Consider the following 57,671-nt stretch of genomic DNA (forward strand, 5'->3'; position numbering starts at 1 on the left):
CTTGGCACTTGGAGTCGCGCTGTATGCGTTTCATGCTGCGTTTAGTGGCGCGGCTGCGGGTTCTCAAAAGTGGCTCCTTTTTTCTGTTTTTGGTGGCGGGGAAGCGCTTTGGCGTCTCGCCGCGCTCGCGGCTGTTTCCCTTCTCGCTGCTTCGCTGTTTGGCATGGAGGCAGCGTCGATCTCGCCAATTCTGTTGTGGGTCGTGCTGGCAGCGGTGCATCCTGGAACGCGAAAGATCGTTCGTGCGCGCGCTGATGTTCCTTATGGCAGGCTCATGCGAAATGTCTTCATTGCTATGGGGTCATCCACGGCTTCGGCTGTCTTGATGACCGGGTTCCCGGTCATTCTCAACGCGAGTGAAGATGCACCTACGGGTTCGTATACGTTCCTCGTCATGGGGGCACTGATCCTGGCCGTGTCGATTTGCCGGTCTCCGATCATGATCCCGCTCCAGGCATTTCAAGGTGTCGCCATCGCAGCGTTTTTGCGCCAGCGCCACCGCCCGCTTGCGGCGTTCGCTCGTCCCGCTGGCGCGCTGCTCGGTGTTGGTGCTGTCGGGGCCCTTGCCGCGTTCTTCGTGGGCCCGTGGCTTTTCCTTCTGATCTATCCACCGAAAGCAGGAGCAGAAGCCGCCTATCTTTCGGTCGCGAACGGTCCTGTGCTTGCGGCGCTTACGTTCGGTTCTGCGATCATGGCTCTTTTGGTGCTGTCTGGGACCGCTGTGCTCGCCCTCGATCTTCACCGGACCTACCTGACAGGTTGGGTCATTGCTGCTCTCGTGACGACAGTCCTGCTTTTTGCGGTGCCGCTCGGCATTATCCCGAAGGTTCTTGTCGCCCTGTATTGCGGGCCGGCAGCAGGATTTTTGACTCACCTCGCAGCGATGAAGGCGGCTTCAGGCAAAGTTAGTTACGTGAATTCTGCGCAGAATTAGGCTGCACGCATACTCACGCCATAGCGGCGCTTGATGTAAGCCCCGTAGAGAACTCTGTAGAGGGACGGCGAGGTCTTGAGTAACAGTGCTGCAGCTCCGAATACGGGGCGCGCCCTAAGGCATGTCAGTGCCTCGCGAATTGAAATCCGCTGGCGGATCTCCTTGAGAGTAGAGCCGGACGAGTCTGGCTCGGCTACGAGTACCTGTTGGGCATTATTGAGGTAGGTAAGGACCTTCGAGACAGTCAGCGCATCGCGCAGCTGCGGAACATCGGCATATGCGCGTGTGGCTTCCGCCATGAGTGCGGTCAGACGGTCACTTTCGGTAACCGGGGTTACTCTCCCCCACGTGAGCCCTCCCGCGTCAATCGAGTAGCGATAAAGCGGGTTTTCGATGACGCTGACCTGCCGCGCATTCAAAAGCGCTTGAAGCACAAAGAGCGCGTCCTCAGCGCGATGAATCTCCTCCGAGAATCGAAGCCCCTCAATAACGCGAGAGCTAAACAGTTTGTCCCACAGATAGGGCGTGAAAGCATCATGCAGAAGGGCAACCAGTGCATCCCGCCCCGACGAACAACCAGCATTCGCACGCAAACGCACGCGCTCTGCTCCATCGGTAGCAATAACTTTATGTGCGCATACGCCAATATCTGAGTTCGTTTCTGCGACCGTACTGTGGAGGCTTTCGAGAAAATCCGGTTCGTACGCGTCGTCTGAATCAAGAAACGCAATCCACTGCCCCGTGGCAGCTTGAAGGGCCGCGTTACGAGCCGCAGAAACACCGCGGTTTTCAGAAAAAGTCGTGACCTTGACGCGAGCGTCAGGGCGCCCCGATAGGTGTTCCCTAATCGCACCGTCAGCACCGTCGGGCGATGCATCAATGACAACGATAAGTTCCCAGTCGCTATCCGTCTGGGCTTGCACGGACTCAATTGCGCGCACCACCGTAGCCTCGGTGCCGTAAACTGGCATGATGATCGACGTGCGCGGGGCTTGATTCTGTTGAGTCGTGTGCACGACGGCGAGTCTACCGGAGAGCCGCTTGCGTGACGCGATGTGCCTTGCGCGCCCTCGGCCGTGCCGGCACGCTAACCACCCCAAGGAGTTCAACCTTGACCGCCCAGAACATTGAAGCCGCAACTGTTTTTGCCACCGATCTCGGACAGTTTGTGACCCAGTCTCCGAGCTCGTTTCACGCTGTGGCGACCGTGAGCCGGACGCTCCTGGAGGCTGGCTACACGGAGCTTCATGAATGGGAGCCATGGGAAAGCGTCGCAGCTGGCAGCCGGTACTTCGTGCGCCGCGACGGTTCGGTGATCGCTTTCGATATCCCCTCGGGAGCAACCGGAACGACGCCTCTGCGGATTTTTGGCGCCCACACCGACTCCCCAGCACTCAAACTCAAGCCAAAAAGTTCGATCGCCTCGCACGGTTTTACGCAAGTTGGTGTCGAGGTATACGGAGGGGCGCTGTTCAATTCATTCCTTGATCGCGACCTCAAACTGGCCGGCCGCGTCGTTCTCACGAACGGTGAGGAGGTCCTCGTCCACACGGGACCATACCTTCGAGTTCCGCAACTTGCCGTCCATCTAGATCGGGCAGTGAATCGCGAAGGGCTCAAGCTCGACCCTCAAAAACACCTTCAACCCATCACGGGGCTTGCGGAAGGCACTGAGCACGACGTGCTGGGCGATCTCGCCGCCAGTGCAGGCATAAACCCCCAGGACATCGCTGGATACGACATCGTGACTGTCGATGCCCAAGAGCCGCAGCTCATCGGCGCTCGACACGAGTTTCTCGCGAGCGCACGGCTCGACAATCTTCTTTCGACCTTCGCTGGAATGCGCGCTATGGCCGAGCATGAAAGCCGCGACGACGCACCGATTGCACTTTTCGTTGCCAACGATCACGAGGAGGTCGGCTCAGCGAGTCGATCCGGAGCTGCCGGCCCGTTTCTTGAGGACGTTCTTGCCCGGCTTTACTCCGCACTCGGCGCAAGTGATGAAGAACGACGACGCGCATTCAACTGCTCGATCGTGGTGTCGTCAGACGTCGGCCACTCGATTCACCCGAATTACCCCGAACGCCACGACCCGGCCAACCAACCCATTGCTGGACGGGGTCCCATCCTGAAAATCAACGCCGACCAGCGCTACGCAACCGACGCTCACGGCGCCGCATTTTGGGCTCGTGCATGCGCCCATGCTGGTATCGAGTACCAGGAATTTGTGTCGAACAATTCCATGCCATGTGGTTCAACGATCGGCCCCATTACCGCGACACGTCTTGGCATGACAACGGTCGACGTGGGTGTTCCCATCCTCTCAATGCACTCCTGCCGCGAGCTTACGGCGGTCTCTGACCCGTATGATCTCTATCTGGCTGCCAAGGCAATCTTCTCGCCCGAGGTTACTGCGATCCCGTGATCTCAGGAAGCCACCCCTGGTTCCTACCGAAACGTGTTCATGTCTCATACCGCAACCTCATCTCCCACGCATCGAGCTGACCCCCCGAAGGAACAGCGAGTCTTTCGAACCGACGTCCATGGGCTTAGAGGGCTCGCGGTCTTCCTCGTCGTGATCTACCACGTTTTCGTGGGGCGCGTTTCCGGCGGAGTCGACGTCTTCCTGTTCATCTCGGCCTACTTCCTCACCGGAACATTCGTGCGTCGTATGGAGACCGGAAAGCCCATCGCTGCCGTTGGGTATTGGGGCAGGACGTTTAAGCGACTCCTTCCACCGACGGTCGTCGTGACCTTCGCAATCTTGGCGGCAACCTACATCTTCTTGCCGCCGAGTTCATACGTGCCGATGCTCAAGGACGCGTTCTTCACTCTCATTCAGGGTGAGAACTGGTGGCTGATCAACCAGGCAACCGACTATTACGCTGCCGACCGCACTGCCGCTAGCCCGTTCCAGCACTTCTGGTCGCTCTCCATCCAGGGGCAGGTATTCCTTGCATGGCCGCTGCTGTTCGCGCTTTTGGCACTTGCCCTCAAGGCATGGGAGCGGCGTTTCCCACCAAAGAGCCAGCATCAGCACAACATCCGCGTGTGGGGCACAAGTGGCATCGCGATCGGCGCCGTCACCATCGCAAGCTTCATCTGGTCGGTGATTGAAACTTCCGCCGATCAGCAAACCGCCTACTTCGACACGTTCGCCCGCTTCTGGGAGTTCGGCCTCGGCGGGCTCGTGGCAATCGCTCTCCCGCTGATCGCCGAACGCACCGACACGCTTCACCCCAACAGCCCGAAGGGGCGGCCGTGGCGTTTCGCCTTGTCAATGCTGGGCGTTCTCGCACTCGTCTCGATGGGAATGCTCGTGGACGTCGCCGGGAAGTTCCCCGGGTGGCTCGCCATCTGGCCGCTCTCGGCGGCAGCATTCATCATGGTGATGGGCTACAACCCGATTCTCAGCTCGAAACCCCTCCAGAAGCTTGGCGGCATTTCCTATGGGCTCTACCTCGCCCACTGGCCGCTACTCGTGCTGACGCTACAGATTCTCGAGATTCCCAAGGCGCCCTTCTGGCTAGGTGTGGTTCTCGTGATCGCGAGCCTCGTAATCGCGTGGCTCATCACAAAGTTCGTCGACACCCCGTTCCGACGCTGGAAATGGGCAGGTGCCAAAACGCACCGCTCCGTTGCCGTTGCACTGGTGACCGTAGCTGTTGGCCTGGCCCCCGTAGTCATCGCACAAAGTGTTCTCGATGCGAAGGCAAAGAAGCTTGAACTCGCCGCCGAGATCAACAATCCCGGCGCAGAGGTCCTCAGCGACGAAAATCTCTACGACCCTACAAACGACCCTCACGTGACTACTTTGCCGACCGAAGCAGACCTTCCTAATGACTGGTTTGATGCGGGACCGCCCTGTAAAAAAGAGGGGGCGCCCGATACCAAAGAGTGGAAGGGTGCCTCGTGCAACACTTCGCGTCAAGGTCGAATCACGGGCAACAACATGCTCGTAGTCATGGGCAATTCGCGCATGGAGCAAACTTCCGCCGCAATTCTCCCAACAGCACAAAAACATGGCTGGGACGTCATGGAACTTACCGCGCCTGGATGCGCAGTTGGAATGAATAACCACGACCGGTGTGAGCCGTTCACAACGCAAGCAACGGCCTACCTCCTCGCACTTCACCCTTCGGCGGTTGCCCTTCAAACGACTTACGTTGATGAAAACGGCGATGAAATCGTCATTCAGGGCGCTCTCGACATCGCGGCGAAATTACGTGACGCGGGGATCGCGGTTATCGCCACGCGAGACATTCCGCGACTCAAGACCAATCTCTCGTCGTGCGCAATCGAGCACGCGGAAGCCCCGAGCGAAAACTGCGTTGAGGAGATCGATCCCTCGATAATCTCGGACCGACCTGACGGAGAAGCTATCGCAAACGGTGGGTTTTTCGCACTCGACCTGAACCAGAGCATCTGCCCCGACGCACAGTGCAAACCGATCATCGGGAACACGTACGTGTTCCTTGATGAGCGCCACGTGACCGCCACCTACGCAGCGACAATGGCCGGCATCGTGGATGACCAGCTGTCGAACGAAGGGTTCGCCTGGTAGCTACGCCGCTTCCTCGATAGCCTCCCGCGCCGCATCCGCGCGCTCGGCTATTGAGTTATCACCGGAGAGGTCGCGCACGCGGCGGGCATCTTTGGTGAGCTCGTCGATCTGGTAGAGGGCGCTATCGAGCAGCCCCTCGGCGGCGCACAGGAGCGCCAGGTCGATGCGGGCGTGAATCACCTCGGGGGTGTCGTCCCCGTCAACGAGGAGCGCGGGAAGCGAGGCGAAGGCGCTCGCGCTTGACGCGGGAGCCGCATTGCTCAGCAGTGCGCGCAGGCGCTCGCTCGCACCGTCGCTCATCTCAACGCGGTCATCAAACATCGCGTTCTCCCCCGTGCTCGGTGTGCGCAGCCGGCTCTTCTTCGCGCGCCTGGGCGGCCTCCAGATCGCGGCGCATTTGTTCCATTTTCGCGACGCTCATGGGCGGCCGCTCAAGCCCCTCGCGCGTGGGAGCGGCTGATTCCGACGCTGGCCGAGCACCATCGACGCTCAACGATCCCGCAACGTCCACCCCAAAAATCGTGTGGATTGCTTCGAGGAACTGATCAGCCTGTCCAGTTTTGGCGAGTTCTTGAGCGCGCACCATCGGGGAATGAAGAAGCTTGTTGTAGACGCGCCCCAGCGAGCGTTGCACCTGTTCGGCGGCGGCTTCGCCGGAGCTTCGGCGCACCTCGTCTACTTCGAGAACGATCATGTCCTTGACGCTTCGGCGCAGAGCGCTCACGGCCGGATCAACAGCACGGATCTGCTGACGCTCCTCGAAACGCACCACCCCCGTATCAATCAGTTCACGTGCGCGCTCGACCTCACCGCGAGCACTCTCGCCAGCGCGGATCGATTCAAGAGCCAGTACACGCACACCCGGAAGCACCGCGGCTGCAGGGTCAACATCGGCGTGGAGGGCCAGGTCGAGGATCACGAGCTCCTCGCTCGTGGCACGAGCCTCGAGGGCACGCTCAAGTAAAGGTGGATCGATCACGTGCGTGCCACCGCCGGAAGCCGCGATCACCACCGCCGCACTCGAAAGAGCAGCCTCGAGCTCCCCGGGCGCCACGGGAATAGCGCCGTGCGAGTCGGCAAACTGGGCAGCGCGGCCACTTGGGGAGTACACGCGCAAGGTTCCGACGCCTCTTAGGTGGAGCTCCGCGCTTGCAACACGCGCGAGAGCTCCCGTGCCAATGAGAAGCGCCTCACGCCCCTCGAGCTCGGTCGTGAACAGGTGCGCGGAATCGAGTGCGACCGCGACGGAGCTTCGCCCCGCGGCCCCCACCTTCGTTTTCGAGGTGACCTGCTTCGCGGTGCGCAGCGCGCCCTGAAAAAGATCGTTGAGAAGAGTTGTGGTGTGCCCGGAGGCGAGCGCGCTCGAGAAGGTCGTGCGCACCTGCCCGGTGATCTCGGCCTCGCCGAGCACCTGGGAGTTCATTCCCGACGCCACTTCGTACATGTGACGTGCGGAAATGCTGCCCGCATCGACGACGAGCATCCGCGCGACCTCTTCCGCCGACAGCCCGCTCGTGTCGATCACGGCGCTCGTGACGAGGTCGATCGCGTCGTGGAAACGGTCAACATCGGCGTAGACCTCAAGACGGTTGCACGTCGCGAGGCACACCCAGCCGGTGAGCGGCTGCTCGGGATGGGCCTCATTGAGCGCGGCGAGGCGCGCATCGAGGTTCTCGGAGCCTCTAGTGATACGTTCAAGCCCCTCGAGCCCAAGGTTGTCGTGTGTGGCGCGCAGAGCAATAAGCATGCAGCAAGCCTACGGTGCGGGGACTTCTTTCTCATTGAGATCGGGCACAATAGAGGCGATGACCACGCCACATTCTGAACTGCCACCAGTCTCCTCCGCCGCACGCGAAAGCGCCCTCGTGAAGCGGCTCGCGGGCCGCGGTGCCGAGGTCGCTTCCGAGCCGCCGAGCGTGTGGTTCATGCGCCAGGCGGGGCGCTCGCTTCCCGAGTACCGGAAGGCGCGCGAAGGCACAAGCATGCTCGAAAGCTGCCTCATGCCCGAACTCGTCACCGAAATCACGCTCCAACCTGTGCGCCGACACAAAGTTGATGCGGGCATCTTCTTCTCCGACATCATGGTCCCGCTCAAACTCGCGGGAATCGACGTGAGCATCGAGCCCGGCATCGGCCCCGTGCTCGCCCACCCGATCCGGTCCAAAGCCGACATCGACGCACTCCCCCCGGTCGATGACGTGTACCGCGCCGCCCTCGAGCCCATTCGCGAGGCCGTTCGCCTCACGACCCACGAACTCGACAAGAAGCCCCTCATCGGCTTTTGCGGAGCCCCCTTCACGGTCGCGAGCTACATGGTCGAGGGCCGCCCGAGCCGCGATCACCTCCGCACGCGCGCCCTCATGACCGCCGAGCCCGAACTGTGGGCACGCCTCGCACAGTGGGTCGCCGACATCTCGGGCGAATTCCTCCGCGCGCAGGTCGAAGCTGGGGCGAGCGCCGTGCAGCTCTTCGACTCGTGGGCGGGTTCCCTCGCCGAAGCGACCTACCGCGCGCACGTCCTTCCGTTCTCGAGGGCCGCACTCGACTACGTGCGTGACCTCGATGTTCCCCGCATCCACTTTGGTGTTGGCACGGGGCACATGCTCAAGGCCATCCACGAGGCTGGCGCAACAACCGTCGGACTCGACCACCGCATCCCCATCCCCACCGCGATTGAAACCCTGCCCGCCGGCGCTGCCGTTCAGGGCAACCTCGACCCCGCCCTCCTTTTCTCCTCGGAAGAAGTCCGCTACGCCGAGGCCGCGCGTATCGTACGCGAAGGCCGCGCGGCAGCCGGGCACGTCGTCAATCTCGGCCACGGGGTACCACCCGACACGGACCCGCAGGTCCTCACCGACCTCGTGGCCTTCATTCACGAACAGTAGGAGCACTGGACATGCGTACGATTGATACCGTCGTGATCGGCGGCGGGATCTCCGGTCTTATTTTTGCGCGTGAACGCGCCCTGCGGGGCGAGCAGGTTCTCGTGCTGGAAGCGAACGCTCACGTGGGCGGGGCAGTGTGGTCACACACGCTCGAAGGAATTGAAGCCAACACCGGGGCGGAAGCTTTCGCGATCGGGCGCGGCGCCGTGCTTGACCTCGTCAAAGACCTTGGCCTTGAGGATCGCGTGGTGGCACCCGCGACCGGCTCGAGTTTCATCGTCGGCGACGAGCGCGCTTATGCCTCGCCGCGCAACGCTGTGCTCGGCATGCCCGCGAAGCCCCTCGCGAAGGACGTGCGCGACGCCCTCGGCTTTTGGGGCGCCGTGCGAGCCTGGCGCGAACGCTTCGTGCCAGCGAAGCGGGCAGCGGGCGAGAATGTGACCGTTGCCGAGTTTGTGCGCGCCCGCTACGGAAAAGCCGTACTCGTAAGGCTCGTGGCCCCGATCATCCGGGGCGTGCACTCGGCCGATCCTGACAAACTCGAGTTGCGCGCCGTCATGCCGCAGCTCGCTGAGCGCGTGCGAGAGCTCGGGAGCGCTCGCAGAGCGGTCGAAGAAATCCTCGAACGTCGAGGGGCGCGCTCGAGCTCCGGATCCGCGGTGCATTCGCTCACGCCGTCAATGGCGGAACTGCCAAAAGCCCTCGCGCGCGACATCGAGGCCCACGGCGGAAGGATCTTCACTCACACCCCCGTGCTCGGGTTGCGCGCCTCAAGCGAGGATCGAACGTGGACCATCACCGCCGCGACCCAGGCAGCGGCCTTCACGCGCGAGTTCAAGGCCCGCAACCTCGTGATCGCCACGGGACCCGAGTTCGCGCGTCACCTTCTGAGCGCACCGGCACCCGCCATTGCGAACCTCATCCCCGTTGCCCCCGCAACGCCCGTACGGCTTGCGACGCTCGTTCTCGACAACCCCGAGCTGAACGCGAAACCACGAGGCAACGGCGTTCTCGTTGACCCGGCCTCGACCACGATCCGCGCGAAAGCCATGACCCACGCGAGCGCCAAGTGGGAGCATATTCACCGCTCCGCGGAAGCCTCGAAGCCCGGGCGGAACGTCGTTCGCCTCTCCTATAGCCCCGGCCCCGAAGGAGACCTGCCCGAGCCCGAACAGTTCCCGTGGCTCGCGATTGACGATGCTGCCGCGATTTTTGGCATGAAAGCGTCGGACCTGAACGTCGCGAACTGGGTCCTCACCGACTGGACCGGCACCATGCGCCAATCCGGTCCGGGCCATACCGCGGCCCTCGAGACCCTCGCGCGCGCACTCGAATCGCAGACCCGCGGGGCCGACGCTTCCCTCCCCCACTTCGAACTCACGGGCGCCTGGCGCGCCGGCAACGGGCTCGAGGCCATTACCCGCTTCACACGCGAGCTCGCCTCGCGCTAACACCTCACGCATCACACGAAAGAAAGGACCCTCCCATGAGCGAGGATGCCAAGGAAGAAATCCGTTTTACCGCCTATTCCGTCTACCGCAAGATCGGCGGGCTCAACGATGAAGGCATCGTGAGCCCCGAGCAGGTTCTCGAGGATCTCGAACGGACCGTCGCGTCGCTCGCGAGCGCGGACGTCGAGGTGCTCGGCTTTTACGATGTCTCCGGTTTCCGCGCCGAGGCCGACCTCATGATCTGGCTCGCGAGCGAGCGCCCCGAGGCACTCCAGGAAGCCCTGCGCCTCTTCGAAAACTCGATCGCCGGCACCTACCTCGAGAAGGAATGGCAGGCCATGGGCGTGCACCGCGGTCACGAGTTCTCCCGCAGCCACAAGCCCGCGTTCATGGAGGCCGATAAAGAGCGCAAGGACTGGATCACCGTGTACCCGTTTGTGCGCAGCTACGACTGGTACCTCCTCGACGAAGCCGAGCGCCGCGAGATGATGAAAGAGCACGGTATCTACGGGCGCGAATATCCGAACGTGTGGGGCAACACGACCGCCGCTTTCGCCCTCGGCGACTACGAGTGGCTCCTGAGCTTCGAGGCCGACACCCTTCCCGAGCTCGTCGACATGATGCGCCACCTGCGCTACACGAAGGCCCGCCTTCACGTACGCGAGGAACTTCCCTTCCACACGGGCCACCGCATCGGTGAACTCGACGAGGTCGTGGAGGTGCTCCTGTGACCGAAGCGGCAGTGACCGAGAACGGCCGCGCCTACACGGCCGTGCTGTTCTCCTCGTTCGGTGGACCCGAAAAACAGGAGGACGTGATTCCGTTCTTGCGCAATGTCACGCGCGGGCGCGGCATCCCCGATGAGCGCCTCGAAGAAGTCGCGACCCACTATCGCGCGCTCGGCGGAAAAAGCCCCATCAACGAGCAAAACCGCGACCTCATCACCAAGCTCGAGGCCGAACTGAAGCGCCGCGGGCTCGACCTTCCCGTGTACTGGGGCAATCGCAACTGGGAGCCCTACGTTGCCGACACGGTGCGTCAGATGCACGAGGACGGCCACACGAAGGTCGTGGGGCTCGTGACGAGCGCATACTCGAGCTACTCGAGCTGCCACCAGTACCACGAGGATTTCCGCAAGGCCCTCGACGAGACCGGGCTGAAAGGCACGGTCGCGATCGATAAGGCGCGCGTGTACTACAACCACCCGGGATTCCTCGAACCCGTCGTGGACGGCGTGAAGAGCGCCCTGGAGGCGCACCGCGCCAGTGGCCACGAACCCGAGGCGATCGAGATTCTCTTCTCGACGCACTCGATTCCGACGACGATGGCGGATGTGTCGGGCCCGAAGAGCACGTGGGAGAAAGGTTCTGGCGGATGGTACGTCGCGCAGCACGAAGCGGCGATCGAATACGTCATGCGCCGCGTGCGTGAGGATCTCGGGGCCGAGCACACCCCCGAAAACTACCAGCTCGTTTATCAGTCGCGATCGGGCGCACCGCACGTGCCGTGGCTTGAGCCAGACATCAACGACGTCATCGATGAGCTCGAGGGACGCTCGGCCGTCGTTGTCGTGCCGATCGGCTTCGTGACCGACCACGTCGAGGTCGTATGGGACCTTGACACGGAGGCGAAGGAATCCGCCGAAAAAAAGGGGCTCGCGTTCATCCGCGTGGCCACGTCCGGAAGCGACGACCGATTCATCGGTGCACTCGCCGGCCTCGTCGAGGAGGCCGTGACACCCGGTTTCGAGCGTCGCGCCGTGATCGATGTTCCGGGCGCGCTCGAGAACGAGAAGCGCACCGGTGACTGCGGACTCGAGTGCTGCCTCGTCCGCACCCCGGAGGGCACGTTCGCATGATGCGGCTCGGCACACGCGCCTCGACGCTCGCGCGCACGCAGTCCGCATGGGTGGCCCGCCAGCTCGTCGCGGGCGGCGAGGGGGATTCCGACGGTTTCCAGCTCGTCAACGTGTCCACACACGGAGATCGCGACCGCACGAGCCCGCTCACGCGGATCGGCGGCACGGGCGTATTCGTGTCCGCGGTGCGCGAGGCGCTCCTCGCCGGTGAGGTCGACGTGGTCGTCCACTCGCTCAAGGATCTGCCCACGCTTCCCGCCGACGGCATTCGCCTCGCGGCGATCCCCGTGCGCGAGAATCCGGCCGACGCGCTCGTGACCCGCGAGGGCGTGAGCGACCTCGCGGCGATCCCACACGGTGGCCGCGTGGGGACCGGCAGCCCGAGGCGTGCGGCGCAACTCATGCTCGCGCGCCCGGACCTCGAGATCGTGCCAATCCGAGGCAATATCGAGACGCGCATGGCTTTCGCCGAACGCGGGGAGCTCGACGCGGTTGTGCTTGCCGCCGCGGGGCTCCTCCGGCTCGGATTCGAGGCGCGCATCGCCGAGAGTTTTGATCCGTGGCAGTTCCTTCCGGCTCCCGCCCAAGGCGCTCTCGCGGTTGAAGTTCGCGACGATCTCAACCCGGAAAGCGACCTCGCACGGGCACTGTCCGAGCTTGATCACGCACCGACTCGCTTCGCGGTCACGGCCGAGCGGGCGCTTTTGCGCGCCCTCGAGGCGGGATGCTCAGCGCCGGTCGCCGCGTTTAGCGAGGTCAGCGCCGATAATCGACTCATTCTCAAGGCCGGGGTATACGGTCGAAACACGACAATTGTTCGCGAAATCCGCACCGAGGAAACGGTGACGGTCACCTCTGCCGAGGCCGCGGGCAGGGCGCTCGCGAAGGACATGCTCGCTTCCGGCGCCCGAAATCTACTTGCTGAGGAGTGGCTAGCATGACAGCACCCGTTCTCGTGACGCGCCCCGCCGGGCGCGGGAGCGGCCTCGTCGCGGAGCTCAATGCACGCGGTTTTGAGGCCGTCCACTCACCCTTTACGGAGTTCACGTTCGAAACCGACGCCGATCTGCGTGATGCGCTGAGCGATCTCGCACACGGCGAATTCGATTGGCTGCTCCTCACGTCGGTCACGACCGTCAAAGCGCTTCGAGCGCTGCCGGAATGGTCGGAACTTCCCGCGGTCCAGGAGTTCAAAGCCGCCGCGGTCGGTGAGGCCACGGCAAAGGCCGCGCGCGAGGCGGGCCTCGAGGTCGAAACGATCGCTCAGGGAAGCGCAGCCTCGCTCATTGACGTGTTCCCCGTCAATCAGCAGGGTGGGGATGGCCTCGCGCAGCGCATCTTCTACCCCGTGAGCTCCGCGGCCGCACCGCAGCTCGAGCTCGCCCTCCGCATGGCCGGCTACGAAGTTCAGCGCGAGACCGCCTACCGCCCCAAGACCATTCCGCAACCGAGCGAGATCGTTGACAACCTCGCCGCCGGCGGTTTCAGCGCCGTCGTCGCCACGAGCCCCATGATCGTGCGCGCGCTCTCGAAGCTCGCGATCCACGAAGGAACGAAGCTCGTCGTCATCGGAAAGCCGAGCGAAGACGCGGCGATCAGCGTTAATCTTCCGGTCGCCGCAGTCGCAAAAGACCCGAGCGACCGCGCGCTCGCCGAGGCCGTCGCCGAGGTCCTTGGAAAGGAAAACTGACCCATGAGCACCAATGCTCCCCTCCACCGCCCGCGCCGCCTCCGCTCGAGCGACATGATGCGCCGCCTCAACCGCGAGGTGACTCTTCGCAGCGCCGATTTCATCCTGCCCGCCTTCGTGCGCGAAGGCGCGAGCGAACCCCGCGAAATCGCCTCGATGCCCGGGGTCATGCAGCACTCGCTCGACTCTCTCGTCGAGGCGGCCCGCGAGGCTGCCGAACTTGGGCTCGGCGGCATCATGCTGTTTGGCGTCCCCGAAAAGAAGGATGCCGTCGGATCCGGCGCAACCGACCCGAACGGCATCCTGAACGTTGCCATCTCGCGCTTACGGGAAGAGGTTGGCGATTCTCTCCTCGTGATGGCGGATCTGTGCCTCGATGAATTCACGGATCACGGTCACTGCGGCGTTCTCGACGAGCGCGGTGGTGTGGACAACGACAGGACTCTCGAGGTGTACCGCGAGATGGCGCTCGCCCAGGCCCGCGCGGGCGCACACGTTGTGGCCCCCTCGGGCATGATGGACGGCCAGATCGCCGCGATCCGCGACGCGCTCGACTCGGAGGGCTTCACGGACGTCGCGATCTACGCCTACACCGCGAAGTATGCCTCGGCGTTCTACGGCCCCTTCCGTGAAGCCGTCGATTCTTCCCTCAAGGGCGACCGCAAAACTTACCAGCAGGATCCGGCGAATGGTCGAGAGGCGCTTCGCGAGCTTGAATTGGACCTTGCTGAGGGCGCCGACATGATCATGGTCAAGCCCGGCCTTGCCTACCTCGACGTGATCGCCGAGGTTGCCGCCGCGAGCCCCGTGCCCGTGGGCACCTATCAGGTCTCTGGCGAATACGCGATGATCGAGGCCGCTTGCCAGAACGGCTGGCTCGACCGCGAGCGCGCCGTGCTCGAGTCGCTCCTCGCCTTCAAGCGCGCGGGCGCCTCTCACGTGCTCACGTATTACGCACCGTACGCGGCGAAGCTCCTCGCCGATCTGCCCCCGCACCTTCGCGAATTCGCCTGATCCCCACCCCTCAGGAGGTTTCCATGTCGACGAACGCTGAACTTTTCGCCCGCGCCCAGCACTCAATTCCGGGTGGTGTGAACTCGCCCGTGCGCGCCTTCGGAAGCGTGGGTGGCACTCCCCCGTACCTCGTGAGCGGCAAGGGCGCGCTCCTCACGGATTCGGAGGGCACCGAGTACGTGGACCTCGTGGGGTCATGGGGGCCGATGATCCTCGGCCACGCCGATTCGCGCGTCGTTGAAGCCGTCAACGATGCGGCCGCCCACTCGCTCAGTTTCGGCGCTCCGCACGAGGGCGAAATTCGCCTTGCCGAACTCGTGATCGACCGCATCCCCGCGGTCGACAAGATCCGCATGGTCAACTCGGGCACCGAGGCAACCATGAGCGCGCTTCGACTCGCGCGCGGTTTCACGGGGCGTGATCTCATCGTGAAATTCGCGGGCTGCTACCACGGCCACGTCGATTCGCTCCTCGCGGAGGCGGGTTCGGGGGTGGCCACGTTTTCACTTCCCGGCTCGGCGGGGGTCACGGATCCGACGGCTGCCGAGACGCTCGTGCTCCCCTACGGTGACCGCGAGGCTGTGCACGAAGCGTTTACCGAGCACGGCGAGAGAATCGCCGCGGTGATCACCGAGGGTGCACCGTGCAACATGGGTGTGATCGATCCGGGAGATTTCAACGCCTTCCTTCTCGAAAAAGCGCATGCGGCCGGCGCGCTCCTCATCGTCGACGAGGTTCTCACGGGCTTTCGTGCGAGCGCTACCGGCGCTCACGGCCTCGACGGTGTGGTCCCGGACCTCGTGACCTTCGGCAAGGTCATCGGCGGCGGCATGCCCGTGGGAGCCTTTGGCGGCCGAGCCGACATCATGGAGCGTCTCTCGCCCCTTGGCCCCGTGTACCAGGCGGGCACGCTCTCGGGAAATCCACTCGCCACCGCCGCGGGCATCGCGACGTTGAGCCAGCTCGATGACGCGCTTTACGCCCAGCTCAACGAGTCGGTCACCACCCTTATCTCTGCATTTGGCGACACGCTGAGCGCCGAAGGCGTGCCGCATACGATCAATCGCTTCGGCACCCTTTTCTCGGTGTTCTTCACGGATCGCGAGGTGCGCTCTTACGAGGAGGCGAAGAGCCAGGACACCAACGCTTTTGCGCGCTTCTTTCACTCGATGCTAAGCCAGGGTATTTACCTTCCGCCGAGCGCTTTCGAGGCGTGTTTCGTTTCGAAGGCTCACACGCCCGATATCCTTGATCGCATCATTACCGCACTGCCCGCCGCAGCAAAAGCCGCGGCCTCAACCAAGGAATGACCTCATGAGCGAAACCCAGGATTGGAACGCCCACGGCTACGGCGACGAAGCGTTCGCGGAGTTCCCGCCGAACCTTAACACCGACGCCGCCGCCGCGGCCTTCCTTGCGCGCCTAGGGCTTCTTGGCGCACTCGCGGGCGTTCTGGCAGGTCTTGCCGCCTCACAAATCACGTGGTGGCTTTCGCTTGGGCTTTTCCTCACGTGGGTGATTGGCGTGATCGCCGCAGGGTGCATCGCCGGCGTCGCCTCAAAGAAACATCGCGCGGGAGTGGGGTATCCCGCGGATGGAGAGGCATGGCTTCGCACTTTCGCGCGCACCTTTATGGTCGTTGGCATCGTGCTCGGCGTCGTCACCGTCGCAATTGCCACGGCGCTCGCCTTCGCCCTGCGACCCGGCGCGAACGCCGCGGCAGCTGAAGCCGCGACTTCCGCGAACTTCACCCCCGCGATCCTCCTCGCCATCGTGTCGATCCTCGCGATCGCAGGGATGCGGTGGATCGCCTCAACGCGCACGGCCTGGCTGCTCTACGGCGCCAAGAGGTAGCTCAGATCACACTTGAGCACTTGCTGCATTGCAACATTATTACGATTGTGACGAAAGGCTTCTTCGGGGACCATCGGTCCGCATAACTGACCTAAGCTGAGGGCGTTCCATTCTTCTCGCGTGAGGCTGCTGCCATGTATCCCCTCTCCTCTCTTACCGGCCGACGCATCTCGGCTGCCCTTCTCGCCGCCGGCGTCACCTTCACCCCGCTCGCCGTGCAGGCTTCTCCCTCCGATCCAACCGACGAACCGACCCTCTCGACGACCGAGGCCCCCACGCCGGCCCCCTCGGAACCGGCCCCCTCTGAAACCCCTGTTGAGGAAACCCCGGCCGATCAAACTCCCGGCACGGAGGCTCCCGGCGAAGACGGCCCCAACCCCACGCTCGACACCCCTGCGACCACGAGCGAAACCCCCGGTCCCGAGCCTCGCGAATCGGAATCCGCTCCGACCGATTCCGGGGTCGACCCGGCGGAGGAGCCCACCGCCGAAACTCCCGAAGAGCAGCCCGCTCCGAGCATCCAAACCTTCAGCGCGATCCCCGAAAACACACCGAACTTCGCCATTGTCGGCGCAATGCGTGGCTACTGGGACGAAATGGGCGGCCAGGACTCATGGCTCGGCAACCCGACCTCCAATGAGCAGAAATTGAGCGGTGGAGGCTACGTCCAACACTTCGAAAATGCCGACCTCTACTGGTCCCCCGGTAACGGTGGTGCTCACGCCGTTTACCGCGGCGCCGCTTTCGAGACTCTGTGGAAACGCAGCGGCTACACACGCGGATGGCTCGGCTACCCGTCAACCGACGAAATTCGAGTTCCCGGCGGCGTCATGCAGAAGTTCACGGGCGGAACCCTGTACTTCGACTTCGCCACCAAAAACGTGTGGTCCACGAAGGGTAGCATCGGTGGCCATTATGAGTCGCTCGGTGGCCCTAAGAGCTGGCTGGGTTTCCCCACGGAGAACGAAATCAAGATCCGAGGCGGCTACCTCCAGCGGTTCCAGCATGGCATCGCCTACTACTCGCCGGGCGCTGGCGCGCACTCCATCTCCCGCAACGGCGCGATCTTTGGCATCTGGGCCCGGCATGGATACGAACACGGTGAGCTCGGCTTCCCCACCTCGCAGGAATACTCGGTACGCGGCGGGCGTGCGCAAAATTTCCAGAACGGCACAATCTACTGGAACTCCCGGAACGGCATCACCGAGGTCACCAAGCATGCCATCCACGCGAACTACGTAAAACTGGGTGGGCCGAAGAGCGCCTTTGGGCTGCCTCGCACCGGTGAAATCACCCTCAACAATGGAGTAGTGATCCAGTATTTCGAGAACGGGCAGATGTACTGGCACCCGCGCACAGGCGCCTACGCCGTGCACTCAGGCATGCTCAACCAGTACGCCAAGCGCGGCTATGAACGCGGCTTCCTAGGCCTGCCCACCTCGAATGAGTACGTCTACAAGGGGCAGTACCGGCAGAACTTCGAGAACGGAGTTCTGTACTGGACGCGCTCGAACGGCACGGGGGTCGTGGGCTGGGAGCCCTCGAACCCCTACCACTTCGGCCCCACCAATAACCCCACGACCTCCCGTGGTGGGCACAACCTCACGAGAGGATGGAACGGCGTGCGTGTAGGGGTTCTTCAAAAGCGCCTCGGAATCTTCACGCGTGGGCAAAACGCGAGCATGAACTCGAGAACGATTAGTGCTGTCAAATCATGGCAACGCAAGCGCGGCCTCCCCGTGACCGGTGTCGTGGATAAGCGCACGTGGGATTCGCTCGGCACGGGCGTGAGCTGGTACGCGGATGGCTACACGGTCAAGCCGCGCGTGGGCATCACCGCAAGCCGCCAAGAGCGCATCGACACGATGATTAACTATGCGCGCGAACAGGTGGGCGCGCCCTACATGTGGGGCGCCGCAGGCACCTACAACCTCGGCTTCGACTGCTCTGGACTCGCCCTTCAGTCAATGAACGCCGCGGGCCTCGAAACAGGGCTCACCCCTGAGCAACACGCGGGCGCAAACTGGCTCTCCACGCACTACTTCTACAATTCCAAGAAGTTCCACAAAGTCCCCATCTCGCAGCTCCAGCGCGGTGACTGGGTCTTTTACCGCGACTCGGGCGGCACGATTCGCCACATGACGATGTACCTGGGCAACGGTCAGATGATCCACTCGTGGGGCTCCGGCGTGCACATCCGGTCGTACACTCGCAACCTTCCCGGCCAGAGTGCTGACCCCTACGTTTTGAGGCCTTTCTAGTGCGAACATTCACGCGTCGCTTCTCAGCACTCACGGCTGCCCTCCTCGTGGGAGTGTGCGCCGCGTGCTCGGGAGGCGGCGACACGCCTTCCTCTCAAGAGTCGGGTAGCGAGAGCTCGACGACGTCCGAAAGCACGTCGCCGGTTCCCGAGGCCGGTCGCGTGAGTGATGCCGAAGCCTCCCCAGGCGACGGATATGTCCCCTCGGAAGCTGACCCGGACGGGGCGTTCGACGCGTCACTCTTCACGCCCGAGGCCGCGAGTCTCCCGGGCTCTCGCACTCAGGACACCCCTGAAATGTGGGACCCCTACGCGGCCGCCGGTGCGCACACGTATAAGGATGACTCCGCTGCCCGCGGCTCCTTCCCCGAAGGGGTTCTCGACTTGGAGAAGGACCCCGCGGGCGATGGTTCGGCATACATGAAGACCTTCGGCGAGGTCATCTCCGATGTCGAGACGAGCGCCGATCGCGCAGCAGCACACCCCGGTGATGCAACGGGAGCGATCGTGAACCGGTACGAGGATGCGGTGATCATCCGGATTCTCGAAGATGATGCCGGGGCAAGCTACGTCGTCGCGCAGAGCACAGACACGCAGCACGTCATTACCTACGCCGCCAAGATCTAACTCGGCCTCTTCCGCTCATCGATCGCACGGCGATAGAGGCCCACGAAGTCGTCGCTCGCGACGGCCCACGAGTGCTTCTCGGCTTCGCGACGTGCAGCAGCGCCCACGCGAACTCGTGCTGATGTTCCGCCTTCCCCCGCGAGGCTGTCGAGGATCCGCTCAAGTTCGTTCTCGTCGCTAAACAGGAACCCCGTTTCGCCGTCAACGATTTGCTCCATCGTAGGGCCTGAACGCGCCGCGAGCGGCGGAAGACCCGAGGCCATCGCCTCAAGGAGAACGAGGCCGAGAGTTTCGGTCACGGAGGGAAAAACGAAGAGGTCGTGGCGGCGATAGGCGCGCACGAGGTCCTCTCCTCGAAGGACCCCCGCGAAACTCGTGTGTGTTCCGCGAAATTCACGCTCGAGATGGGTGCGGTGAGGACCGTCGCCCACGAGGGTTAACTCGAGATCGTCTCGGTGGTGCATGAGAGGGGCGAGGCGCGAGAGATCTTTTTCGGCTGCGAGACGCCCCACGAAGAGAAGCCTCAGCCTGCGGGTTTTGGCTCCGTCCGGCGGGGCAAGCGTCGGCCCCTCCCCCGGATGAAAAAGCCGCGTGTCCACGGCCCTGCGCACGACCTCGACGTGCTCAAGCCCCATCGAACGAGCTTCCTCGCGCATCGCTTCGCTCGTGACGGCGTTGACGGCGGCACCGCGGTGGAGGCGCCGGGTTGCCTGTGCGATGATCGGCGCGCTCCACGCCCACGCGCGATACCGGGAAAGATATGCAGGAAGATTCGTGTGGTAGCTCGCGACAAGCGGAATCCGGTACTGCCGCGCCGCACGAACGGCTGTCTGGCCGAGCAGGATCGGCTGCGCGGCATGGATAACGTCGGGGCGAAACTCCCGCACGACCCGCTCGGTGAGACGGTGTGCGGAAGGGGTGGGGAGCGACCAAGGCCGGCTCGGGTAGAACGGCACACGCACGGTTCGAGCACCGTGAATGGGGGCGCTCAGGCCCGGGCGCAGCTTCGTGGATTCCGACGCCACCTGGTATTCCTCGACGCCGAGCCCCGGCGCGATGATCTCCACCTCGTGTCCCTCGGTGAGGAGGTGATCAACGAGGTGGCTCAGGCGCGTGACGACCCCGTCGACGCTCGGCACGAACGTCTCGGTCACGAGGAGAACCTTGAGTGGTGCCTCGCCAGCCCGGAGGTTTACTTGCGCCACGTGACGCCCGGGAGGATCAACTCGTTCTTCACGCGGTCGGTGTGAGCGCGGGCTGACTCGAGGATCTCCACGAGCACGCTCTCGGTAAGAAGGTGCGGTTCGAGGCCCAGATCGATAAGGCACGTATTCACCGCGTTGAAGTAGTGGTGGTACTTTTCCACGCGCGGGTTCTCGAGGTGGTCGATCCGTGCATCGATGCCGAGTTGCGCGGCTGCCGAGACGACCTTGACGGCGAGTTCCTCAACGCTGAAGGACTCCGTGAACTGGTTGAACACGCGGAACTCACCGGGCGCCGCGGGGTTCGTGCACGCGAGTTCGATACACCGCACGGTGTCCTCGATATTGAGGTACGCACGAGTTTGGGAGCCCTCCCCGTACACCGTGAGGGGGTGGCCGACCGCAGCCTGAATCAGGAAGCGATTGAGCGCTGTACCGTACACGGCGTCGTAGTCGAAGCGATTCACAAGGCGAGGATCCATGCGGGTCTCATTCGTGTGGAGCCCATAAACGATGCCCTGGTTGAGGTCGGTCGCGGCGATATTCCAGATCTTGCACGCGAACATGATGTTGTCGCTATCGTGCACCTTCGAGAGGTGGTAGAAGCTGCCCGGCTGCTTCGGAAACGGCAGGCGGTCCTTGCGGCCGCGGTGTTCGATCTCGATGAAGCCTTCCTCAATGTCGATATTGGGCTGGCCGTATTCGCCCATCGTTCCGAGCTTCACGAGATGACATTCTGGAGCGGAGTCGCGGATCGCCCACAGAACGTTGAGCGTCCCCTCGACGTTGGTGCGCTGCGTGTAAATGGCGTGCTCACGGTCGATCATCGAATACGGGGCGCTGCGCTGCTCGGCGAAGTGCACGAAGGCCTCGGGTTGCACCTCGGTGACGACTGCGCTCAAGAAGTCGTAGTCGCCAAGATCGCCGATCCGTACGTCGATACTCGATCCCGAGATTTCCTTCCATGCGGCGACGCGCTGCTCGAGAGGGAGAATCGGAGTCATCGAGTTCGAGCCGAGTTCGTCATCGATATCGCGCCGCACAAGGGAGTCAATAATCGTGACCTCGTGTCCCTGCTTCGAGAGGTGCAGCGCCGTGGGCCAGCCGCAAAAACCGTCACCGCCTGCGACGATAATGCGGAGCCCACGTTTCATCCCCTGATCGCTAGCCTGCTGCACTGCCCGTTCCTCTCACTTCGTGTCGTTACTCCACAATAGTGACCTAGTGAACAGCATCGTTGTTCAGGATTGCGCTCGCGCCGCCCGAACAAGGGTGTCGTTGAGAGCGGGCCACACGCCGGCATGCTCCTCACTAAACGGCTTCGACGACAAAAATGCTGCGCTGAGCCCGCCCGGAACCGCCTCCGGGTCAACCCAGAGAAACGACCCCGACTGCCCGAAGTGCCCAAACGTGCGCTCCGAGTTAAGCGCGCCCGTCCAATGCGGGTTTTTCTTCCCCTTGATCTCCACACCCAGACCCCAGTCATTCGGGCTTTGACGTCCGTAACCGGGAAGAACACCGGAAAGATCCGGGAAATGAGGGCGGTGCGCGGATTCAGCAAGCTCCGACGATATGAGCGTGGGGCTCATGAACTCACGACCAAGCACAAGAAGATCCTCGATGCTTGCGCGGTAGTCTTTGGCTGGCGAGCCGGCTACCTCGACGCTCTCCATCCCCAGCGGTTCCGTCACGCTCTCGCACACCCACCGCTCAAAGTCCGTGCCGACCGCGCGCGCAACAACGCGCCCGAGCTGCTCGATACCCGCATTCGTGTACATACGGCGCTTTCCGGGCGCGGCGAGAAACTCCCCGCCCTCGAACGCATAACCGGCGGCGTGGGCGAGCAAGTGTTCGACCGTGCAGCCCCGTGGAGTCTCGTCACCCGCAGCATCATCGAGGGCAAGAGCTCCGCGATCAATCGCGACGAGCGCGGCGTATGTCGCGATCAGCTTCGAAACGCTCGCGAGCGGGAACACTCGGTCAAGGTCCCCGTACGCGGTGATTAAGCGACCGTCGGAACTGATGAGGCCAACGGCCGAATCAAAGCTCAAGGGCGAGAGGAGCGACTCAAGAGACTCCGGATCAACGTGGGCGGGATTCGCGTGCACATCACTCATGCACCAATCCTCCACCACATCCTTACATCTGAACGAATCGTACTTGCGGCGCACGCGATAGACTCGCGGCGTACGACGTTTACCCAAGGAGACCCACGTTGAGTTTTCTCGACCGAATCGAGCGCAGCCTCGACCGCGGAGTGTCGAACGTGTTCTCGCGCGGCGGCAGCATTAAGCCGCTTGACCTCGCCCAGGGGCTCAAGCGCGAATGCGACGACCAAATCCAGGTCCTCGATCGCGCCCGCACGCTTGCACCCAACACGTACTCCGTGTACCTCAACTCCGTGGACTACGAACGCTTCGCCTCGTGGGAAGACACGCTCGTGGAAGAGCTGCAGCGAATCCTCGTGGACCACGCCGATCAGCAAAAGTACCTGTTCGTGGGCAATGTGACGGTCGCCCTCAAGCGCGATGACGAGGTCAAGGCCGGCCGGTTCGAAACGGAATCGAGCACCGAACGCTCCTCGCTCGCACCCGCCACGACCGGCGGCGAAAACTTCCAGCCGATCCTTGAGATCGACGGCCAGCAGTACCTGCTCACGGGACGCGTGACCGTGATTGGCCGCGGGGGCGATAGCGACATCATTCTCGACGACACGGGCGTGAGCCGCCACCACCTCGAATTGCGCGTGGATGGCACCGCTATGACCGCGACTGACCTCGGCTCCACGAACGGCACGTTCGTTAACGGCGAGCGCATCACGACCCCTACCGGTCTGCCCGATGGCGCCACGATCCGCATCGGTCGCACTCGCCTCACCGTCATTCTGCCCTCGGGCGCTCCCTCCGAGTGGTGAGGTCTGCGTGAGCGAGCTAACCCTCATCGTTCTGCGCTTCGGCTTCGTCGTCGCGCTGTGGCTCTTCGTCATCGTTGCGCTCATCGTGATGCGCAACGACCTCTTCGGAACCACGGTCATTACGCGCGGCGGGAGCGGCCGAAAGGCAGGGGCTGAGCGGCGCACCGTAAGCGACCCTTCTGCGCTCCATCAAGGGCAGAAAACCACCGACCCGAATGCCGTGCAAACCCAGCTTGTTGTGACCGCCGGCCCGCTTCGCGGCACCACCATTCGCCTCGCAGCCTCGCCGATCCTTATCGGCCGTGCCCCCGAATGCACGCTTGTGCTCTCAGACGAGTACGCTTCCAACCGCCACGCACGAGTGTTCCCCCATGACGGTGAGTGGTACGTCGAAGACCTCGGATCCACCAACGGCACGACGCTCGCCGGAAAGTCGCTCGAAGGCTCCGCGCCCTTCAAACCGGGTGCCGCCATCACGATCGGCAACACGCACATTGAATTGAGGCGAGGACCCCGATGACCATCGCGTTGCGCTACGCAGCGAAAACAGACGTCGGGCTCGTACGCTCGAACAACCAAGACTCCGGGTATGCCGGCTCGCACCTCCTCGTCGTCGCGGACGGCATGGGCGGCCACGCCGGCGGGGACGTTGCGAGTTCCGTCGCGGTGGGGACACTCGCCGAACTGGAAACCGACGCCCCCGGAACCGACATCGTCGCCGCCCTTGAAGGTGCGGTGCTTGATGCCAACGATGCGATCCTGAGGCGCGCACGCGAAGAACCTCAACTCGCAGGCCTCGGAACAACCGTCACCGCGCTCCTTCGCGCGGGCAACAAGTTCGCGCTTGTCCATATTGGCGACTCACGCGCCTACGTCGTACGCGATGGCCAGTGCACGCAGGTCACCAAGGATCACACGTTCGTGCAGCGTCTCATCGACGAGGGCCGCCTTACGCCCGAAGAGGCCGAACGCCACCCGCAACGCTCCATGATCATGCGCGTGCTCGGCGACGTCGATGCCGACCCCGAACTTGACCTGAGCCTCAAGCCAGCCGTCCCGGGTGACCGCTGGCTGCTGTGCTCGGACGGCCTCTCAGGACTCGTGTCGTTCGAAACGATCAGCGATGTCCTCGCAACCGTCGAGGACCCAGAGGAGTGCGCCGAGCAGCTCGTCGAACTCGCTCTCAAGGCTGGCGGCCCGGATAACATCACGTGCGTCATCGCGGATGTGATTGACATTGACACGCTCCGCAAGGGCGATCCAGGTCCCTCGAGCGGGAACGTGGTGGTAGGCGCCGCCGCGCGCGATCGTCACCGCCCCACCGCTGCAACGGGTCCAGCGGCACGCGCCGCGGCCCTTACCCGCGACGAAGCACCGTACGAAGACGAGGACTACGAAGAGGAACCGCCCCGGCGCTCCCCGTGGCCCGTGATTGCCCTCTTTGCCCTCATCGCCGCGATCCTCACGGGCGGCGCGTGGTTCGCCTACGACTGGACGCAAGACCAGTACTACGTGGGCAGTAACGGCGAGAACGTCGTGATCTACAAGGGCATCTCACAGGACCTCGGCCCCATCTCCCTCTCCCACGAAGAAGATGTCACCGACGTCGCCTTAACCGACCTGCAGCCCGTGACGCAAACCCAGGTCACCAACACCATCAGCGCGAAGAGTCGCGAAGACGCCGACCGCATCGTCGCGCAGCTCGCAGCCGAAGGGAGCCTCTCGCGAGATACCTCCTCGGGTGCGAGCGACCAAGGCGGCGCAAGCGATGCAGGCGGAGCCTCGTCGGACGGTGGGCGATAGTGGCAACGGTGATCAGCTACCAGGCACGAACACGGCGCATTTTGCACCTTGTTCTGCTTCTCGCTGCCTTCGCGATCGGTCTCGGCGCGAATGTCCTCGTGGACCTCGGCCGCGACGAGCAGATTTCCTCGTCTACCTGGTGGCACATCGGCGCACTCGGCGTCGCTGCGCTGCTCGTATACGTCGTCGCCTCGTTGCGCATCTCCTACGCTGACCCGCTGCTCTTGCCGATCGCTTTCCTCGTGAACCTCGTGGGTCTCGCGACAATCAAAAGCGTCGATCTCGTCTACGCCAAATACACGTCGTGGACGCACGGTTTTGCCTCACGCCAAATTATGTGGACCGCTCTCGGCCTCGCATGCGTCATCGGCGTGCTCGTTCTCATGCGGGATCACCGTCAGCTCCGTCGCTACACCTGGATCACGGGAGCCGTCGGACTCCTCTTCCTGCTCCTCCCGCTCGTACCCGGTCTTGGTGCCGCAAACTACGGTGCGCGCATTTGGATCCGGATCGCGGGTTATTCGTTCCAGCCTGCCGAGGTGGCGAAGATTCTCTTTGCCATGTTCTTCGCGGGCTTCCTCGTCTCGAGGCGCGATACCCTCGCCCTTGCGGGCCCGCGGGTCCTCGGCATCACGCTCCCCCGCTGGTCCGATCTCGGCCCGCTTCTTTTCGCTTGGGCGGGCGCGACCGCCGTGCTGGTTTTCCAAAACGACCTTGGCACCTCGCTTCTGTTCTTTGGCCTGTTCGTCGTCATGCTTTACACGGCTACGGACCGTCTCAGCTGGTTCATTATCGGCGCGCTCATGTTTGCGCCTCCGGGGATCTATTACGTGCTCAAGCTCGGGCACGTTCAGCGGCGCTTCGAGTGTTGGCTCGACCCCATGAGCCGCGAGAACTTCAGCAACTGCGGTCAAATCAACAACGGCATCTTTGGCCTCGCGAACGGCGGGCTTTTCGGTACGGGACTCGGTGAGGGCCGCCAAGACACGATCCCCTTTGCGCAGTCCGACTTCATCTTTGCTTCGGTCGCCGAAGAGATTGGTCTCGTGGGGGTGTTCGCACTCCTCGCTCTCTACGCGCTTTTCGTGCAGCGCGGGCTCCGTTCAGCGGTGGGCATTTCCGACGGTTACGGGAAGCTCATCGCGGCCGGGCTGTCTTTCACACTGGGCCTTCAGGTATTTATCGTTGTGGGCGGCGTGACGCGCGTGATTCCCCTGACGGGCCTCACGCTGCCGTTCATGGCGGCGGGCGGCTCGAGCCTCGTGGCGAATTGGATCATCGTGGGCCTGCTCATGAAGCTCAGTGACGCCGCTCGCAGGCCTGCGGCTCGCAGTCTCGGTGAAACTGAAAAAACCATCGCGGTCGAACAGCGTGCGCCGCGCACCATGGATGCGGAGGTGACTGCATGAACAAGCCGCTTCGCCACGTTTCACTCGTGCTCGCCGTGCTCCTCCTCTTCCTCTTCGGCTCCACCACATACTTCCAGGTCATCAAAGCGGAAGAGCTCAATTCCAACGGCCGCAATGCACGCACGATCTACAACGAGTTTGGGCGCCCACGCGGGCCGATCGTCGTGGACGGCGTCGCGGTCGCCTCGAGCACGAAAGTCAACAACCGCTACGGGCTCAAGCGCGAATACGCGAACGGCCCGCTCTACGCGCCCGTCACGGGCTACAACAGCGTCGTATACGGGTTCGGAGGCATGGAAAAGGCCACAAACGAAGAGCTTTCGGGCAAAGCCGATTCGCTTTTCTACGACCGCCTCATGACCGTGCTCTCGGGGCACGACCCGCAAGGCGCTCAGGTCGAGCTCACGATCGACGCCACGGCACAGGAAACCGCCTACGAAGCGCTCGGCGAACGCCGTGGCGCGGCCGTCGCGATCGACCCCACCACGGGCGCCATCCTCGCGATGGTGTCAACACCGAGCTACGATCCGAATGCCCTCGCTTCGCACAACGCAAAAGACGTGCAAGAAACGTGGAAGCAGCTCAACGACGACCCGAATAAGCCCATGCACAACCGGGCGATCGCGGGAAACCTCTATCCGCCGGGCTCGACGTTCAAACTTCTCGTGGCCGCCACTGCGCTCGATTCGGGCAACTACACCCCCGAATCGGAAATCCCAGGGCCCGGAAGCTACCAGCTCCCGAACTCATCAACATCGCTCGCCAATCACCCGAATGGCGACACGTCTGCGTGCGGCCCGAACGACGCGTCAAGCCTGCAATCCGCTCTCGAGCAAAGCTGCAACACCTCGTTCGCGATGCTCGGCGTGCAGCTCGGTGAAGACGCCCTCGAGAAGAAAGCCGCCGAATACGGCTTCGGGGAAAAAATGGAAATCCCCCTCTCCGTCACGCCCTCCTCGATCGCCTCCGACATGGACGACGCGCAGCTCGCCATGAGCGCAATCGGTCAGTACGAGGACAAGGTCACCCCGCTCCAGATGGCGATGATGGCCGGCTCGTTCGCGAACGACGGGATCGTCATGGAGCCCCAACTCATCAAATCGGTGCGCACGGGCGACCTCAAAGAAGTCAAGGCGCTCACCCCACACAAGAAGAGCCAGCCACTCTCCGCCGCAAGTGCCGCGCACATGCGGCAAATGATGGAGGCCACCGTTACCGACGGTACCGCCAAGCGCGCGCAGATCGACGGTGCCGAAGTGGGCGGAAAAACGGGAACGGCGCAGTGGGCGAAAGGGAAAAAGCCCCACTCGTGGTTCGTTGGCTACGCAATCAAAGGCGACAAGAAGGTCGCGGTGGCCGTTGTCGTCGAAGAAGGCGGCTACGGAAGTACCGCTGCCACCCCCATCGCGCGAGACCTCATGAAGGCAGTGATCGAGGAATAGCATGAAAACACGTAAAGGACTCGTTCTCGAAGGACGCTACGAACTCACTCGCCTTATCGCCACGGGCGGCATGGGCCAAGTCTGGGAAGGCAAAGACAAGGAGCTCGACCGCCCCGTCGCCGTCAAGGTCTTGCGCGAAGAGTTCGCGGGCGAAGAAGGCTACCTCAAGCGCTTCCGCGCCGAGGCACGGCACACCGCCGCCCTCGCGCACGAGGCGATCGCCGGCCTCTACGACTACGGTGAGCTCGACGGTCGTGCCTACATCGTGATGGAGCTCGTCAAGGGCCGACCTCTCTCCGACATCATCGAAGAGCACGCCGATGGACTCGACGAAGAGCGCGTCATCGCCATCCTCAAGGAGCTCGCGAAAGCGCTCGATGCCGCGCACGTGAAGGGCGTTGTGCACCGCGACGTCAAGCCCGAGAACGTTCTCGTGGACGACAAGAACGACTGGGCACTCAAGATCACCGACTTCGGCATCGCCCGCTCAAACGACCAGGCGAAACTCACGAAGACGGGCCTCGTGATGGGCACTGCCCAATACCTTTCCCCCGAACAGGCGATGGGGAAGCAGGCCACGAGCCTTTCCGACATTTACGCGCTCGGCATCGTCGCTTACGAAATGCTCACCGGCTCGCGGCCCTTCACGGGCACGAGCCAGGTGGAGATCGCGATGGCCCAGGTCAAAGAAGCGCCGCCGGAGCTTCCCGAGCGCATCAACGCGGATCTGCGGCGCCTCGTCATGATGATGCTCGCAAAAGCGCCCGCGAACCGGCCGCGATCGGCCGCCGTTGTTGCACGTATCCTCGACTCGATCGAACGCGGCGAAGAGCCACGCTTTGGAACGAGCGCCGTTCGCGCACCGGGCGCACGCTCAGATACGGGCACGGCCTCGGCTAAGAACGAGGGTGCGCACTCGAGCCGCAAGATCACCTCGAAGGCCAACTCACGCACGGCCAATCCGATTTCTCCGACGGGAACGCGGACTGCGGCGATGCCGCTCGCGGGCGTCGGCTCAAAACCCGTGACGATCAGGTCCTCGTCCACGGCGGCCTCGGCACCCAGCGCGCGTTCGGCCGCGAGCGCCAATTCCGCGGGAAGTGCGAGCCGCGAGCACGGCGAGGCTGCTCGCCGCGGAACATCCACGGGGCAGAGCGTAGGCAAGGTCAGCTTGCCACTCGTGATCGTGATCGCCGTCGTGGTGATCGCGGCGATTGTGGCGATTCTCGTGGGGACGGGAGTTATATCCCTTGGTGCGAGTGCGCATTCATTAGACTGGACGGGCGCCGAAGTGAGCGCACTGTTGAGGAAGGCTACGGTGACATTGTGAGCGAAGACCGCATGTTACTCAGTAACCGCTACGAAATTGGACGCCTTCTCGGGCGCGGCGGTATGGCTGAGGTTTATCTTGCGCGCGACACGCGCCTCCACCGCACGGTCGCCCTCAAGGTTCTGCGCTCGGATCTCGCTCGTGACCCACATTTCCAAGAACGCTTCCGTCGCGAGGCCCAGTCGGCCGCAGGCCTCAACCATCCCACCATTGTCGGCGTCTACGACACGGGCGAGGATCACCGTACGGAGCCCACGGGCGAAGAGGTCACGATCCCCTACATCGTCATGGAGTACGTCGAGGGTGACACTCTGCGTTCATTTATCTCGGCAGAAAACCCGATGAGCGAGCAACGCGCTTCGGCTGTGATGGGAGGCGTGCTGAGTGCACTTGAGTACTCGCACAACGCCGGAATCGTCCACCGGGATATCAAGCCCGGCAACATCATGATCACGAAGAACAACGAGGTCAAGGTCATGGACTTCGGTATCGCTCGCGCGGTCTCCGAGTCCACGGCGGCGATGACTCAAACCCAAGCGGTCATGGGCACGGCGCAGTACCTCTCGCCGGAGCAAGCGCGTGGTCAGCAGGTTGATGCTCGTAGTGACGTGTACTCTGCCGCGGTCGTGCTCTACGAGCTCCTCACTGGTCGCCCTCCATTCACGGGTGACTCCCCCGTGTCAATCGCCTATCAGCACGTGCGCGAAACTCCGGTTGCTCCTTCAATCTTCAACCCGAACCTCAATAAATACATGGATGCCGTCGTGCTCCATGGGCTCGCGAAGGATCGCGATGTGCGCTACCAGAGCGCCGCGGATTTCGCGAAAGACATTCGCGATGCCGCAGCGGGCCGTGAGCCGCACATTCTCGGCGCTGTCGCCGCGGGCGCTGCCGGTCCCGCGAGCGCCGAAGCAGCAACTCAGGTACTAAGCCCCTCGGAATTCTCGAACCCGGACTCGTTCCAAGATCAAGAAACCCAGGTCATTCCCGCGCATACGGCTCCTCTCGCCACCGCGGGCGCCACCACCGCAGGTGCCGCCTCACCCACGCCTCAGGGGGCACGCAGTGCTCTCGATGAGATCGCACCGGAAGAGGAAAAGAAGAGCCATGGAGGCGCGTGGATCGCCGCGCTCATCGTTCTCCTGCTCGTCGTGGCCGGGGCCGCGTGGTGGTTCATTGCGCAGCAAAACCGGGAGCCGGAGCACGTGAGTGTTCCCTCGGTCGTGGGCATGGCGGAAAGCGATGCGAAACAGACCCTCACCGAGGCGGGGCTGACTCCACAGTTCTCCCAGGAAGCAAGCACGGAAGTCGACGAAGGCCTCGTCATCTCGACCGACCCAGAGGCCGACACCGACGTGGTCACAGGTTCAACCGTCAACGTTGTCGTCTCGAGCGGTCCCGACGCCGCTGCCGTCCCGAAGCTCGAGGGGCTCACGAAGGACGAGGCGAAACAGGCCCTCGAAGAGGCCGGCTTCTCAATGTCCGTTGCTGGTACGGAAGACTCCTCCGAGTTCGATAAGGATGTCGTGCTCCGGTCTGAACCGAGCGAGGGCGCGAGCGCGCCGCAGGGAAGCACCGTAAATGTGTGGGTCTCGAGTGGCCAGGTGGAGGTTCCCAGCGTGGTTGGGTTCACTCAGTCCGACGCCGAACAAGCCCTCAAGGATGCCGGATTTGAGGTGACTGTGGCCGGCCGCGAGGCGAAGGACGGTGAAACTGTTGGCAACGTTCTTGAGCAAACACCCGCCGAGGGAACAGCATCGCTAGGCTCAACCGTGCGCCTTGTCGTCGCTGCAGAGGCAGGACCGGTGACGATTCCCAACGTGGTGGGCCAAACTCTCGAGGAGGCTCGTGCCCGCTTGAGCGACCCCGCTCTCAACCTTGGCACCCACGTGCAAGAGGAGTTTTCCGACTCGGTAGAGAAGGGGCGCGTCATCCGTACCGATCCCGAGGTAAATTCCGAGGTGAAGTCGGGCTCGAGCGTCACGATCATCGTGTCGAAGGGTCCGGAGCCCACGCCAACGCCAGAACCTACGCCGGAGACGACCACCCCCTCGCCAACGGTTTCGCCGGTCAACGGGAATGGCAACGGCAACGGCAATGGCAATGGCAAAGGGAACGGTCGGGGCCGCGGTAATGGCGGCAACTGAACACTCAAGCGCCCCGTGCCGCATCCTCGTTGTCGATAATTACGACTCGTTCGTGTACACGATCGTCGGGTACCTCGAACAGTTGGGGGCCGAATGCGTCGTCGCGCGCAATGATGCCATCCCCGAATCCACGGGCGGCACCCCCGACCTTTCGGAGTTCAACGGGGTGCTCATCTCCCCCGGTCCCGGCAACCCTCTCACCGCGGGCCGCACGCTCGAGGTGATCGGCGAATGTGCCCGTACCTCAACTCCCATGTTTGGAGTCTGCCTGGGCCTGCAATCGCTCGCCCACTATTTCGGTGCGACCGTGACGCACGCGCCGCAGCTCATGCACGGCAAAACGAGCCTCATCCATCATGATGGTCGCGGCCCCTTCGCGTCGCTTCCTACACCTTTTGAAGCGACGAGGTATCACTCGCTCGCGGTTGTTCCCGAAACGGTTGACGAGGGAATTCTTGAGATCACGGCCCGCGCTGACGACGGCAGCATCCAGGGGCTGTCTCACAGAAGCCTTCCGCTTCACAGCGTGCAGTTCCACCCGGAGAGCGTGCTCACGGCAAGCGGGCATGCGATGCTCGCCTTCTTCCTTGAGCTTGCCGAGGGCCGCGATGGCTCACGTGCCGAGGAGCGAGCCCGTGGGCTTGCGCCACTACTTGCTCCACTCGCCGCTCACTGAGGACGCACCGAAGGTTCCGTGTCGAGGGGCACGCCTTCGCTGCTTGTCTCGCTGAACGCGCTAGTAAGCGGCGAGGGCCGAAACTGTGCCTTGGTTGAACGGCATATACGGTGCGATCACGGGGAACACCCACCCGAACAGCAGGACCACGAGGGCCGCAAAGAGGATGAGCAGTACGAGCACTTTGACCCACCATGGGCCCGGAATGATTCTGTAGAGCCAGCCGTACATTACTTCTTTACCTCCGCAAGCTCTTTGGGGATGCCCTTGCTGCGATCAACCCAGTGGTCGTACTTCGCGTACGTGATGTAACGTTGCGCGGCTGAATACATGGGGTGGCACGCCGTCATGGTGAGCATCCGCTCCGTGGGCTCCTCGCCGGGCTTATTCGGCACAGGGGCGATCACCTGAACGTCGTGAGGCTGCACGATCTCCGATCCTGTCACGTAATACACGTAATAGGCCTTCGGACCTTCAACAATCACCGGATCACCGGGTTCAAGCCGCGCGATATCGTGCAGCGGCCGGCCATACGTCGAACGGTGACCGGCGAACGCAAAGTTCCCCACCTCGCCGGGAAGGGCCGTGTCGGGGTAGTGACCGTTGCCGATCACGTTGAGCACCTTCTCCATGCTCACGCCCTCGGCGATAGGGGACGTGACCTTATCGAACTTCGGAACGTGCAGCTCTCCCCACACCTCGTTTTCTTTAACATTCTCGATCTTCGGCGCTTCACCTTTTTCCGGCGGCGCAATTTTCTTTGGCGACGGCCCGCCCCACTTCGACTGGAGCTCCTGAATAATCACCGCGTGCTCGCGGTCGGCAACGACGTCTGTCCACCACAGCTGCCACACAACAAAAAGGAGGAGGAAAGCTCCGACGGTAATCAACAGCTCGCCGAGCACACCGATAATGCTCGAGGCTATGCCGCGTTTACGCTCAGGAACTCGACTGTGGCGGGAAGAGGTCACAATGTCTCCGATTCGGAAGGGGGTTTAATCGGCAGGCGTCGGAATAAAACGAACCTACTCCTTCACGCACTGTACCCTAATATATGCCGCTGCCGGCGTCGCTCCCACCCCTCGGAGCGGAGTCGACACCCTCGTTCCAGTTGTGAAAGGTTACCGTTACCCATGGCCAAGAAAGTTCGGCGCTCCTCGACCATCCCCACCCAGCAGAATCAACCCGCACGGGATCGAGTGACACGCGCCGAGGCCGAAACCCGCCGCTCACGTCGCGCACAAGAAAGCGCCGCCGAGGCCTACAAACCGAGCCCCGCGTGGCTCGTGCCCACCGCCGTCACACTCCTCATCCTCGGCATTTTGTACATGGTCGTGTACTACATTTCGAGTGCGCAGTATCCGCTCCCCATTGGCGATTGGAACCTCGCCGTCGGCATCGGCATCCTTCTCGCGGGCGGAGGACTCCTGACTTTCTGGAGGTAGCATGAGCGACACACAAACCGCACCCCTTCACCCATGGCGGCGCTTTGTCGCCATCGGTGACTCGTTCACGGAAGGTATCGGCGACCCCGATCCGAACGTTCCAGGCGGGGTCCGCGGTTGGGCAGATCGTGTCGCCGAAGAGCTCGGGCGCACGTGCCCCGATTTCGCGTACGCGAACCTCGCGATCCGCGGGCGGCTCTACAAACAAATCATCGAGGAGCAGCTCGAACCGGCGATCGATCTCAAACCGGACCTCGTGAGCTTCTTCGCGGGCGGCAACGATGTGATCCGTCGCGGCGATCCCGACGCGATCGCCTCCGATATCGAGGTCGCCGTCGCTCAACTCGCCGAAACGGGCACCGACATCATCCTGTGGACCGGACCCGATGTTGGCAACACTCCCGTTCTGAACCTCATCCGAGGGCGTTCCGCGATCTACAACGAAAACATGCGCACGATCGCGAAGCGCTACAACACTTTCGTTGTGGACCTCTGGGCCACCCGCCAGCTCGTGCACGAAGGCATGTGGGCCGAGGACCGCCTGCATTTTTCACCACTTGGCCACCACACGATTGCGCGCGAAGTCCTTGCCACCCTCGACGTCCCGAACGAGCTTCGCGAATTTAAGCCCCACGACCCGCCGCAGCGCACGTGGCGCCAGGCTGCCGAGAAGGACCTCGTGTGGGCTCGCGACCACCTCGGCCCCTGGGTGATGCGGCGCATTCGCGGTGAAAGCTCGGGCGATGCCATACATCCGAAGCGCCCAGAGGCCTCCCCCGTCTTCGGCGAGGGCATGCCGCCGGGCTCCGCTTCCCGGGAAGCGGAAGACTAGCGGCGCTCCTGTGCGATAGTGTGCACTCGGACACAACCCTCCTAACCCTAGGCATCCTCATGACGATGACTCAGCCACGCGCACTCAAAAAAATTGCAGCCCTCCTGATGATCCCCTTCGTCCTCCTCGTCGCCGGTTGCGGCAAGCTGGAGGCAACGCTCACCGTCGAGAGCGACGAGAAGGTCGTGTTGGAGGGAGTCGTGACCGGGCAGACCTCCTCACTTGATCTGATCGGCGCGACCCCCTCGGACGTATGCTCCGCGAAAGACACCACCAATGACGGTGGAGAAACGACCCAAGGCAAGGTCGAGGTGAAACTGACGGAAAGCGGCGACACCTTCGAATGCGAGTTCACCAGTACGGTCGAGGACGCCAAGGACATCAAGAAAATCCTCACCTACGACGAAGATTCGAACACGTACACGCTAAAAAGCATGTTGCCCCTACCGCAGATCGCCGACCAGCTCGCCGGAGGCGGTTTTACGGCTGACGTCACGATCCTCATGCCCGGCAAGGTCACGGAGTCGAGCGTCGGCACAATCGACGGCAACAAGGTCCACATCACCGATATCAAGGAGTTTCTCTCGGAGTACGAGATCAAGTCCGAAGGCCCCGGGTTTCCTTGGCTCATCGTCATCATCGTCGTGGTCGTGCTTGTGCTTCTCTTCGTCGTTGTCGCAGCCGCAGCCGCACTCTTCTTCCTGATGCGCAAAAAGAAGAAGGGGGCCGCCGCGAACGTCCAGAATTTCCAGCAGCAGGGCCAGCCTCCTTTTCGCCAGAACCCCTCGCCCGCCTTCCCCCAGCAGCCCCAGCAGGCCCAGCAGGCCCAGCAGCCGCAATGGTCGCAGCCGCACAACCAGGCACCGCAGCAGAGCCAGCCATATCAGGGCGATGGTCACCAAGACTCCTACGGCGACCAAGGCCCTACCTCTGCGAACCACTGACCAGCCATCGTTGTCGACCAGCGCACACCCGCGTTTTCATGAAAGAAAGGTTTCACGTGACGCACACACAGCCACGCTTCCTCAAGAAGTTCGCCGCCTTGATCGCCATCCCGTTCATGCTTCTCCTCGCGGGTTGCGGCAAGCTTGACGCGACCATCAACATCGAGAGCCCCGAAAAGATCACCCTCGAGGGTGTCGTCTCGATAAAGAAATCCTCGCTCGAGGAAATCGGCATGACCCCCTCTCAGTTCTGCGGCAAGGAAGCTCTTGAGGAATTTACTGGTGAGACCAAGCCGGATCTCAAGCTAGAGGAGAAAGACGACGAGGTCGTGTGCACTTTCTCTGGCCAAAAGGATGAAAAAAACCCCATGGGCGATGCCTTGAAGTACGACGAGGAATCGGACACCTACACCTACCACGAAGACTCGAAGGGTTCATTTGGCGACCAGGCGGCGGCTGCCGGCTTCAAGGTTGATTTCACCTTCGTTTTCCCCGGCAAGGTCACCGAATCGAGCGTCGGCAAGATCGACGGCAACAAGGTCCACATCACCGACACGAAAGAATACTTCTCCGGCATCACCATCAAGGCCGAGGGCAGCAGCTTCCCCTGGCTCATCGTCATCATCGTGGTCGTTGTTGTTCTTCTCCTTGTCCTTGCGGCGGTCGTCATCGGCGCCCTCGTGTTCATGAAGCGCAAGAAGAAGTCCGGAGCCGGCGACGCACACTTCCAGCAGCAGGGATCCTTCCAGAACTCGATCCACGGAGGTGCGCAGCCGCAGGGGCAGCAGGCACAGCCGAGTGCCCAGCCGAGCTTCGGCCAGCACCCCTCGCAGGGCACCTCTAACGCGCCCCAGCCGCCGAGCTACCAGGCTCCCCAGCAGCAGGGCAGCTACGAAGCACCGCAGCAGGGCCAGCAGCCGCCTCAGCAGGGCTTCCAGGGGAACTCGTTCAGCGAACCTGGCAATCAGGGACCGCAGGACAACCCCGGCCAGACCTTCGGTAAGCAGTAACCCCACCGCGCCCTGAGAGCATCACAACCGAGGGCCCGTGACTAGACTCACGGGCCCTCGGCTCGCACTTCGGGACGTACCGGAGTAAAGTAATACAAGTCAGTTCGAGAGAACAGGCAAAAAGCGCCCGTAGCTTAACGGATAGAGCATCTGACTACGGATCAGAAGGTTGGGGGTTCGAATCCCTCCGGGCGCGCCAGTGTCATGAGTCGCGTCATGCTTGACGCATGAGTCGCGACATGCTGGACGGGCCGGCATCCCAGTTGTTTTTGTTCTGGGGTGCCGGTTTTGTTCATTTGGGGTGGAGTGCTGGGTCGCCGTGTTTCCAGTAGGCCTTTTGGTAGTCGCGGGCGGTGTCGATGTAGTGCTCGGTGAGTACTTCTCCGGTTTCAACCAGTGATGTGATGATGTGGTTGTCGGTGATGACCATGAGAATTTTCTTGTGTTTGTAGGCGCGTCCGATGCCGAGGTGGAAAAGTTTGCCGGCGTAGCGCACGCTGACTTTGCCGTTTTTGTCGATTGTGTCGTTTCGGGTTCGCCATTCTTCTTTGGGGTTGTTGTTGGGTGTGGCTTTGACTCCGGTGGTGTATGCCTGCTGTGGGGTGCGTCTGCCCAGGGCGCGGTGGGGTCGGGTGCAGTTGTAGTATTGGCGAAACTCATTGAGGAGTTGTTGCAGCTCATCAATGTTTTGTGCTGGGGGTCGGGCTTTGATCCATTTTTTGAGGGTTTGGTGGAACCGCTCAATTTTTCCTTGGGTTTGGGGGTGGCCTGGCCGGCCGTTTTTCTGTTGGATTTTGTGTGCGACGAGCACTTTTTCGAAAGCGTTTCTCCCACCTTTGCGTCCGGCTAGGCGTGCGGTGAATACCAGTCCGTTGTCCGTAAGCGTGGATGCTGGCGGGTCGTATGTGTGGATTAAGCGTGTGAGTTCGGCGGCGACGGCGGGGCCTGTGAATGCGGCGGCCGCGGTGATTGACAACAGGTATCGCGAGTGGTCATCGAGGAAGTCGAGGACTTCAATGCGTGTGTTGTCGGCAAGGAAGAGGTGGGTGATGTCGGCTTGCCAGCATTCGTTGGGCATTGCGGCCTCGAAGCGGATGTAGGAGCTTCTTGGCTTCTTTTGTGGCTGCGGGGTGATCAGGCCTTCGTTGGTGAGGATGCGACGGATCGTCGAAGTTGACGGGGCGCGTTTGCCGGCCTGTTCGAGGTGGTAGGCGATGGTTTCGGGTCCTGCGTCAAGTCCGTGCCGGGTGAGCTGTTTGCGGATATCGATGATTTCGTTGCGCAACGCGTCCGGTACCGCGTGTGGGTGGGTGTGAGGGGCACGTGATTTCGGTGCGATTGCCTCGGCGCCGCCTGCGTCGTAGGCGTTGAGTATCTGGTGGACGCGTTGGCGTGAGATGCCAAAGCGTTTGGCGACGTTGGTGGGTGTGCCGCCTTGGTCTTGAACGGCTCTGACGATGGCGAGGTTGCGGTTGGGACTGTTCATGGTGTCAACCATGTCCCGACTCACCAGTCAAGCGTCACCGACACGGGTGAGGTAACCCTAAGTGTCAACAATGACGCGACTGACCTGTCAAGGATCACAACGCCTTCCCCAGGCACACCCCGTCAAATATGTCATGACCTCGGACACCTCCGGGCGCGCCAGCAACAAGGCCCTCCACTTCGGTGGAGGGTTTTTGCGTTCTCCACCGTTCATGGAGAGTGTGCCCCATGCGGAACGCCGCACCCCGCCCGGCATGGGCGAGTGTGCGGCGTTCTCTTCGGCCTCGAGGGCCAGGGCGGATGTCAGGAAACGATCTTGCCGGGGTTGAGGTTCTTGCCCGGGTCCTGAGTCTCGTAGAGATCACGCATCATCTTGACGCCGAGCGGGCCCGCCTCTTCCTCAATCCAGGGCTGGTGCTCGGTTCCGACCGCGTGGTGGTGCGAGAGCGTGCCGGCGTGCTTCTGGAACTCACTTTGCACCGCATGCTTGATCGCCGTGTACTGCTCGAGCATGACCTCGTTGTTCGCGTACGGCACCGCGAAGGTGAAGTAGAGGCACGCACCCTGGTGGTAGCTGTGGCTCATGTGGCAGAAGAAGAAGCCGGGAATGCCGAGCTCGTCGAGCTTCGCGTAGAACGTGTCATACACCTTGGAGTGCATCTCGTTAATCCGCGCCCACGTGGTGCCGGTGTCGGAAACGTCGCCGAACACGTTGAGGCCGAGGAGGAAGTCGCGCAGGTAGGGGGTATCGAACTTCTTCTGGTCATAGATCGCCCCGGGGCCCGCACCGAGGGTAATGCCGCCGGCCTTCTTGACGATCTTCTTCACGGCGGCCTGCTCGCGGCTGATCTGGGCTTTCGATCCCTCGAAGCACACGTAGCTCATGCACATCTCGTTCTCGGTGTCCCAGCCCTTCTTGCGCAGGTACGCGAAGAGGCCGTCCTGGATCTTGCGGGTGATCTCGCCCTTCTTGTCTTTCGGCTCCTTGAGCATCGAAAGGCTGAAGGCTGTTTCGGGACCGTCGCTCAGGCGCGTGAACACGGGGTGGACTTCGCTGCGGGCAATGGCGTGCATGGCGCGGATGCCGGATTCCCAGTCGGGGAACATGTACGCGATGACGACGCGGTTTTCTGCCATGCGATGCACGCGCACGGTGCATTCCGTGATGACGCCGAGGCGACCCTCGGAGCCGAGGATCATTTCGTGGATGCTCGAGCCGGAGTCGCGGCCGGGGATCGGCTTCGTCTCGACAATGCCGTCGGGGCGCACGACCTTGAGTCCTCGCACGATGTCCTCGATGTCGCCGTAGCGATCGGACTGCATGCCGGTCGAGCGGGTCGCAGCCCAGCCACCGAGCGTTGAGTACGTGAACGAGTCGGGGAAGTGCCCCATCGTCCAGCCGAGCTCGTTGAGCTGCTCTTCGAGGTCGGGGCCGTACACGCCGGCATCGACGCGTGCAAGGCCCGAGGTGTCATCGATCGAGATGACCTCGCGCATGCGGCCGAGGTTGATCGTGATAATCGGGCGCTTTTCATTCACGTTCGGAGTGACGGATCCGGAGATCGAGGAACCGCCGCCGTAGGGAATCGCGACGAGGTCGTGCTCGACGATGTAGGCGAGGATCTTCTGCACCTCATCGTCATTCTTCGGGTAGATCACGGCGTCGACGAGGCGGGTGAAGTCACCGGTACGTGCGCGAAAGAGGTCGATCACGGAGCGGCCAAAGGAGTGCACGACGCGGTACTCATCGTCGTCGAGGAGGTTGTCCTCGCCCACGATGGCGGCGAGCGCCGCGCGGTCGTTCGCACCGAGGCGGCTCGCAGGCACCTCGTAATCGCTCAGCTGTGGCTCCGGTGCCGGCGTGAGCTTCTCGAGGTCCATACCGATCTTTGACTTGGCGAAGCCCGGGAAGGCGGGCTTGTTGTCCCAGCGGAAGGTGATGTCGTCAAGACCCCACCCCCACCATTTGTGACGCTTGACCTCGCGGGCCGAAATCGGGCTGTTCATGACGGTTACTCCTCGGGTGGTTGGGTTCCCATGATGGCTAGGTAATTCTCGGTCTTGAGGGTTCCGACGGCTGCCTGGATCCTCGCGTTGAAACTGAGGGCGCTTTCGCCCTCCTCCGCGCGCATGGGCGCGCCGAACACCACACCGACGGGAGGTTTGCCCGGTTTGGGCCAGCTTCGACCTTTCGGCATCGCTTCGTGTGCGCCGATGAGCGCGGCGGGAATGACAGGGATGTTTTCAGTGATGGCAAGGGAAGCCGCGCCGGGTTTGAACTCGGCCATCTTCCCGGTTTTTGAACGCGTGCCTTCGGGGAAAACGAGCACGGGGACACCCGCGGTGAGCAGTGTTCGCGTGATGCCCGAGTGCTTGCGGGAGCCGTCGCGGTCGATGGGGAAGGCGTTGAAGAGCGCTCGCACGAAGATCCGGCGGTACCAAATGTCAAAGAAGTATTCGCGAGCAACGCCCGTAGAGAGATATTTCCCCTGCGCAAAGGGGAGGCCTTGGGCGAGCATCGGGGCATCGAGGTGGCTCGAGTGGTTAGCCACAAGCAGGAATGCGCCGCGGACTTTTTTGACTTCGGGGTTGACGATGATCTTTTGCGTGACGGCGCTTTTCACGACGCCCTTGAAGCCGATTCGCACGAGCAGCGCGCGAAGGTAGGCGCGCCAGGGCGAACGATAGAGGGAAGGGTCGTGATACTTGCTCACTTGGTTCCCTTCTTGGGGGCTTTCGACAGTGGTTTTTCTTTATCGCGCCGCTTCGTAAACCATGCCGCAATCGAATGCATGATGTTCCGGGGAGCGGTGCGGGCGAGGAAAGCGAGCACCTTGAAGCGCTTTGAGGGCACGGAGATGAGCTTTCCGCGCGCGACATCATCGAGGCATTCCTTGACGAGGCGCTCGGGAGAAAGCCACAGGAAATCCGGGATCGACGAGCCGGAGATGCCGGCGCGCTCGTGGAATTCGGTGCGCACCCAGCCCGGCTGGAGCGAGGTCACGTGCACGCCGCTTCCCGCGAGACGAACCGCGAGAGCTTCGGTATAGGTGTTGCCCCACGATTTGATCGCCGAATAATTGTTCTGTGGGAGATACCCGGAAACGGAGTTCACGTTGATGATCCACCCCGTGCCGCGCCGAGCCATCGCGCGACCGGCCGCATTCGAGAGGTGAAGCACGGCCTTGATCATGACCTCGATCCCCGAGTCATGAAGCGAGAGGTCGTCGCCGAGAATGTCGCTGCGCACACTGAAGCCCGCGTTGTTGACGAGGATGTCAACGGCGGGGTGTTCGATGCTTTCTTGCGTAAGACGCGCTGCGACGCGGTCCCGCTCAGCTTCCACTTCGAGGTCGCACACCATTTCTTCGACATCGATGTCGTAGCGGGTGCGGAGGTCTTGTGCGAAACGCGAAAGACGATCGGCATTGCGGGCGACCAACACGAGGTCGACACGCCGCTTGGCGAATTCGCGCGCGAAAGCGGCCCCGATACCAGAGGTGCCGCCGGTGATGAGGGCCCTATGCATGGCCCCTACGATACACTAGGGCCGCGCGCTCACGAGCGCGCCCCATGACTTTCACCAGTGTTTGATCGCGAGGATTTATCCGCATGTCTGTGCCCTCTACCAGCGCAAATACCAAGTATCGCGAAGTTCTTCTTACTGGGGCAACGGGCTTTCTAGGCCAGGCTGTTCTCCAGGCATTCCTCGAACATTTCCCCGAGGTTCGCGTGACGGCGGTTGTGCGCCCCAAGGGCACACTTTCGGGCAAGAAGCGCCTTGCGACTCTTCTCAAGAAACCCGTTTTCTCGTCGTGGATGGAACGCACGAGTGAAGAGGAGGTTCGTGCGGCCTTCGAGGAACGCGCCGACGTGATCGAGGGTGACCTCACGAACCTTCCGCCGCTTGAGCGCACGTTCGATGTGGTCGTGCACTCGGCCAGCTCGGTGAGCTTCGATCCACCCATCAACGAAGCCTTCGCGACGAACGTGGGCGGCGCCAAGAACCTGTACGAAGCGCTTCTCGAATCGAACGAGACCCTCCCGGGTGGGCAGAACCCGCACGTCATTCACGTGTCGACCTCGTACGTGAGCGGCCTCGCGAAGGGCCTGTGCCGCGAAGGGCGCCTTAAGCACAATGTGAACTGGCGCGAGGAGTACGACGCCGCGTTCACCGCGGCACGCGAGGTCGACGCCCTCTCGCGCACGCCCGAACAAATCAGGAAGAACCTGCGTCTCGCGGAACTCAAGAGCGGCAAGATGGGCCCGAAGGCGATCGCGTCGGTCGCCGAGGATGCCCGCCGTGCGTGGGTGCGCTCGCGCCTCCAGGATTATGGGCTCCAGCGCGCGAATTCGCTCGGCTGGACCGATATCTATACGTTCACGAAGGCGATGGCCGAGCGCGTCGGCGAGGAGATGTGGGCCGACTCGGGCCACCGCTTGAGCTTCGTGCGCCCCGCGATCATCGAGTCCGCGGTCGCCCACCCGTTCCCCGGCTGGATCGACGGATACAAGGTCGCCGACCCGCTCATCATGGCCTACGGCAAGGGCCGGCTCTCGGAGTTCCCGGGCCTGCCCGATTCGATTCTCGACATCATCCCCGTCGACCACATCGTTGGCGTGATCCTCGCCCTCGCAACTCAGAACGTTGAGCGCACTGGGGACGACGCCTACTACCAGGTCGCCTCGGGTAACTCGAACCCGCTCCCCCTCCACGAAATGGTGAGCATCGTCCACGACTACTTCGTGGAGAATCCTCTGACGGACGACAAGGGTGAGCCGATCGCGGTTCCCCTGTGGACCTTCCCCTCCGTTGATTTGGTAGAGGCGAAGTTCTGGGCCACAAATAAAGCGGTCAAGGCAGCCGAGGTTGCCGTCGGACGCCTCCCCGGCACTCGCACTACGCGCGCCTGGGCTGGCAAGCTCCACAAGAACTCCGCGGGCCTCGACACCCTCAAGAAATTCATGGGACTCTACAAGGCGTACACGAAGACCGAAATGGTCTTTGACGATGCGAACACGCGCGCGCTTCGCGCCTCGCTCCCGAAGGAGTTCCTCGAGAAGTACGACTTCGACATCACGGATCTCGACTGGCGCTCCTATTTCCGCGATCACCACCTGCCGGCCGTCACCGAGCTCACCAACGCCTACTCACGCCAGAAGGCCGCCCGCAAGGCGCAAGCTGAGCGCAAGCCAAGCGAGCTCACGGCATCGAGCGACACTCTCGCAGTCTTCGACCTCGACGGCACGGTGATCGCGCAGAACATTGTGCAGCAGTACCTCGCAATCGTGAAGGAAACGCGTTCAAGCGCCGGTGGCGCAAAGGAAGTCGTCAAGCTCGCGGGGGCGCTCCCCCAGTACCTGCGCAATGAGCAGCACTCGCGCTCGGAGTTCATTCGAAGTGTCATGCGACGCTACAAGGGCTTCGGTGTCGCAGAGCTCAAGGAAGTCCTTGAGGGGGAGCTCGGCGAGAAGGTGCGGGGCCAAATCAGGGCTCAGGCGCTCGAGCGCCTCGAGGAGCACCGGGCTGCTGGTCACCGCACAATCCTCATTACGGGGGCCCTCGACATTCTCGTGGAGCCGCTCGCAGATCTCTTCGACGAAGTCGTCGCGACCCACATGCACGAAGAAAACGGCGTGCTCACGGGCTACCTTGCTACTCCCCCGGTCGTGGGAGAAGCCCGCGCGAATTGGCTCAAGAAGTACGCGCACAACGGGAACTTCGATCTCGCCCATTCTTACGGCTATGGCGATTCGCATGCCGACGCCGCCTGGCTCGCAGTGCTCGGACACCCCACGGCGATCTCGCCCGACCTGGGACTCTACGCCGAAGCAAAGAAGAATCGCTGGTCAATTCTCGAGTGGAAATAGACGCTGATTTCCACTAGTGACCGGGCGAGGGCGTAGGCTAGGGACACGGCGCACACTGCGCCACAGGTCCCTTAATCCCTTATCCCTAAAGGAGACGTCCCGTGGACGACCTCGCAAACAAGATTAATATCCCGCCTGCGCCGGCCATGGCGAAGGCTGTCGAAGATGGCATGTACGCGAAGGCCACGATGCCGGCCTGGAAGATTTTCTGGCTCGGCCTCACCGGCGGCGCCTACATTGCGTTTGGCTTCATCATGTTCGTGACCACCCAGCAGGGTGCTCCCGGCGAGTGGCCGCTCGGCATCACGAAGATGATCGGTGGTGCGCTCTTCGCGACCGGCCTCATCATGGTCATCAACTCCGGTTCGGATCTCTTCACGGGCACGACCCTCAACGTCATGCCGTTCCTGTCGAAGCGCATCACGGCCGGCCAGCTGTTCCGCCACTGGGGCCTTTCCTACGTCGCAAACTTCATCGGTTCGGTGACGATCGCGATCCTCGTGTTCCTTGCGAACACCCCTGCCACGAACAAGAGCGCGTGGGGTCTCATCATCCTCAACGTGACGAAGGGCAAGCTCTCGCTCGACTGGGGCAATGCTTTCGTTCTCGGTATTCTCTGTAACTTCCTCGTGTGCATGGCCGTGTGGCTGACCTTCGCGGGCCGCTCGTTCCTCGATAAGGGCCTCGCAATCGTCGTTCCGCTCGTGATCTTCGTGTCCACCGGCTTCGAGCACTCGGTCGCGAACATGTTCATGCTTCCCATGGGCTGGCTCATCAAGACCTTCGGCGCGGATGCCTTCTGGGCTGGTGAAGCCGTCACGAACGCTGGCGTCACTGCCGCGGACTTCGACATGATCAGCTGGGACAAGATCATCCTCGGCAACCTCCTCCCCGTGACCCTCGGCAACATCATCGGTGGCGCCCTGTGCGTGGGCTGCTACTTCTGGGTGGCCTACCGCAAGGACGCCATCAAGGCCGAGCGCGCAGCCGCTGTCGCCGCCAAGTAACGGCACCCTCCCTCGTCAATCGCGAAGGCCCGGCTCCCTCACATCGAGGGGCCGGGCCTTCACGTTGACCGTGCTGCGGGGAATCAGCCGGTGTTCTTCATACCAGCAGCAACCCCGTTGATCGTCGTCAGCAGAGCACGCTTTTCCGCGTCCGTAATCTCGATGCCTCTTTCGTGCGAATCGCGCACACGCTGCAGCATCGCGACCTGCATGTAGCTAATCGGGTCGAGGTAGCGGTCACGCACCTCGAGGGTCCTCTTGAGCACGGGCGAGTTGTCGAGAAGGTTGAGCACACCCGTAAGGCGCTCGATTTCGGCAACCGCGAGCTCGTACTCCTCGCGGATCGTCTCGAACAGATGCCACAGGCGCGTGGGCACGAGCGAGTGCACATAGTGCGAAGCGATGCCCATGTCGGTTTTCGCAAGCGTCATCTCCACGTTCGAAATGACCGTGCGGAAGAAATGCCAGTTCTCGTACATTTCCTTGAGGTCGTCCTCGTAGCCGGCCTCACGCGCGGCCTTGAGGCCTGAGCCCGCGCCGAACCATCCGGGGACGATCTGGCGGGACTGCGTCCAACCGAATACCCACGGAATGGCGCGCAAACCGTCGAGGCCTTTTTCGCTCGTCGTCCTCTTCGACGGGCGTGAACCAATCTTGAGATCACCGAGCTGCTCCACAGGCGTGGACGCCACAAAATATTCAGGCAGGTCAGGATCGTCAATGAGGGTGCGATAGCGCGCGAAGGAGGCGTCGGAAAGACTTTCCATCACCGTGCCGAAGCGCTCCAGATCTTCAGGGCTCGTGCGGGGCTTTCGGTGCAGGGCCGAGCCCTGCATGACCGCCGCGAGCGAAAGGTCGAGGTTTTCGCGCGCCAGCACGGGCAGCATGTATTTATCGGAGATGACCTCGCCCTGTTCGGTGAACTTGATTTCACCCTCGAGAACACCGTAGGGCTGGGCCAGGATCGCGTCATACGTGGGGCCACCGCCGCGTCCGACGCTTCCCCCGCGACCGTGGAACAGGCGCAGGGTCACGTTGTGTTTGGCGGCAACGTCGCGAAGGCGTCGCTGTGCCTGGTGGATCTCCCACTGGCTCGTAATGACACCCGATTCCTTGTTCGAATCGGAATAGCCGAGCATAATCTCGTGGCGATCGCCGCGAAGGCGCACGATCTCGCGGTAGCTCGGGTCACTGAGAAGTTCGTCGAGGATCTCGCCGGCGTGGCGAAGCTCTTCGACGGTTTCGAGGAGAGGGCTAAAGCCGATGTCTGCGCGGGGTTCGTCGCCTGCAAGGTTCACGAGTCCGGCTTCGCGCGCGAGCAGTGCCACGGCAAGGATGTCGTCGGCGCCGCGGGTCATCGAGACGATATAGGTCTGGATGACATCGGGGCCGTACGTACGCTGTGCCGTGCGGATTTCGCGGAACACGTTGAACGTGTTCTGCACCGAGGGATCGAGCGGTGATTCCTCCCCGAGAAGCTGCGCGCTGGCGAGTGGTCGCTTCGACGCAAGTTCGGAGGAGAGCACCTTCGTGCGCTCCTCGCGGGTGAGCTCCCCATAGGCCTTCTCGAGTTCGCCCACGCGGTCGAACATCTCCGCGAGCAGGTCATGATGTTTTTCGGCGTGCTCACGCACGTCCATGATGGCGAGGTTGAGACCGCTGCCAGCGAGAACGGACTGCGCGAGGGCTACCGAACCGTCGGCCATGAGGTCACCGCGGTGAGTACGAAGTGATGCGCGCAGCTCTTCGAAGTCGTCCTGGAGCTCCGCACCCGTGAGATAGTCGACGCCGGGCTCGTGCGCCTCGCCATTGTGGATGCGCTTGCGCGTTGCCGCGAGCTTCGCTCGCATCGAGAACAGTTTGAGCCGGTACGGCTCGTGGGCGAAGAGCTCGAACTGTTTCTCAGGGACAAACGCGAGGGCCTCTTGATCCTTCTTGAGACTCTCGTTGAACTCCTGGTCTTCGCCGATGAGGGTTGAGCTCATCGACAGCTCAAGCGTGAGCGAATCGAGGAATGCCTCGGCGATATCGATCGCGGCATCGGCCTGAAGTTTGAGGACTTCGCGCGTGACATCGGCGGTCACGTACGGGTTGCCGTCGCGGTCGCCGCCGATCCACGAGCCGAAGCGCAGCGGCACCTTCCTCACGGGAAGATCCGCACCGTAGTCGCGAAGCTCGTGGCGCAAGGCATCGAGCACCTCGGGAAGAGTGTGGAGGTAGAGGGAGCGCAAATAAAAGATCGCGTTGCGCGCCTCGTCCTGCGGGGTCGGCTGCGTGCGGCGCAGCTCGTCAGTCTGCCAGAGAGCCTCGATCGTTTCCGTAAGATCGCGATCCTGCTTTTTGCGGGCGCGCGTTCCTTCCTCGGTGTCCGTTTCAAGGAGGGTCGAGACGCGGCGAAGCTTCGTAAGAACCGCGCGGCGCGAGGCTTCCGTGGGATGCGCCGTGAACACGAGGCGCACATCGAGCTCGTCAACCGTGCGCTGAAGCTCCTCCACTCCGGCTTCTTCCGCAATCGACTTCACCGTGCGGGGAATCCACGAATCATTTTCTTCCTGCCCCTGCAGGGCGCGCACGCGGTAGGTTTGCTCCGCGGCGTTTGCAAGCAAGAAGTACTGCGTGAATGCTCGAGTGAGCTCCGTCGCCTGCTCGATCGGCAGCTCGGCGAGGCGGCGCTGCACACGCATCGTGTCCTCGGCCGATTTCGACTGCTTCGATTGCTTCGCAAGTTGGCGCACCTCCTCAACCAAGTCGAGGAGTTCTTGGCCGTGCTGATCGGCGAGCGTTTCACCGAGGAGTGTGGAAAGCCTACGCACAGTCGCGCGAAGCGGCGCGTCAATGAGCGGGTCATCACCCACGACCGGGAATTCGGCTGTCAATGTGGGTACGTTGTGAAGGCTATCGTCGTGCTGTTCGCGCACCTGAAACCTCTCGTTTGGAAGCGGGTGGCACCCGTGGCGAACCGAAAACACCGGCGCGGCGCCCGCGGTTCCCCATCAGCGCCGAATGAGCCGGGGCCAGTCTACTCCGCCGTGCGCAGTCTCCGCTGGAGAGCCTCCAACGGGTTGAAGGCTCCCTTCACAGGCACTCATGTGGCTGTGATCTCCGTGCTATATTTCTCCGTGTTCTACATCACGCCGCCAACGCGGCGCTCGGGGGAAAGGATTTCACGATGACTCGCCGACAGCGCATCGAACCCGCCCCAAACATCCTCGAGCGCGTTTTAGATTTGAACGAGGGCGAACAGATGCGCCTTCTTGCGCGACCGGGCATCGGGCTCACAAGCCAAACCATGGCCATAGCGCACAACTTCTCGGCGAATGAGCGTGTGGCCCTCCTTCGCGTGAAAGCTCGCGGCAAGCTCATCTCTCTCCGACTCCTCGGCCCGGGATGTTCAGAGGAGCCTCGGCACACACCTCTCACCGAGGCATTCGAGGCAGTTAGCGCCCACGATCCTTCCCTTATCCTCGTGGACGATCTCCACCTCGCTACGCGTGAGCACCTCGCCTCCCTGCACGAGGCCGCAGAGCTCTGGCTCAGCCGGGGAGCCCGCATCGTATGGGGGCTGCGCTGGACCGAATCAGAGCACGATGCTGCCGAACGAATTCCCGGCCGCTTTCACGCAACCGCATCGGTGCCGCCATGTGGCGACGATGCCATTCACGAGATTCTGCTCGCCTCTGCGCACCTCTCGCAAGCCCAACTAGCCTTAGCAACGGCAGCATGCTGCGGAAATCCGACGGTTGCCCAGCGCATCAGCGAAGAGCTTGCCACGCGAACTCTTCCGGGTACTACACCGCCGGCGGTTTTCGTCACGAAGGCTGTTCACGAGGGTCTGCACTCGGTGATCGGCCCCGAGCTTCGCGCCCCGAAGGCAGCCCTTTTCGCGCTGCTGGCATGCCTTTTCCCGATCGAGACCGCGGCGACGGACGTGGCCGATACCCTCGGGATTGCCCGACAAGAGGCTTCCGACATGTGCGACCACCTCGCCTATCTGGCGCTTCTCACTCCTGATCCGGACCGCACGGCCGTGGTTCGACACACCCTCCTGCAGCACCTCTCCAAAGGAGACGCCGCCGAATACGAGCGCGCACTTGGGGATCTGGGCACACGGCTTACCCTGCGCGATCCAGAGGCTGTTCTCGATATCGCCGATGGCGTCGAGGCGCTCACTGCTAACCTGAATGATCTTTTAGTGTCGGCGCCGACGCCCCAGAAAGCAAAGGTCGCTGGCCTGACAGCCGAGCGCCTCACTGCTGCACGCACCCTTTCCCCGAATGAGCTTCGTTCACTGCGCCTTCTTGGGCGCACCTACATTGGTGCTTCCCTCGCGGTGATCAAACACGCCGCGCGCAGAGCCGACTGCCAAGAATCACGGGAGTCAGCTCTCTCGGCCCTTGGCCTCGCCCACGTTTTTGAATCCCCCGATGCCCTCGGCCCGGCTCTCATGACACTCATCGCCAATGCCAAAACCTCGAAAGAGGGCGCCGTTTGGGAGGCGTGGGCCCTCCTGTGCCCCGCCGAACACCTTGGCATCTCTCACGACGACTACAGGTCAATGGTTCATCGGGTATTCACGTGCAGCCTCAAACCCGACGCACCGCTATTCGTGCGTGCCGCCGCGACTGCTTTGAGCGCTGCCCATGGGGTTTGCCCCACCCACACCCTCGAACGACTCGAGAACGATCTCTCCGCGCAGCCCGCGAGCGAGAGCCTCGTCCCGGCGTACCAACTCCTCGCTTTCGTCAACTGTGCGCGCGGCAACCGTTCCGGGGCCGAACGTTGGCTCGTGCAAGCTCGCTCGGCAGTTCCCGATAGCACCGCGGCCGGCGCCTTTACCGCGCTTCTCCGCAGAGCGCGCCACCGACGACTCATTGGCGAGGCCCTTTCGGAAGAGACGACCGAGCGTCTCACGGGAATCCTTCACCGTGTTGGGGCGACACGACTCGCCACGTGGAGCGCCATCCTCGGTGCCCGCGAAGCAAGCGACGCTCCTGTGTGGGAGCTCGGCAAAACCCACCCCGCCCTCACCGCGTCATATGCCTCCGGGCGCGGCAAGCTTCTCCTCGCCACAGATGACCACGCAGAAGCAATCGAGGAGTTGTACCAGGCAGGGCGGATTATGGCTTCGGCGCAGCTATGCCCCCTAGTTTTCGGCAACTGGCGAGAGCCGCTCCTCAAGTACTACCTCGAGAACAACGCCAAGAGCGCCTACCGTTGCATCGCCGACGATGACTTCCGTTGCCAGCTTCGCCTCAACCGCGTTGTGGGCCTTGCGCCGCACACAGGGCACGCCTTCGACTCTTCGCTCGTCCACTCCGACTCTGACGTCACGACAGATCAGGCCCCTGCTTTGACAGCAGCTGAAGAGCGGGTCGTTCGGGAAGTCATCGCCGGAGCTTCAAACCAAAAAGCCGCACGCGCCCTGTACCTTTCGAAGCGAACCGTCGATACTCATCTCCGTAACGTCTACCGCAAGCTCGGCATCCGCTCGCGCGCGGAGTTAAAGGAGCTTGTGGAGTCGGGCGTGCTCAACGTACAGTTTCCTACCCAGTTCACAGCGACACGTGCATCACTACAACTCGTGTCCTGATTAGCGCACGCGCGGCCCGCGCCAGCGGAACACGAGGCACGTGAGAACCATGCCAAGAATGGTCCACCCGCCAAGCATGATCGCAATCATTGGCAGATCCCATGTGCCACCCGTCTCGGTCACCTTGAACTCATCGGGCAGAAAGACGTAGCGGTAGCCTCGGCATAGCCACGCTAGCGGGAAGGCGAGCGCGATCTTCTGCAGGAGCTCCGGGAGGAGATTGAACGGGTAAAACACACCCGAAATGAACTGCAGCACCATAAAAGGCGGCGTCACGATCGCGGAGGCGCTTCGAGCATTTGGGATGAGCGCCGTGTAGGCGATCCCCGCGAGCGAACACGACGAGACGCCGAGAGCCGTCACCCACGCAAGCACTCCCCATCGCATCAGATCACTAGGAAGTGGCAAGTGGAACACCACCACTGCGAGGATCATGAGGATCGCGACCTCCACGACTGTGGTCACGACGACGCGCACGACCTTGCCGATAAAGTACGCCGAACGCGGCATAGGCGACGCGGCGATGCGGCGGAGCAGACCCATTTCCCGCTCAAGGGCGACATTGATCGCGAGTCCCGTAAACGACGTCGCCATCACACCCGAGGCGATAATGCCCGCGAGGAATACCTGCTTGAAGTCGACATTTGTGCCTTCAATTTTACCTTTGAAGATCATGCCGAACACGAGCATGAGAAGCACAGGAAGCGCAAGTGTAAAGACGAGCGACTGCTTATTCCGGAAGAACGAAGCCATTTCAGCCTTCGTTCGAACTGCGCTTGCGGGCCCGAGCCCAGGGAGTTTGCGCGTAGAGGTTGTGGATTGTGCTGCACTCATGCGGCCTTCTCCTCGGTGTTGTTCTCGGTCGCGGACTCGTCTTTGTGAAGAAGCGCGAGGTAGGTATCCTCAAGCGTCGGCCTCGCGACCGTAAGCCCGGGAATCTCGTCAAATCCCGCGCGGTCAGCCTGCTCGAGGAGGCCCCGCAAAACCGCGGTCGGGTGGTCCGTAGCCCACGAAACCCCTGAACCGTCGCGCACGAGCTCCTTCGCCAGATTCGGGTCGGTCGCATCCGGAAGTCGCAATTCAGGGCTCGTGGTGGAGATCCTGTGGCTGAAACCCGCGACCCGCGAGAGCTCTTGAACCGTGCCCTCTACGAGGATTCGACCCCGAGCGATGACACCCACGCGATCCGAAAGCTCCTCCGCCTCGTCAAGATAATGAGTCGTGAGAATGACAGTCGTGCCCATCTGCTGCACGGTGCGAATCAAGTCCCATGCTTCACGACGCGCTTCTGGGTCCAGGCCCGTTGTTGGCTCATCGAGGAACACGAGCTCCGGCTTGCCCACGAGACCCACCGCGACATCGAGGCGGTGCTTCTGCCCACCGGAGAGGTTGGTGCACATGGCTTTCGCCTTCTCGCCGAGCCCCACGGCAGAAATGATCTTCGCGGGCTCCCACGGGTTCGGGTAAAACGTAGCGAAGTGCTTCACGACCTCCGTCACCGTGAGGTCAAGGTATTCGGCGGTCGTTTGAGGAACAACGCCCACGCGAGCGCGAAAACCACGCTCAAACTTGCCTGGATCGTATCCGAGCACATTCACATCGCCCGAGGTGCGATTGCGCGCACCGCAGAGAATTTCGATTGTCGTTGACTTGCCCGCGCCGTTGGGGCCAAGAAGCGAGTACACCTCGCCGCGCTTAATATCCAGATCAATTCCGTCCACAGCGGCAAAATCGCCGTACGTTCGCCTGAGATTTTTGACGAAGATTGCGCTCTCACGCTCATGCGCGGAAAGCTGGTCCTCGAAGTCATCGCGCGTCATCGGTGTCCCTCCGTTTATGGCCTCCTTCGATCTTGAAGCCACGAGAGGAATTCAACAACAGTTTTCTCTGCGCATCCGTGACCTAGCGCAGGGTCTTAATACGTACCTCTTGCGTAACTTTCCTTTCAGACCCCCCGCGCAAACTACGCATGCCTACAGTGTGCGACGCGCTTGCACGTTCTAGCTGAGCTGACGAGCATTGGAGTGTGTCCCTAGGCCCCACATGTCAGGAGGAGAGCGCCGTGAGCAAGAACGTCAAGACGTTCCTTTCCATCTTTCTTTTCATCACCGCAGCAGTGGGCCTCGTGCTCCTGATCCTGAATCTCCTCGCCTCACCGCCTTCGGTTCCCACCGGGATTGTTTTCGGTGTTGTCGGCGTGGCGGCGCTTGTCGGCGGTGTTCTCCTCAATCGCCGTGAGCGCTGGTAACGACTACGCACTCACGAGCACCAGCACTCACTCCCACTCTGCAAGGTGAAGCGACCCCTACCCTCGGGGCTTCACCCGCTTGCACTCACTGCCGAGCATTTTCAAGGCCTTGGGCGGGCCAAAGTTCAAGGGTTTCAAATCTCGATCCTGCTGGCCGTCTAAGCAGCACCCGATTCGTCTAACTTGGCGAAAGTGCTCGGAACTTCCGACGTTTACCAGCCCAAATCGATCCCGACACCACACCATAGTCAGCTCTCGAGCGTGAGACGACCGGTGGCCACAGGACCTGAAAGCATGCAAGCCACCAGTGCACGTGACCTTCCGGCGGCCTCCGAGGTTTCCGGCAATGGGGATCGGGGCAGCAGAGCACATCCAAAATTCCCGACCCTTACGACATTCTTCCGGCCGCCGCTGACCAGTGCAATCAAAAAGCATCGCCCCCGTTCGCACACGGACGAACGGGGGCGATGCCTGAATGCGGAGACGAGAGGATTTGAACCTCCGAGGCGGCTCTACACCGCCTACTCCCTTAGCAGGGGAGCGCATTCGGCCACTCTGCCACGTCTCCTTGCGCGTTAGGCGCTGAGTCAGCCTACCGAACTTCCTCGAGCGGCTCAAATCTTTCGCGGTGCGTCCCACATTGCGCGGGCATCATCCTCAAGGTTTGATGTAAATACCCTTGCCTTCAAGCTTGACGACGTTGAAGCCCATGCCGAGTTCTTCGCTCTTGACGGCGGCTGTACCGTCGCCACGTTCCTCGACCGTGAAAGCGGCGCCGTTGAGCGCCTCACGCATTGCTTGTGCCTTGTTCGGCTCCACGGGGGCAATATTCTGACTCGCAGCTCTCACGCACGCGTTTTTCTCGACCTGGTTTTCGAGCACGAAATAGCCGCCGTTGGACTCGGCAGCTGCGAGTTCACACGCGACGGCCCAGTTCGAATCCAGGCGCGCTTGCGCATACGTGATGGTGATCTTCACTGCCTGCTGTTTCTCCTCTTCAGTGAAGGGAGTGAGGCTGGGCTTGAGTATTTGTGTCCCACTCGCGTTCGGATCCTGCGGCCCCGGGGCAGGCGCCGGTGCGGGCGCGGGATTCGGAGGGGCTGTGGTCGGCTCCGGGGCAGGAGGAGCGGTGGTGGGAGTCCCCGGCTGGGGTGCCGGGCCACCGCTCGTGCCGGGGTTCGCGGGCGCCGGTGCCGAAGTTGTTGGACCAGGCGCCGGCGCGGTTGTGGGTGCGGGGCTCGCGGAGTCCGACGGTTGCGCGCTTGACGCAGTTGCGGAATTCGACGGGTTGCCCTCATCTTTGGAGGAAGTGAGGGCCCCGCACCCGGCGAGACTGGCTGCCGTGAGAGTCGCCGCGAAAAGAACGGCAAGGGGGCGTCGTGTGCGGATGAGATTCATGAATGTGCCTCCGTGGCGGTGTGGGGGGGTTTGAGGACTTCGAATCTTCAACATCACCGCCAATAGGCCGGTCACGTGAATTGCGCAAAGTCGACGCGAGTTACAGCAAGCCCCTGGCAACCAAGCGCAGGCTGCCGTCGTCGAGCCTCACAAGCGTCATACCTATGGGACTTCCATCCACAAGGAATTCGGCTGTTCCGTCGTGCCGGTCGCGGAGAGTCATACGCTCTGGACTGGCTTCCTCAAGCGCTTCCTCTGCACTTTCTCTGTCGCCTTGAGGCCCTTCCACGCTTTCCTTGAGAGGCAGTATGCAGGCCTTCTGTAGTTCTGGAGCATCAAGACGCACCATTTCGCCTCCTTCCTCCGCAACGAGCAACTCGCAAGCCTCTTCATACTTGCCGTCGAGGACTCGATGCACGAGCTCGGCGGGAAGGTCGCGACCGCGTTTTAGCTCATCCTCGGTGAGGGGCGTGGGATCAACCGTGACCTTCGCGCTCGCGGGGAGGTTCTCGAGGGGTCCAACTTCATCCCCCGTTGGCTGTTCATCGTCCGGATGTCCCTCACCGCCCCCAGGCGACTCGTCCTCGTCAGGCTCGGTTGTTGAGTCGCTCCGCTCGAGTGTGGTGGGACCTGAGACACCCCCGTCGGAGGCGGCATCATTATGCGTGGGCGTCGTCTCTGCGGCGGTTTCGGCCGGAGACGTTGTTGCTTCCGAGGTTGGATCACTCGCTCCCGGCTCCTTGGCATCGCCACAGCCTGCAAGACCAAGGATGAGCGCACCAGCGGCGGCACTCGAGGAGAGTAAACGGAGCTTGCGGACGATAGCGGACATCGTCGACCTTTCATGAGGGGATGTATATCGCCTTGTTGGTTGTCTACGCTCGGCGAGAAGCTTGGTGAGTGGTACGGCGCCACCGGGGCGACGTTAAAAATAGAAGTCGTGCGTTAGGAGATTTCGGTCATCACACGCAGGTTGCCGTCGTCGAGCCGCACGAGTTTCGTGCCGCTGATCTGGCCGTCCCTCATGTATGTAGCGGTACCGTCACCGTTGTCCTGGAGCGTGAACTTCTTCGGGTCGGTCGCCTCCTTCAACTGCTCAGGAGACATGCTTCTCATAGACGAGACCGCCTCACTGCGTTGAAGATCCGCGGCGCACAGATCTTTCACCTCAGGGGCGTCGAAGCGCACAATCTCACCGTTTTCCGCCACCATAACCATGAGTTCACAGGCCCCTGTACTGTCACCCGAAACGACCTTTGACAGGAATTCTTGTGGCAATTGTTGTCCGCGCTTGAGCTCTTCCTGCGTGAGTGGTGTGGGATCCAATTTCGCCTTAGCACTCTCGGGGATGTCCTCGAACGAGTCGATACCTCCGGTACCCCCGGGGCTCGGTTGGGATTGGTTCCCTCCGGGTGCCGCCGGCGTTTGGTTCCCGCCGGGTGCCGCCGGCGTTTGGTTCCCGCCCGGAGCCGCAGGCGGCTGCTGAGCACCGGGAGTAGCGGCTCCGAGGTCATTCCCACCCGGGCTCTCACCTCCGTTGGACACCGAGGGGCTGGCTGGTGTCGCTGAAAGGCTTTCGGCAGGCGTGCTTGGCGTTGCGGCCGACGAGGACGAGGACGAAGTCGCTTCCTTATCCTTTCCGCTCTCGTTCAGCGCGCCGCACGATGCGGCACTCGTGACGAGCGCACCTGCTGCAAGGGTCACCGTGAGAGCTCGGGCAAGGTATTTTGTCGCTGTCATCTCGATTCTCCTAGGACCTAGTTCGGGTTTACGGCTGGCCAGTGAGATCCATTTGGGAGGGTTCGAGTCGCACGCCGCCGTCCTTGATCTTGAGGACATTGAAGCCGAGGGGTTGGCCGCTCATGGACAGGGCGTAGGTGCCGTCGCCGTTATCCTTCAGTTCAAATTTGGCGGGATCGAACTCCGATTTCACTTGTTCCTCGGGAATGCCCGCGCCTCCTTCCCCACCAGCGCCGCCAGCACCGGGGAACTGGCCCGTGTAGAGCTGGGCGCATTGCTCGCGCGTTTCAGGCGGGCTGTCCATGCGGTAACGTTTTCCGTCAGGGCTTTTGAAAACCACGGTGTCACAAAACACCGTGAAGTCTCCGCTCACCGTGATCTTTACGAGAAGGTCGGACATCAATTGCTTGCCCTGCTCCTTCTCCTGTTCGGTGAGAGGCGTGGGGTCGAGCTCCGCGACCTCGCTACCGGCGGGGAGGGCGCCGCTACCCAAGCCACCGGGGCCCGGCGCAGGGGCGTCACCACCGCCGTCGCTCGGCGACGCAGGGTTCGGGTCTGTGCCCCCCTGGGTTGTCGGGCCTTCGGTCGGGTCAGGAAATTCACTTGCCGAGGGCGTGGGCGTCGACGAAGCCGCGCCTGTGGACGGCGATTCGGAAGGGGCAGCCTTCTTCGTTTCGTTGATGGCGCCACAGCCGGCTGCTCCAAAAATAAGGAGTCCTGCGGCAGCGACAGCAAAGAGCGATCGGGTCCTACGGAATGTCGTGGTCATGGGAACCTCTCAGATGAATGAGGCGTGAGGCGCGCCGGGTGGTGTCGTAAAACTAACGTAATGGGCGTTCCTGGCACATTCCTCGAACAACGCACCATATTGTCAGCCTGCGCAACTTTTCCTCGAAGACGACGCCCCCGCACCTCTCGCACTGCCGCCGTGAAAAAGCGAAGGTGGCTCGATAGAAAGATCTACCGAGCCACCCAGGCATCATTCTTCTCTCACATCAGCTCGGGTGAGCGGCCCGAACCGTGGAGCCAATCAGGACAGGTTCCTCATGTCGATGAGCGGGCCCTCGCCCTTCACCTTCAGGAGCGAGATGCCAAGATCCTGGCCCTGGAACGTAGCCTTGGCGGTACCGTCGCCATTCGGCTCGATCTCAATGTTTTCGGGCGTCAACATCTGCTTCATTTGCTCAGCCTGCTCTTCGTTGATGCCCTGGCTGGAGAGGACTCGCTCGTTCTGGGCAGAGCACTGCTCGCGGATCTCAGGGGTATCCATGCGCTCGTAAGCGTCGCCGTTCCTCGCCACCATGTTGGCGCAGGCATCTTCGAACTTCTTATCGAGCGAGCTGGTGAAGAAGTCGGCCACAACCTGTGCGCCCTTCTGCTTGTCTTCGTCCGTGAAGGGGGTTTCGTCAAGCTCCACGGGCGTGCCGTGAACGTTCGAATCAACGTCGTCTCCCGTGACAGCACCGCTGCCGGAGTCCGAGGCATCTTCCGAGGCCGAGGCTGAGCTCTCGCTCGACGTCGAGTCCTCTTTGGTTTCTGAAGCGGTGGTGGTCTCCTTCGAAGCGGAATCATTCTTCTTTGCTTCGTTGGAGGCGCCGCAGCCTGCAAGGCCGAACGCGAGCACGCCAGCGGCGGCGATGATGGATACCGAACGGTTCTTACGCATGAAAGTAGACATCGTCAACCTTTCGTGTTGGTCAGGGCCAGCGGCCCAAGGGTTTCGCCCTTCGTAGTGCCCTTCAGGCCCACAAAGGAACGCGGACTAACGTAGCACCACCTACTGCGGGCATTCTCAGGTTTAGGGAAGGTCGTCACATTTACGCGTCGGGGTTGAGAGCACCACGCACGAAGTCCACGTGCGTAGGCGTCCCCACGCGGTACTTCACGGCAGTAAGCACGCCGTGAGCGTCGATCACGAAGCTCGAACGGATCACGCCCATCTTTTTCACGCCATACATATTCTTTTCTCCCCAAGCGCCGTATGCCTCCATGACAGCATGATCCTCGTCTGCCGCCATCGCAAAAGGAAGATTTTCTTTTT

The 57,671-nt window shown here is 62.3% G+C and carries 51 protein-coding genes and 2 tRNA genes (2 of these 53 cut by a window edge); 31 read left to right on the forward strand and 22 right to left on the reverse strand.

All coding sequences use genetic code 11. The features are described 5' to 3' along the window. Positions 1-934, forward strand: the 3' portion of a protein-coding gene (locus tag NBW56_RS04935) for a hypothetical protein (RefSeq protein ID WP_250258195.1). The gene continues 368 nt to the left of window position 1, outside the view; only the last 934 of its 1,302 coding nucleotides appear in the window; its start codon lies beyond the left edge, outside the window; its stop codon occupies positions 932-934. On the opposite strand, the gene NBW56_RS04940 is transcribed toward NBW56_RS04935, so the two are convergent. Next, positions 931-1,950 carry a glycosyltransferase family 2 protein gene (locus NBW56_RS04940; RefSeq protein ID WP_250258196.1) on the reverse strand — a complete coding sequence of 340 codons (1,020 nt, stop codon included), beginning with the start codon at positions 1,948-1,950 and terminating at the stop codon, positions 931-933. The genes NBW56_RS04935 and NBW56_RS04940 overlap by 4 nt on opposite strands. A gap of 95 nt (positions 1,951-2,045) precedes the next feature. Between NBW56_RS04940 and NBW56_RS04945 the strand changes: the two genes are divergently transcribed. Next, positions 2,046-3,359, forward strand: a complete 1,314-nt coding sequence (locus NBW56_RS04945; RefSeq protein ID WP_250258197.1) for a M18 family aminopeptidase — start codon at positions 2,046-2,048, stop codon at positions 3,357-3,359. 39 nt (positions 3,360-3,398) lie between these two features. Beyond that, positions 3,399-5,498 (forward strand): acyltransferase family protein, encoded by a 2,100-nt coding sequence (locus tag NBW56_RS04950; RefSeq protein ID WP_250258198.1) that lies wholly within the window; start codon positions 3,399-3,401, stop codon positions 5,496-5,498. Here NBW56_RS04950 and NBW56_RS04955 read toward each other — a convergent pair whose 3' ends face one another. Beyond that, positions 5,499-5,819: a hypothetical protein gene (locus NBW56_RS04955; protein ID WP_250258199.1), complete on the reverse strand. Its 321-nt coding sequence runs from the start codon at positions 5,817-5,819 to the stop codon at positions 5,499-5,501. It abuts the gene before it with no gap. Continuing rightward, a complete protein-coding gene (locus tag NBW56_RS04960) occupies positions 5,812-7,245 on the reverse strand; it encodes a glutamyl-tRNA reductase (protein ID WP_250258200.1) in 1,434 nt (477 codons plus the stop codon). The genes NBW56_RS04955 and NBW56_RS04960 overlap by 8 nt, the downstream gene beginning before the upstream one ends. 58 nt (positions 7,246-7,303) lie before the next feature. Here NBW56_RS04960 and hemE point away from each other — a divergent pair, with 58 nt between their 5' ends. From hemE to NBW56_RS05015, 11 genes are all read left to right on the forward strand, one after another. After that, positions 7,304-8,383 carry a uroporphyrinogen decarboxylase gene (gene hemE / locus NBW56_RS04965; RefSeq protein ID WP_250258201.1) on the forward strand — a complete coding sequence of 360 codons (1,080 nt, stop codon included), beginning with the start codon at positions 7,304-7,306 and terminating at the stop codon, positions 8,381-8,383. An 11-nt stretch (positions 8,384-8,394) separates the two neighbouring features. Continuing rightward, positions 8,395-9,834, forward strand: a complete 1,440-nt coding sequence (hemG, locus tag NBW56_RS04970; RefSeq protein WP_250258202.1) for a protoporphyrinogen oxidase — start codon at positions 8,395-8,397, stop codon at positions 9,832-9,834. A 35-nt stretch (positions 9,835-9,869) separates the two neighbouring features. Further along, on the forward strand, positions 9,870-10,565 hold the full coding sequence (hemQ, locus tag NBW56_RS04975) for a hydrogen peroxide-dependent heme synthase (protein ID WP_250258203.1): 696 nt from the start codon (positions 9,870-9,872) through the stop codon (positions 10,563-10,565). Continuing rightward, a complete protein-coding gene (locus NBW56_RS04980; protein ID WP_250258204.1) occupies positions 10,562-11,692 on the forward strand; it encodes a ferrochelatase in 1,131 nt (376 codons plus the stop codon). The genes hemQ and NBW56_RS04980 overlap by 4 nt, the downstream gene beginning before the upstream one ends. Next, a complete protein-coding gene (gene hemC, locus NBW56_RS04985) occupies positions 11,689-12,633 on the forward strand; it encodes a hydroxymethylbilane synthase (RefSeq protein WP_250258205.1) in 945 nt (314 codons plus the stop codon). Before NBW56_RS04980 ends, hemC begins: the two co-directional genes overlap by 4 nt. After that, on the forward strand, positions 12,630-13,382 hold the full coding sequence (locus tag NBW56_RS04990; RefSeq protein ID WP_239379452.1) for a uroporphyrinogen-III synthase: 753 nt from the start codon (positions 12,630-12,632) through the stop codon (positions 13,380-13,382). The genes hemC and NBW56_RS04990 overlap by 4 nt, the downstream gene beginning before the upstream one ends. Before the next feature lie 3 nt (positions 13,383-13,385). After that, complete coding sequence (hemB, locus tag NBW56_RS04995; protein WP_250258206.1) at positions 13,386-14,396, forward strand: porphobilinogen synthase; 1,011 nt, start codon at positions 13,386-13,388, stop codon at positions 14,394-14,396. A gap of 23 nt (positions 14,397-14,419) precedes the next feature. Continuing rightward, positions 14,420-15,706, forward strand: coding sequence for a glutamate-1-semialdehyde 2,1-aminomutase (gene hemL, locus NBW56_RS05000; RefSeq protein WP_250258207.1), 1,287 nt, complete (start codon positions 14,420-14,422; stop codon positions 15,704-15,706). Positions 15,707-15,710: 4 nt separating this feature from the next. Then, positions 15,711-16,250, forward strand: a complete 540-nt coding sequence (locus NBW56_RS05005) for a hypothetical protein (protein WP_250258208.1) — start codon at positions 15,711-15,713, stop codon at positions 16,248-16,250. Between the two features lie 134 nt (positions 16,251-16,384). Beyond that, positions 16,385-18,511 (forward strand): NlpC/P60 family protein, encoded by a 2,127-nt coding sequence (locus NBW56_RS05010; protein ID WP_250258209.1) that lies wholly within the window; start codon positions 16,385-16,387, stop codon positions 18,509-18,511. After that, positions 18,511-19,137 carry a hypothetical protein gene (locus tag NBW56_RS05015; protein WP_250258210.1) on the forward strand — a complete coding sequence of 209 codons (627 nt, stop codon included), beginning with the start codon at positions 18,511-18,513 and terminating at the stop codon, positions 19,135-19,137. Before NBW56_RS05010 ends, NBW56_RS05015 begins: the two co-directional genes overlap by 1 nt. Here the strand turns inward: NBW56_RS05015 and NBW56_RS05020 are convergent. The 3 genes from NBW56_RS05020 to NBW56_RS05030 all read right to left on the reverse strand — a co-directional run bounded on the left by NBW56_RS05020 (position 19,134) and on the right by NBW56_RS05030 (position 22,456). Then, complete coding sequence (locus NBW56_RS05020) at positions 19,134-20,291, reverse strand: glycosyltransferase family 4 protein (RefSeq protein WP_250258211.1); 1,158 nt, start codon at positions 20,289-20,291, stop codon at positions 19,134-19,136. The genes NBW56_RS05015 and NBW56_RS05020 overlap by 4 nt on opposite strands. 38 nt (positions 20,292-20,329) lie before the next feature. After that, on the reverse strand, positions 20,330-21,493 hold the full coding sequence (locus tag NBW56_RS05025) for an NAD-dependent epimerase/dehydratase family protein (protein ID WP_250258212.1): 1,164 nt from the start codon (positions 21,491-21,493) through the stop codon (positions 20,330-20,332). 87 nt (positions 21,494-21,580) lie between these two features. Continuing rightward, a complete protein-coding gene (locus NBW56_RS05030) occupies positions 21,581-22,456 on the reverse strand; it encodes a serine hydrolase domain-containing protein (RefSeq protein WP_250258213.1) in 876 nt (291 codons plus the stop codon). 98 nt (positions 22,457-22,554) lie between these two features. Between NBW56_RS05030 and NBW56_RS05035 the strand changes: the two genes are divergently transcribed. The 8 genes from NBW56_RS05035 to NBW56_RS05070 are packed head-to-tail and all read left to right on the forward strand — an operon-like array spanning position 22,555 to position 32,060. Further along, the gene (locus NBW56_RS05035) at positions 22,555-23,253 is read left to right on the forward strand and encodes an FHA domain-containing protein (RefSeq protein WP_034370950.1); all 699 of its coding nucleotides are present in this window, start codon (positions 22,555-22,557) and stop codon (positions 23,251-23,253) included. A 7-nt stretch (positions 23,254-23,260) separates the two neighbouring features. Next, positions 23,261-23,773 (forward strand): FHA domain-containing protein FhaB/FipA, encoded by a 513-nt coding sequence (locus NBW56_RS05040; RefSeq protein ID WP_250258214.1) that lies wholly within the window; start codon positions 23,261-23,263, stop codon positions 23,771-23,773. Beyond that, positions 23,770-25,056 (forward strand): Stp1/IreP family PP2C-type Ser/Thr phosphatase, encoded by a 1,287-nt coding sequence (locus tag NBW56_RS05045; protein ID WP_250258215.1) that lies wholly within the window; start codon positions 23,770-23,772, stop codon positions 25,054-25,056. Before NBW56_RS05040 ends, NBW56_RS05045 begins: the two co-directional genes overlap by 4 nt. Further along, positions 25,056-26,465: an FtsW/RodA/SpoVE family cell cycle protein gene (locus tag NBW56_RS05050; RefSeq protein ID WP_250258216.1), complete on the forward strand. Its 1,410-nt coding sequence runs from the start codon at positions 25,056-25,058 to the stop codon at positions 26,463-26,465. The genes NBW56_RS05045 and NBW56_RS05050 overlap by 1 nt, the downstream gene beginning before the upstream one ends. After that, positions 26,462-27,907 carry a peptidoglycan D,D-transpeptidase FtsI family protein gene (locus NBW56_RS05055; RefSeq protein WP_250258217.1) on the forward strand — a complete coding sequence of 482 codons (1,446 nt, stop codon included), beginning with the start codon at positions 26,462-26,464 and terminating at the stop codon, positions 27,905-27,907. Before NBW56_RS05050 ends, NBW56_RS05055 begins: the two co-directional genes overlap by 4 nt. A gap of 1 nt (position 27,908) precedes the next feature. Then, on the forward strand, positions 27,909-29,237 hold the full coding sequence (locus NBW56_RS05060; protein WP_250258218.1) for a serine/threonine-protein kinase: 1,329 nt from the start codon (positions 27,909-27,911) through the stop codon (positions 29,235-29,237). 11 nt (positions 29,238-29,248) lie between these two features. Next, positions 29,249-31,384, forward strand: coding sequence for a Stk1 family PASTA domain-containing Ser/Thr kinase (gene pknB / locus NBW56_RS05065; protein WP_250258536.1), 2,136 nt, complete (start codon positions 29,249-29,251; stop codon positions 31,382-31,384). After that, the gene (locus NBW56_RS05070) at positions 31,371-32,060 is read left to right on the forward strand and encodes an anthranilate synthase component II (RefSeq protein WP_250258219.1); all 690 of its coding nucleotides are present in this window, start codon (positions 31,371-31,373) and stop codon (positions 32,058-32,060) included. Before pknB ends, NBW56_RS05070 begins: the two co-directional genes overlap by 14 nt. A 60-nt stretch (positions 32,061-32,120) precedes the next feature. On the opposite strand, the gene NBW56_RS05075 is transcribed toward NBW56_RS05070, so the two are convergent. Beyond that, positions 32,121-32,291 (reverse strand): hypothetical protein, encoded by a 171-nt coding sequence (locus tag NBW56_RS05075; protein ID WP_164497571.1) that lies wholly within the window; start codon positions 32,289-32,291, stop codon positions 32,121-32,123. Further along, complete coding sequence (locus tag NBW56_RS05080; RefSeq protein WP_250258220.1) at positions 32,291-33,031, reverse strand: class E sortase; 741 nt, start codon at positions 33,029-33,031, stop codon at positions 32,291-32,293. Before NBW56_RS05080 ends, NBW56_RS05075 begins: the two co-directional genes overlap by 1 nt. 162 nt (positions 33,032-33,193) lie before the next feature. Between NBW56_RS05080 and NBW56_RS05085 the strand changes: the two genes are divergently transcribed. The 5 genes from NBW56_RS05085 (at position 33,194) to NBW56_RS05105 (ending at position 36,490) form a co-directional block, all read left to right on the forward strand. Continuing rightward, complete coding sequence (locus NBW56_RS05085; RefSeq protein WP_016663349.1) at positions 33,194-33,505, forward strand: cell division protein CrgA; 312 nt, start codon at positions 33,194-33,196, stop codon at positions 33,503-33,505. Position 33,506: 1 nt separating this feature from the next. After that, positions 33,507-34,337 carry an SGNH/GDSL hydrolase family protein gene (locus NBW56_RS05090; protein WP_250258221.1) on the forward strand — a complete coding sequence of 277 codons (831 nt, stop codon included), beginning with the start codon at positions 33,507-33,509 and terminating at the stop codon, positions 34,335-34,337. 65 nt (positions 34,338-34,402) lie between these two features. After that, positions 34,403-35,281 carry a hypothetical protein gene (locus NBW56_RS05095; protein ID WP_250258222.1) on the forward strand — a complete coding sequence of 293 codons (879 nt, stop codon included), beginning with the start codon at positions 34,403-34,405 and terminating at the stop codon, positions 35,279-35,281. Positions 35,282-35,337: 56 nt separating this feature from the next. Continuing rightward, positions 35,338-36,291 (forward strand): hypothetical protein, encoded by a 954-nt coding sequence (locus NBW56_RS05100; protein ID WP_250258223.1) that lies wholly within the window; start codon positions 35,338-35,340, stop codon positions 36,289-36,291. A 123-nt stretch (positions 36,292-36,414) separates the two neighbouring features. Next, positions 36,415-36,490: transfer RNA gene (locus tag NBW56_RS05105), tRNA-Arg, on the forward strand. 93 nt (positions 36,491-36,583) lie between these two features. Here the strand turns inward: NBW56_RS05105 and NBW56_RS05110 are convergent. The 4 genes from NBW56_RS05110 to NBW56_RS05125 form a co-directional block, all read right to left on the reverse strand. Beyond that, entirely contained in the window at positions 36,584-37,777 is a 1,194-nt protein-coding gene (locus NBW56_RS05110) for an IS481 family transposase (RefSeq protein WP_074299946.1), read from the reverse strand. 302 nt (positions 37,778-38,079) lie between these two features. After that, complete coding sequence (locus NBW56_RS05115) at positions 38,080-39,783, reverse strand: FAD-binding oxidoreductase (protein ID WP_250258224.1); 1,704 nt, start codon at positions 39,781-39,783, stop codon at positions 38,080-38,082. Between the two features lie 5 nt (positions 39,784-39,788). After that, positions 39,789-40,490, reverse strand: coding sequence for a lysophospholipid acyltransferase family protein (locus NBW56_RS05120; protein WP_250258225.1), 702 nt, complete (start codon positions 40,488-40,490; stop codon positions 39,789-39,791). After that, a complete protein-coding gene (locus tag NBW56_RS05125) occupies positions 40,487-41,305 on the reverse strand; it encodes an SDR family NAD(P)-dependent oxidoreductase (RefSeq protein ID WP_239379439.1) in 819 nt (272 codons plus the stop codon). Before NBW56_RS05125 ends, NBW56_RS05120 begins: the two co-directional genes overlap by 4 nt. Positions 41,306-41,388: 83 nt before the next feature. Here NBW56_RS05125 and NBW56_RS05130 point away from each other — a divergent pair, with 83 nt between their 5' ends. Together NBW56_RS05130 and NBW56_RS05135 are read left to right on the forward strand one after the other, a co-directional pair. Continuing rightward, entirely contained in the window at positions 41,389-43,647 is a 2,259-nt protein-coding gene (locus tag NBW56_RS05130) for an HAD-IB family hydrolase (RefSeq protein ID WP_250258226.1), read from the forward strand. 101 nt (positions 43,648-43,748) lie between these two features. Further along, on the forward strand, positions 43,749-44,654 hold the full coding sequence (locus tag NBW56_RS05135) for a formate/nitrite transporter family protein (RefSeq protein ID WP_065248484.1): 906 nt from the start codon (positions 43,749-43,751) through the stop codon (positions 44,652-44,654). 83 nt (positions 44,655-44,737) lie between these two features. Here the strand turns inward: NBW56_RS05135 and ppc are convergent, their stop codons facing one another. Further along, on the reverse strand, positions 44,738-47,530 hold the full coding sequence (gene ppc, locus NBW56_RS05140) for a phosphoenolpyruvate carboxylase (RefSeq protein WP_250258227.1): 2,793 nt from the start codon (positions 47,528-47,530) through the stop codon (positions 44,738-44,740). Positions 47,531-47,823: 293 nt separating this feature from the next. On the opposite strand from ppc, the gene NBW56_RS05145 reads away from it, so the two are divergent. After that, entirely contained in the window at positions 47,824-50,244 is a 2,421-nt protein-coding gene (locus tag NBW56_RS05145; RefSeq protein ID WP_250258228.1) for a helix-turn-helix domain-containing protein, read from the forward strand. Here NBW56_RS05145 and NBW56_RS05150 read toward each other — a convergent pair whose 3' ends face one another. Further along, entirely contained in the window at positions 50,245-51,078 is an 834-nt protein-coding gene (locus tag NBW56_RS05150) for an ABC transporter permease (protein ID WP_250258229.1), read from the reverse strand. It abuts the gene before it with no gap. Beyond that, positions 51,075-52,064, reverse strand: coding sequence for an ABC transporter ATP-binding protein (locus NBW56_RS05155; RefSeq protein ID WP_250258230.1), 990 nt, complete (start codon positions 52,062-52,064; stop codon positions 51,075-51,077). Before NBW56_RS05155 ends, NBW56_RS05150 begins: the two co-directional genes overlap by 4 nt. 242 nt (positions 52,065-52,306) lie before the next feature. On the opposite strand from NBW56_RS05155, the gene NBW56_RS05160 reads away from it, so the two are divergent. Continuing rightward, positions 52,307-52,492, forward strand: a complete 186-nt coding sequence (locus tag NBW56_RS05160) for a hypothetical protein (protein ID WP_250258231.1) — start codon at positions 52,307-52,309, stop codon at positions 52,490-52,492. A gap of 478 nt (positions 52,493-52,970) precedes the next feature. Here the strand turns inward: NBW56_RS05160 and NBW56_RS05165 are convergent. From NBW56_RS05165 to NBW56_RS05195, 7 genes are all read right to left on the reverse strand, one after another. Then, positions 52,971-53,060: transfer RNA gene (locus NBW56_RS05165), tRNA-Ser, on the reverse strand. 89 nt (positions 53,061-53,149) lie between these two features. Continuing rightward, on the reverse strand, positions 53,150-53,470 hold the full coding sequence (locus tag NBW56_RS05170) for a hypothetical protein (RefSeq protein ID WP_250258545.1): 321 nt from the start codon (positions 53,468-53,470) through the stop codon (positions 53,150-53,152). 520 nt (positions 53,471-53,990) lie between these two features. Continuing rightward, the gene (locus NBW56_RS05175; RefSeq protein ID WP_250258232.1) at positions 53,991-54,722 is read right to left on the reverse strand and encodes a hypothetical protein; all 732 of its coding nucleotides are present in this window, start codon (positions 54,720-54,722) and stop codon (positions 53,991-53,993) included. Positions 54,723-54,835: 113 nt separating this feature from the next. Beyond that, positions 54,836-55,630 (reverse strand): hypothetical protein, encoded by a 795-nt coding sequence (locus tag NBW56_RS05180; protein ID WP_250258233.1) that lies wholly within the window; start codon positions 55,628-55,630, stop codon positions 54,836-54,838. A gap of 28 nt (positions 55,631-55,658) precedes the next feature. After that, on the reverse strand, positions 55,659-56,399 hold the full coding sequence (locus tag NBW56_RS05185) for a hypothetical protein (protein ID WP_250258234.1): 741 nt from the start codon (positions 56,397-56,399) through the stop codon (positions 55,659-55,661). Between the two features lie 261 nt (positions 56,400-56,660). Beyond that, entirely contained in the window at positions 56,661-57,308 is a 648-nt protein-coding gene (locus NBW56_RS05190; protein WP_250258235.1) for a hypothetical protein, read from the reverse strand. A gap of 139 nt (positions 57,309-57,447) precedes the next feature. Next, positions 57,448-57,671: the 3' portion of a peroxiredoxin gene (locus NBW56_RS05195; protein ID WP_150332589.1), read on the reverse strand. 250 nt of this gene lie beyond the right edge of the window; 224 of the gene's 474 nt are visible here — the last part of the coding sequence; its start codon lies off the right edge, out of view; the stop codon is at positions 57,448-57,450.

Source organism: Dermabacter sp. Marseille-Q3180 (genome assembly GCF_940792985.1).
In the GTDB taxonomy this organism is placed as follows: Bacteria; Actinomycetota; Actinomycetes; order Actinomycetales; family Dermabacteraceae; genus Dermabacter; species Dermabacter vaginalis.

What these genes read in the sequence shown, in the direction of transcription:
- NBW56_RS04990 (WP_239379452.1), top strand. Translation starts at nt 12,630, where the DNA reads ATGACAGCACCCGTTCTCGTGACGCGCCCCGCCGGGCGCGGGAGCGGC.
- NBW56_RS05185 (WP_250258234.1), bottom strand. Translation starts at nt 56,399, where the DNA reads ATGACCACGACATTCCGTAGGACCCGATCGCTCTTTGCTGTCGCTGCC.
- NBW56_RS05090 (WP_250258221.1), top strand. Translation starts at nt 33,507, where the DNA reads ATGAGCGACACACAAACCGCACCCCTTCACCCATGGCGGCGCTTTGTC.
- hemB (WP_250258206.1), top strand. Translation starts at nt 13,386, where the DNA reads ATGAGCACCAATGCTCCCCTCCACCGCCCGCGCCGCCTCCGCTCGAGC.
- NBW56_RS05125 (WP_239379439.1), bottom strand. Translation starts at nt 41,305, where the DNA reads ATGCATAGGGCCCTCATCACCGGCGGCACCTCTGGTATCGGGGCCGCT.
- hemL (WP_250258207.1), top strand. Translation starts at nt 14,420, where the DNA reads ATGTCGACGAACGCTGAACTTTTCGCCCGCGCCCAGCACTCAATTCCG.
- NBW56_RS04955 (WP_250258199.1), bottom strand. Translation starts at nt 5,819, where the DNA reads ATGTTTGATGACCGCGTTGAGATGAGCGACGGTGCGAGCGAGCGCCTG.
- NBW56_RS05110 (WP_074299946.1), bottom strand. Translation starts at nt 37,777, where the DNA reads ATGAACAGTCCCAACCGCAACCTCGCCATCGTCAGAGCCGTTCAAGAC.
- hemE (WP_250258201.1), top strand. Translation starts at nt 7,304, where the DNA reads ATGACCACGCCACATTCTGAACTGCCACCAGTCTCCTCCGCCGCACGC.
- NBW56_RS05130 (WP_250258226.1), top strand. Translation starts at nt 41,389, where the DNA reads ATGTCTGTGCCCTCTACCAGCGCAAATACCAAGTATCGCGAAGTTCTT.
- NBW56_RS05155 (WP_250258230.1), bottom strand. Translation starts at nt 52,064, where the DNA reads ATGACGCGCGATGACTTCGAGGACCAGCTTTCCGCGCATGAGCGTGAG.
- NBW56_RS05025 (WP_250258212.1), bottom strand. Translation starts at nt 21,493, where the DNA reads ATGAAACGTGGGCTCCGCATTATCGTCGCAGGCGGTGACGGTTTTTGC.
- NBW56_RS05180 (WP_250258233.1), bottom strand. Translation starts at nt 55,630, where the DNA reads ATGACAGCGACAAAATACCTTGCCCGAGCTCTCACGGTGACCCTTGCA.
- NBW56_RS05045 (WP_250258215.1), top strand. Translation starts at nt 23,770, where the DNA reads ATGACCATCGCGTTGCGCTACGCAGCGAAAACAGACGTCGGGCTCGTA.
- NBW56_RS05075 (WP_164497571.1), bottom strand. Translation starts at nt 32,291, where the DNA reads ATGTACGGCTGGCTCTACAGAATCATTCCGGGCCCATGGTGGGTCAAA.
- NBW56_RS05060 (WP_250258218.1), top strand. Translation starts at nt 27,909, where the DNA reads ATGAAAACACGTAAAGGACTCGTTCTCGAAGGACGCTACGAACTCACT.
- NBW56_RS05085 (WP_016663349.1), top strand. Translation starts at nt 33,194, where the DNA reads ATGGCCAAGAAAGTTCGGCGCTCCTCGACCATCCCCACCCAGCAGAAT.
- NBW56_RS04950 (WP_250258198.1), top strand. Translation starts at nt 3,399, where the DNA reads ATGTCTCATACCGCAACCTCATCTCCCACGCATCGAGCTGACCCCCCG.
- hemC (WP_250258205.1), top strand. Translation starts at nt 11,689, where the DNA reads ATGATGCGGCTCGGCACACGCGCCTCGACGCTCGCGCGCACGCAGTCC.
- hemG (WP_250258202.1), top strand. Translation starts at nt 8,395, where the DNA reads ATGCGTACGATTGATACCGTCGTGATCGGCGGCGGGATCTCCGGTCTT.
- NBW56_RS05145 (WP_250258228.1), top strand. Translation starts at nt 47,824, where the DNA reads ATGACTCGCCGACAGCGCATCGAACCCGCCCCAAACATCCTCGAGCGC.
- hemQ (WP_250258203.1), top strand. Translation starts at nt 9,870, where the DNA reads ATGAGCGAGGATGCCAAGGAAGAAATCCGTTTTACCGCCTATTCCGTC.
- NBW56_RS05070 (WP_250258219.1), top strand. Translation starts at nt 31,371, where the DNA reads ATGGCGGCAACTGAACACTCAAGCGCCCCGTGCCGCATCCTCGTTGTC.
- pknB (WP_250258536.1), top strand. Translation starts at nt 29,249, where the DNA reads ATGTTACTCAGTAACCGCTACGAAATTGGACGCCTTCTCGGGCGCGGC.
- NBW56_RS05095 (WP_250258222.1), top strand. Translation starts at nt 34,403, where the DNA reads ATGACTCAGCCACGCGCACTCAAAAAAATTGCAGCCCTCCTGATGATC.
- NBW56_RS05175 (WP_250258232.1), bottom strand. Translation starts at nt 54,722, where the DNA reads ATGTCCGCTATCGTCCGCAAGCTCCGTTTACTCTCCTCGAGTGCCGCC.
- NBW56_RS05190 (WP_250258235.1), bottom strand. Translation starts at nt 57,308, where the DNA reads ATGTCTACTTTCATGCGTAAGAACCGTTCGGTATCCATCATCGCCGCC.
- NBW56_RS05030 (WP_250258213.1), bottom strand. Translation starts at nt 22,456, where the DNA reads ATGAGTGATGTGCACGCGAATCCCGCCCACGTTGATCCGGAGTCTCTT.
- NBW56_RS05055 (WP_250258217.1), top strand. Translation starts at nt 26,462, where the DNA reads ATGAACAAGCCGCTTCGCCACGTTTCACTCGTGCTCGCCGTGCTCCTC.
- NBW56_RS05010 (WP_250258209.1), top strand. Translation starts at nt 16,385, where the DNA reads ATGTATCCCCTCTCCTCTCTTACCGGCCGACGCATCTCGGCTGCCCTT.
- NBW56_RS05115 (WP_250258224.1), bottom strand. Translation starts at nt 39,783, where the DNA reads ATGAACAGCCCGATTTCGGCCCGCGAGGTCAAGCGTCACAAATGGTGG.
- NBW56_RS04960 (WP_250258200.1), bottom strand. Translation starts at nt 7,245, where the DNA reads ATGCTTATTGCTCTGCGCGCCACACACGACAACCTTGGGCTCGAGGGG.
- NBW56_RS05150 (WP_250258229.1), bottom strand. Translation starts at nt 51,078, where the DNA reads ATGAGTGCAGCACAATCCACAACCTCTACGCGCAAACTCCCTGGGCTC.
- NBW56_RS05005 (WP_250258208.1), top strand. Translation starts at nt 15,711, where the DNA reads ATGAGCGAAACCCAGGATTGGAACGCCCACGGCTACGGCGACGAAGCG.